This window comes from Aromatoleum tolulyticum, assembly GCF_900156155.1.
Taxonomy (GTDB): Bacteria; Pseudomonadota; Gammaproteobacteria; order Burkholderiales; family Rhodocyclaceae; genus Aromatoleum; species Aromatoleum tolulyticum.
Map to the genome: position 1 here is coordinate 1 of NZ_FTMD01000022.1, position 57,671 is coordinate 57,671.

Here is a 57,671-nt window from a genome sequence, read left to right on the forward strand (position 1 = left end):
AGGGGCACCTCGCGATCCACGACTCGAGCATGTCCAAGGTGCTCGTCTCGGAAGCCTGCTGGCGCGTCGTCGACCGCTGCGTGCAGATCCTCGGCGGGCAGGGCGTGACGCGCGAGACCACGGTGGCGCAGATCTTCGCCGACATGCGCGCGTTCCGCATCTACGATGGTCCTTCGGAGGTGCACCGCTGGAGCATCGCCAAGCGCGTCATCAAAGGCATCCGCAAGGACGTCTGAGCCGCCACGGCATCGCCCGCCTCCCACCACATCCCGGCCACGGAAACTTTCGAACCATGAACGACTTGACGCGCAGTGCGCTGGAAGGATTCATCCGGCGCAAGGCAGGCGCCGACCGCGTCGCGATTACCCAGGCGGCGCTCCTTTCGGGGGGCTCGATCCAGGAAAACTGGCTGGTGCGTGCCGAGCTTGCCGGCGGCAACCAGGGCAGCGAACTCGACGTCGTGGTGCGCACCGACGCACCCTCGGGGGTGGCGGGCAGCCATACCCGGGCGGAGGAGTTCGCCCTGCTCACGGCGGCCTTCGATGCCGGCGTGAGCGTGCCCGAGCCGCTGTGGATGTGCCACGACGCCGACGTGATCGGACGCCAGTTCTTCGTCATGCGCCGTGTGCAGGGCGTCGCCGCGTCGCACGTGGTCTCGCGGGAGCCGCGCTACGGCGGCGACCGCGGGCAGTTGCTCGAACGCCTCGGCGCGGAGCTCGCGCGCATCCACTCGATCCGTCCGCCGCGGTCCGACCTCGCATTCCTGCCCGCGGTCGAAGGATCGCCGGCGCTGCACAATGTGCGCCGCCTGCGCGGCTACCTCGACAAACACCATACGCCCTATCCGGCGCTGGAGTGGGGGCTGCGCTGGCTGGAACGCAACGCACCGCCGCGCGGCGAGGTGGTGCTGTGCCACCGCGATTTCCGCACCGGCAACTACATGGTGGACGAGAACGGCCTCACCGGAATCCTCGATTGGGAGTTCTCCGGCTGGGGCGATCCGCTCGAGGACGTCGGCTGGTTCTGCGCCAAGTGCTGGCGTTTCGGCGGCAAGGGCGAGGCGGGCGGCATCGGCGCGCGGGAGGACTTCTACCGAGGCTACGCCAGCGTTTCCGGCCGCCGGCTGGACGCGGAGAACATCCACTACTGGGAAGTGATGGCCCATCTCAACTGGGCCGTGATCGCGATCCAGCAGGCGGAGCGTCACATGTCGGGCGAGGAAACCTCGCTGATGCTGGCGCTCACCGGTCACATCGTCCCCGAACTGGAATACGAAATCCTGATGATGACGGAGGCCGCCTGATGCGCGACGAACCGACCGGCGAGCAGTTGCTCGACAGCGCCCGCAACGTCCTGCGGGAACAGCTGATGCCGGCCCTGCCGGCTGCGAGCCGCCACGCGGCACTGATGATCGCGAACGCAATGTCGATCGCGATGCGCCAGCTGCAAAACGGCGACGAGCCGGAGCGCGCAGAGCTGCGGGCGCTGGAAAAGATCCTCCTTGCGGGCGACGGCGACGGCGACGGCGACGGCGACGGCGCCGGCGAGGCCGGCACGTCGATGCGCGCGCGATTGAAGGAACTCAACCGCCGCCTGAGCCACTGGATCCGCGACGGGCAGGCTGATGCGGGGGAGATCCGCGACGCGGTGCGGGCCCATCTGGTGCAGGTCGCCCGCACCAAGGTCGGCGAAAGCAACCCGAAATATCTCGGCAACGGCGCGCGTACCGCGGCCTGATATGGCCGCGTGCCTGGCGCGCCGGGTGTCGGCCGGGGGCCTACGCCTGGCGCACGACGCGGTCGCCGGTCATGCGTGCCACCAGGGCGACGCTGTCGGCCTCGCTGGCGAAGATCACCTCGCTGCCCCAGCGTTCGCCCTCGTGTTGTGCGATCCACGACTCCTGCAGCACTTCGGCGCAGTGGGTCCCGGCGTAGCCCGCGGCGACGCGCGCGGCGTCGGTGAGCGTGAACATGCCTCGGGCGGCGAGATGCCGCACCAGCCAGCCCGCGGTATAGAAATCCTCCAGATTGAAGCGGCCCGACGATCCCGCACACACGATCACCACCGTGCGGCCCTCGTGCGTGTCGACGACATGTCGTGCGGTGGCCTCGGCGTTGCGCAGGCAGGTCGCGAACACCCGCCACGCGGGCGCCGCGAGGCGCAGCGCGACCGTGCCGTTGGTGGTCGCATAGATGAGGGTCTTGCCGGCAAGCCCGTGCCGTGTCAGCGCAAGGGGGGTCGGCGAATGGAAGCCGGGCGGCGTTTGCGCCATGTACTCGCCGGCGAGCACCAGTCGTTCGGGGGCGCCGTGGCCGGCGGCGATGGACCTGGCCTCGCGCTCGTCGAGGGCCGGCACGACGGCTTCGGCGCCCTCGGCCAGCGCCGTGACGATGCTGGTGGTCGCGAAAAGGGTATCGACCACCAGCACCACCTGCGCCGAGATCCGGCGGGTGTCGAGATCTTCCTTTCTGGTAATGATGTGAAGGATGGAGTTGGCCATGAGAAGTCTTCCGCGGAGGCGGGCCGGGACGGTGAACGGGGTGGCGCGCACGCCGGAAGTGGGCATTATCACGCAGTCGGGGCAGGGCACCTGTCCGCGCGTCGCATGACGCGCACAGCCGGACCTGCGCGGGGGGCGTCGTCCGCGCGGTCGGTACCGTGCTGCGCCCCATTATCCATCAAAAAAACAGACACGGCGGGTTTATAGATCGGTGCAGGACGAAAGATGGCGCGCCGTCCCGATGCTCGATGGATTTGATGCGAGAGTTATTGACAAACGAACGTGTCGGTTTGTATTATGCGTGAAACCTCGCTAATTCAGTGTGATTGCGAGGTGCTCTGTGCGGAATCGTGGTGCACGCAAGGACAGCTTTCCCGTGGTAGGGCGTCGCAATGTAATGGTCTGTGTGATCGGACTTCTCTCCTCTCGATCGTGCTTTTTTCGCGACGCCCATTTTTTTCCGGCATCATTGACATCGTGCCCCGGCGTGCCGCCGGTGTTTGCAACAGTGACCGCAGAGCGAGACTGATGAGGCTTACACGATGAATCCGGTTCGATTTTTGTTGACGTGTTGTCTGAGCGTGCTCCTGGCCGCGATTTCGATTGTTCACGCAGCGGATAGTGCCCCGGCGGCGGATGCTGCCCGCGTTCAGGACCTGCTCGACCGTGCCGTGGCACGCTTCGAGAAGGATGGTGAACTCGCCTTCGGCGCCTTCAGCCGTCCGGGTGAGTTCGTCACCGAAGATCTGTACATCTATGTCGTAGGCATGGATGGCGTCATGCAGATCAGCGGCGGACCGTCCCTGATACTCGTCGGGCGGGACATCAGCGACCTGCGCGACGCGGAAGGCAAGCCGTTCGTGCGCGAAATTCTCGACACGGCGCGGGCAGGGCGCCCGGGCAATGTGGAATACCGCTGGCTCAATCGTCAGCACGCACGGATCGAGCGCAAGGTGGCATATTTCCGGCCGGTCGGCGACCGCGTCTTCGTCGCGGGCTACTATCTGCCGCGTGCCTCGGCGGAGCAGGCGAAGGCCCTGCTGTGGCGTGCGGTGCACGAGCTGAAGCAGGAAGGCAGCAAGGCGTTTGCCGCCTTCAACGACCTCAACGGCGGTTTCGTCCAGGATGACCTGTACGTCTTCGTGGTGAGCACGGAGGACGGCCGCATGCGTGCCCACGGGGCGACGCCGCGCCTGATCGGCAAGGACGTCAGCGGGTTGAAGGATACGGATGGAAAGCCCGTCGTCGCACCCATGCTCCAGAGCGCGAAAACGAAGAGCGAAGGCGAGGTCGACTATCTTTGGCTCAATCCGGTGACGCGGAAGACTGAACGCAAGCGCTCGTTCTTCGTCCGCGTCGACAAATATGTCGTCGCGGTGGGCTCCTACCAGCCCTGAATATCTTGTGGCAATGCCAACCCCTTTCCGTAACAGTTAAAGGAATCCTGCATCGTGTTTCGCCATCTGCTCGTTCCCATCGACGGCTCCCCCCTCTCCGACGGTGCGGTCCGCAAGGCCGTGTCGTTCGCGGGCGAAGCCGACGCGAAGATCACCTTCTTCTATGCCACGCCGGATACCGGCACTTCGATCTATGGCGAGGAAGAACTGCTGCGCACCATCAATCCGCAGGAGTACCAGACGCGGCGCGATCAGATCGCGCGCGAGGTGCTGGAGCGCGCGGCGAAAGTGGCCGGAGAAGGTCGCGTCAGCGCGGACGTGCGTTCGCGGTCGGCCCAGGAGCCGTGGGAGGCGATCATCGCCACGGCCGAGGAGTGCGACTGCGACCTTATCCTGATGGCTTCGCACGGACACCGGGGCATCAAGGGGCTGTTGCTCGGGTCGCAGACGCAGAAGGTGTTGCTGCACTCGAAATTCCCGGTGCTCGTCTACCGCTGACTCCATGGGCGGGCTTTCCGCCCTCCCGTGAAAGCACGCTTTACATTTACGCGTGCTTTTCATAACATCGGAACAAACAAACACGTCGGTTTATATTTAGGTCCGCCGGACGTCGCGGGTGATACGGCGGCGCGGAATGTGAGGCAGGGCGGCGCCTGCCTGTGAGAGGCGGCGACGGAAGGTGCCGACGGCATCGGCGGGTCTGCAAGGGAGGGGTAGAGCATGAGCAGTGTGCGGTTCGATCGACTGTTTTCGCCGCTTCAGGTCGGCCCGGTGCGGGTGCCCAACCGCATTTGCGAAACCACCAACTCGATCGGCGCCTCGGCCTCGGGCGGGCTGCTCGACGAGCGCTTCATCGAGCACCACGTCGCCAAGGCGCGCGGCGGTACCGGCTGGATCGGCAGCGAGACGTGGCTGCTCAACTCGCCGCTGGTGGCCGGCGCGCGCGACGAGTTCTACCCGGGCGCCGCGGCGGTGCGCACCGCGCTGTGGCAGGTGCCGGCCTTTCTCGACTCCGTCGGTCGCTTCTGCGACGAGGTGCACAAGGCCGGCGCGGTGGCGGTCTTCCAGCTCACCCACCTCAACCACGCGATGGCGGCGTCGCCGGTCCCGGTGACCGAGACCTACGACTACATCCCTCACGAACTCGATGACGCGATGATCGCGTTCATTCTCGACACCTATGCGGACGCCGCCGCCGCTGCCCTGGCGGCGGGTGCGGACGGCATCGAGCTGCATTGCGCGCACGAGACGCTGCCGCACACCTTCCTGTCGCCGGTCACCAATCTCAGGAATGACCGTTGGGGCGGCGGCGCGCGTGAGCGCATCCGCTTCGTCGTCGAGGCGCTGGAGCGCATTCGCAGCCGCACCGGCGACAAACTCGCGGTGGGCATACGCATCAACGGCTGCGAGTCGCGCCAGGGCGGCTACGACCACATGGCGATGCGCGAGATGACGTATTACCTCGGCGAAACGGGACTGCTCGATTTCGTCAATATCGATGTCGGCCATGGCTGGGGCGTGCATGCCTATGTGCCGCCGTCCTTCCACGGCCACGCCGACTACCGCGAGGTCGGCAAGGCGGCGCGCGCCGACCTCGACGGCAAGGTGGCGGTGCTGTTCAGCGGTCGCGTCAACGACCCCGTGCTGGCCGAGGAGTTGCTGCGCGAAGGCTGCTGCGACCTCGTCGGCATGACCCGTGCCGGCATTGCCGATCCCGATTTCGCCAACAAGGCGCGCGAGGGGCGGCTCATCGAGATCCGCCGCTGCATCGGCTGCAACCGCTGCATCGCCGAGGCCGTGCACAGCTACGTGCCCGATTCGCTGCGCGCGCCGATGTGCTCGGTCAACCCGGTGATCGGCAACGAGCTGCACTGGAAATCCGCCTTCCGGCCGGCGGCGGTTGCGAAGAAGGTCGTCGTCGTCGGCGCCGGCGCGGCGGGGCTGGAGGCTGCGCGCGTCGCGGCGATGCGCGGCCATCGCGTGACGGTGCTGGAGCAGGGCAAGAAGGTCGGCGGCCAGTTGCGCATCGCCGCCAACGCGCCGGGGCGCGATTCGTTCGGCGACCAGATCTACTTCCAGGAAAACGAGATGGTCCGTTTGGGCGTGGATCTGCGCCTGGAGACCCCCGCGACCGTCGAGGCGATCAGGAAGCTGTCGCCCGACGCGGTGATCGTCGCGACCGGCTCTCTACCGCGGGTGCCGCAGGGCATCGCGGGGACCGGACTGCCGCACGTGATGCAGGGCTGGGACGTGCTGCAGGGCAAGGCCGTGCCGGGGCGACGGGTCGCGCTGGTCGCCCAGGAGGATTACTTCGAGACGCCCAACGTCGCCGAATTCATCGCCGAATCGGGCCGCGAGGTGGAGATCTTCCACAAGTCGCCGCAACTCGGCACCGCCATCGACCGCTATTCGCTCGGCAGCGTGTTCGACCGGCTCGAACGCCACGGCATCCGAATTCACACCAACCTGCGCCTGGCGGCGATCGACGCCGATGGTCTCGATTTCGTCTCGGCTTTCGGCGGGCGCCCCTCCCGCTACACCGGTTTCGACAGCGTCGTGCTGGTGTGCGGTTCGGTGCCCGAGGCATCGCTCTACGAACGACTCAAGGCCGACGGCACCATCGCGGAGATCTATCTGGCCGGCTCGGCATGGGTCCCGCGGCGCATTGCCGAGGCGACCCGACATGGCGCCATGGTGGCGCTGGAGATTTAGGCGTCAGGTACGCACGCAGAACACACACGCTGGAAGGCGGCCCGGCGGGGCGGCCCGGCGACACCAACAGGAACGAGGAGCAAGCATGACGGCATTGAAGAAGCCCGCCGAAGGGTGGGGTGAGGTTACCGAGGCGCACCTGGAGCGGTTGCTGCAGCGCAAGGGCGTGGAGCGCTCGGAGCGCGGTTCGCTGATGCGGGGCTTTCTGGTGCCGAACCAGTGGGACGCCGGCTACGGCGAGTCGAACTTCTTCATTAGCCTCGAAACCGCAGCCCGCTTCGCGCGCGGCTTCGCCGACGAGAATCCGCTCTACACCGATCTCGCCTACGCCCGCCGCTCGCCGTGGGAGCGCATGCTCGCGCCGCCGACGCTGCTCGCGTACACCGAGGCGATGAACGGCGCCACCGACGGCTTCCCGGGGTGTCATGCGATCTGGCGCGAATGCGAGTTCGAATGGGCGCGGCCGCTGTTCGCCGACGACCCGATGAAGGTGGCGACGAGTCTGACCGGCGCGCGCATCGTGGACAGCGAATTTGCCGGCGGCAAGGCGGGTATCCAGGACTATGAGACCTCCATCCGCACGCTCGCCGGCGAGGACGTCGCAACCTACCGCACCTCGTGGCACCGCTTTTCACGCAAGAAGGCGACCGGGTCGTCCAAGTACGGCAAGATCGAGCCGGTGCAGTGGACCAACGAGGCACTGGAGGAGGTCTGGGACGAGTACCGCCGCCAGAACCTCGCCAACCGGCGCGGCGCCGAAACGCGCTGGTTCGGGGATGTCGAGGTCGGGAGCGAGATCCCGCACATCATCAAGGGGCCGGTGACGCTGACCAGCAAGCTCGCCTTCGAATTCGTGCGTGGGCCCGGCGGCTGGTTCGTCGGCCACGAGATGGCGCTGGAGCTCTACGACCGCTACCCGGCGCTGGCGATCCCCAACGAGGAAAACGTTCCCGAGCCGCCCGTGGCGATCCACTGGACCAACGAGCGCTGCCAGAAATACCTCGGCATGCCGGCGGCGTACGAGGCGGGTTTCGAGCGGCTCGCGTGGTACAGCCAGCTGCTCACCGCGTGGGCGGGCGATCACGGCTGCATGCGGCGCATGCAGGTGCGCTTCCTCGCCTTCCACTGGCAGGGCGACGCGATCCGCCTGCATGCCAAAGTCACCGGCAAGCGCGTGGTCGGCAACGAGCATCTGGTGGATCTGGAGATCTGGAGCGTCAGCCATCCGCGCGGCGAGAAGACTTCGGTCGGCAGCGCGACGGTGAGTCTGCCCGCGCGCCCGGGAGTGGTGTCGTGAGCGCGCTCGCCCATCTGCGTGTCATCGAGTGCGGCAGCGGCGTCGCCGCGCCCTTCTGCGCCCGTCTGTTCGCAGACCTGGGCGCGGAAGTGGTGAAGGTCGAACCGCCGCAAGGGGATTCCGCGCGGCGACGCGGTCCATTCCCGCAGGACCTGCCGCACCCGGACCGCAGCGGTTTCTTCCACCTGCTCAACGCCGGCAAGAAGGGCGTCGTCGCCGACCTCGACGATGCCGCGGAGCTGGAGTTCTTTCATTCGCTGCTGGCCGGCGCCGACGTGCTGGTCGAAAATCTCGACCCGGACGCGCGCCGCCGCCACGGACTCGACTTCGACGCCCTGCAGGCGCGTCATCCGCATCTGGTCATCGTGTCGCTGTCACCGTACGGACGCACCGGGAAATGGGCGGAGCGCGCCGGGACGGACCTGACCGTTCAGGCCGTCAGCGCGCTCCCGGTTGCGGTCGGCCGCCCGGACCGCGCGCCGCTACCGCTGCCCTTCGACCAGGCGGACTACCAGGCCGGCTTTCACGGCCTCGCCGCGGCCCTGTGCGTGCTGCACGAGCGTGGGCGCTCGGGGCGCGGCCAGGGCATCGACATCTCGTCGGCGCAGGTGCTCGCCTACCAGGTCGGCGGCATGTCGCTGGTGACCGCCAAGCGCCGCATCGAATGGAAGCGGGCGGGCCGGACGATCAAGGGCGCGCTGTACCCGACCGGCTTCTTCGAGGCCGCGGACGGGTATGTCTGCATTGCCACGATCCATGGCAAACAGTGGCATTCCTACCTCCGCCTGATGGGCGATCCGGCGTGGGCCGACGAGGGCCAGAACCGCGATTCGCTGTACCTCGGCGCCCTCGACGAGGGCGGCGCGGTGGACCTCGCGTTCCGCGGCTGGCTCAAGCAGCACACGCGCGCCGAACTGCAGGCGCTGGCCAACGCGAACGGGCTCATCATCGGTTCGGTGAACAACTTCCCCGAGGTGCTCGACAGCAGCCAGTTGGCGTTCCGCGACCAGTGGGGACATGTCGACATCGGCGGGCGCGACGTGCGCATCCCCAGGCCCGGCTACCAGTTCTCGCGCACGCCGACGGCAATACGCGCCGCCGCACCGGCGCTCGATGCGAACGGTGCCGAGGTGCGCGCCGGCGGCCACGGCCAGCGTGCGCTGCAGGGAACGGGCAGCGGACGCGGTGCGCTCGACGGGGTGCGCGTGCTCGACTTCGGCTGGAACTGGGCCGGACCGATGGCCGGCCAGCTGCTCGCCGACATGGGCGCCGAGGTGATCCGCATCGAAACCACGCTGCGCCCCGACAACATGCGCCTGTACGCGCACAACTCGTATTTCTTCTGCCACAACAACCGTTCCAAGAAGTCCGCCACTTTCAATATCGCCGATCCGCGCGGCGCGGAACTGGTGCGCAGGCTGGCCGCCCGCTGCGACATCGTGATGGACAACTTCGCCGCCGGTGTGATGGCGAAGAATGGCCTCGGCTATGCCGATCTGGCGAAGGTGAACCCGGCGATCATCGTGGTGTCGATGAGCATGGCCGGGCAGGAAGGGCCGAAGCGCGACATGCGCGGTTTCGCGGCGATCGCCTCGGCCTACGCCGGCCTCGATAGCGTGGTCGGCTATCCCGACAACGGCGATGCGACCGGCTTCATGTGTTTCGGCCTTGGCGACACCACCCAGGCCATCCAGGGAGCCATCGGCGCGCTCGCGGCGCTGGCCCATCGCGACCGTACAGGCGAGGGGCAGTTCGTCGATCTGGGACAGACGTCATCGATGTGCGCCACGACGGGCGAGCCGCTGGTGGACTTCCAGCTCAACGGACGCGAGGCGGGCATACAAGGGGATACCCATCCGCACTATTTTCCGCACGGCATCTTTGCGACGCGCGGCGGCGGAAAGTGGCTGGCGCTCGCGGTCCGCGACGACGGCGACTGGCGTGCGCTGTGCCGGGTGATGGGGCGTGGCGACTGGGCGGCGGACGAAGGCTTGCGCGATGCCGCGGCGCGGCGCGCACGGGCAGGGGAGATCGGGGCAGCCGTTCGCGCGTGGTGCGAGGCCGCCGACCGTGACGAGGCGGTCGATGCGCTGGCCGCCGCCGGAGTGCCGGCCGCTCCGGTGCTGGAGCTCGGCGAACGCGACGGTCACGAGGTGTTTGGCGGCCGCGGGCTGAAGGTGCGGCATGACGGCGGCAGCTTCGATCCGTGCGAGATCTACGCCACGCCGTGGCTGCTGACGCGGACGCCGCCCGCGGTGAGCGGGCCGACTCCGGCCATCGGTGAGCACAACGACTATGTCTATCGCCAACTGCTCGGACTCGACGAAAACACCATCGCCAACCTGAAGGATGCGCAAGTCCTTGTTTGATCTGAGTGTTATAATTTAAAAAAACAAACACGGCGATAACTTCACATGAGCAAAACCACCCCCCCCAGCAGTGAGCGTTCGCGCAGCACCGGCAGCACCGGTGTGGTCAGGAAGAATTCGCGGGTGCTTACGACCGTGCGCGCGTCGGGCAAGCAGGCCGAGAAGAGCCTCGTCACGCAGACCGTGATTCTCGAGGCGGTCATCAAGTGCCTGATAGACAAGGGGTACGCGAAGACCACGATGGAGCTGGTGGCCAAATGCGGCAAGGTTTCGCGCGGCGCGATGATGCACCATTTCAGTTCACGTGCCGACGTCATCGAAAAGGCGGCCATCTACCTCGCCGAGCGGCGGCTCGAAGAATTCGAGCATCTGGCAAGGACCATCGTTCCGCCGTTGCCCCCCGGTACCGAGCCGCAACTTTCGCATACGCTGAAGGCGATGGAGCTGGTGCGTACCTATTATTCGCTGCCGTCGTTTGCCGCCGCACACGAATTGCTGATGGCCGCGCGGACCGACAAGAAACTCGCCAAGGTGGTGCGGCGCGCACAGGACATCCTCAACGACGGGATCGCGCCGATCATTCTGCGCGTGTTCCCGTTCTGGGCCGACAAGTCGTCCGACCTGCTGCTCCTGCTGACCGACATCGCCCACTTCACCTTCCGCGGTGTGGCGATGAGCCATATGGATGATCTCGACCCCGAGCGCATATCGAGGATGGAACGTCTGCTCGCGCTCGTGGCGCATGACAAGGCGGCCATAGAGGCGCTCGATCTCGCCTCCCAGGCTTGAGGCGGTGGCTCGCCGGCGCCGTGGTGGTTCGCGCGGCGCGGCGGCGTCGGTTTGCGTCGCTGGTGACCTGTCCGGACCGGTCTGCGGCTGAGCTCGCGCGATGAGTTTTGCTCCCCTGCGCGAGCGAAATTTTCGCCTGCTGTGGACGAGCGGGTGTGTCATGTACTTCGCGGTGTGGATGCAGACGGTCGGCGTTTCGTGGCTGATGGCCACGCTGACGCCGTCGCCGTTACTGGTGGCGCTGGTGCCGACTGCAAGCAGCCTCGCGGCGTGTCTGTTCGCGCTGGCCGGCGGAGTCATGGCCGACCGGTTCGCCCTGCGGCGCTATGTGCTGACCGTGCAGTGCTGCATGCTGGTATCGGCGACCTTGTTGTGGGCGGTCAGCCTGTCGCCGCCGGTGCATCCCGCCGCCTTGCTCGGCCTGACCTTCCTGTTCGGCTGTCTGTCGGCCCTGCTGGCCCCGGCGTGGCATTCCGCTCATTGCCGCGCGGCGGCGCCGGAGCACCTTTCCGATGCGATCAGCCTGGCGACGATTCCCTACAACCTGGCGCGGGCCGCGGCGCCTGCGGTAGCCGGCGTGGTGATTGCGGGATACGGCAGCAGCGCCGTGTTCGGCGGTGCAGTGGCCGCTTTCGCCGCCGTCATCGCGATGATTCATTTTCTCGACCCGCTGGGCCACATCGCGCCCGCGTCGCCCGCGGCGCGGGCCTCCGGGCCGGGCCACATCGTCGGGCTGGCCCGCGCCTCGCGCCCCTGTCGCCTGCACCTGTTGCGGGTCGGCCTGTTCGTTGCCAGCGGGGCCGGTCTGATCGCACTGTTGCCCGCGCTGGTGCGCGAACGCTTCGGGGGGGATGCGCCCGCGTACGGATTTCTGGTGGCGGCCTCCGGCGTCGGTGCGGCGACCGGCGCGGCGCTGCTGGGAGCCTTGTCGCGCCGTTACGGACGCGAGGCCGTGGTGGGCGGCGCCATCCTGGTGTGCGCCGCGACGACCCTTGTCATAGCACATGCGCACAGCAGGGAGGCGCTGCTGGTGCTCGTCTGGATGACCGGCGCGGCGTGGGTCATGGTCGTCAATGCCGGCATCGGCGCGATGCAGGCGGATATTCCCGACGAGGGACGCGCTCGCGCGTTGGGGCTGTTTCTGGTGGTCTTTCAGGGATCGGGCGCGTTCGGCAGCGTGCTGTGGGGAAGCGTCGCGGAGCGCTTCGGGACCACTGCCGCCTTGACGGCAAGCGGAGTGGCATTCGTCGGCATCCTGCTCGCCCGCGCGCGCCTGCGCCCCTGACGACGGAGCTGCGCCGGCAGGGCGAATATTTTTTTGGAAGGGCACTTGGCAAACTGGGTCATTAGGCGTACTCTCATAAAAACAAACCAACGTGTTGGTTCTTTTATGCCGATGACGAGGTTGCGGTCTTCGGGCTGAGGTGCCGGGTGGGGGCCATGTTTGGCGCCACCGGATCCAGCGGATCGAACAGGGCGGGCGCGCCGGGTTTGTGCAGCAAAAATAAAACCGGTCATCTCGGTGCATGGTGGATCCCGGTCGCGGGAACGCCGCAGCGACGTCGATACGGTCATAACGATACAGGAGACAGTTCATGAACACTTCCTCAGGGCCGTTCGGCTGCGTTCTCTTGTCCGGCGGTCGCGTCGCGACCGCCGGACGTCACCTGTGTTGACCGTTTCACCGGAATGCGTTAATTCTGCATCGGAGCGGATGTAAGCCGACCGGTCGGTCGTGTTCATCTGTTCCGTATGGATCTGGTGCCGTATGTGCGCGACAGCGATTCGCATAGCGCGCGTGAGGCGGATTTTTCGGTTCGGGCTTGAAAATGCGGGGAATTGGCATGAACGGCAAGGAAGAGAAGGAGCTGGGGAAACTGTTGGCGCGCCGCAAGGTGCTGCTGGGCGCAGGGGCGGCGGCGGGCGCGGCGGCTGTCGCGGCCATGCCGGCGACCGCCGCGGCGCGCAGCCGCGATGAGCGGAAGTGGGACATGGAAACCGACGTGATCTGCGTCGGTTCGGGGGCGGCGGCGTGTTCGGCCGCCGTGACCGCGGTGGCATCCGGGGCGAAGGTCATCGTCGTCGAAAAGCTGCCGATGGCGGGCGGCACGACCGGCAAGTCGGGCGGCGTGACCTGGATTCCCAACAACCGTTTCATCGCGGCGAAGAACATGCAGGACAACCGCGCCGACTGTCTGCGCTACATGGCCCGCTATTCGCACCCCGAGTCCTATGACGCCGCCAGCCCGACGCTCGGGCTCGCGCCGGAGTCGTTCCGCCTGCTCGAGGCCTTCTACGACAACGGCTCGAAGATGGTCGAGTGGATGGAGGAGATCGGGGCAACGAAATTCCGCGAGTTCAAGGTGTGGGACGTCAATATCTTCCCGCCCGACTACGGCGACCACCTGCCCGAGAACAAGGCCAACAACGTGCGCGCGCTGGAGCCAGCGGTCGGGGCCGGGTCGACGACGGGGGGCAACAGCCTCGCCTATCAACTGGAGCAGTGGCTGACCAAGCGCAACGTGCCCTTCCTGCTCGAGCATCGCGCGGTCGGGTTGATCAAGGACGGCGAGCGCGTCGTCGGCATGGAGGTCCGCAACAACGACAAGTTGCTGCGCATCCGGGCACGCAAGGGCGTGATCTTCGGCACCGGCGGTTATTCGCACAACCTCGAACTGGTTCGGCTGCACCAGCCGGGCCTGTATGGCGCCTGTGCGGCGGTCGGCTCGACCGGCGACTTCATTTCGATCGCGCAGCAGGCCGGGGCGAAGATGGGTTCGCTGGGTACGGCGTGGCGCACGCCGGTGATCCTCGAGGACGCGCTCAACAACCGCGCGATCGGGCACGGCGTGTTCTTCGCGCCGGGCGACTCGATGATCCATGTGAACAAGTACGGCAAGCGCGTGGTGAACGAGAAGCGCAACTACAACGACCGTACGCGCGCGCACTTCGCATTCGATCCGGTGAATGCGGAATACCCGAACCAGTTCATGTTCATGGTGTTCGACGACCGCACCCTCAACCGCTATGCCGGTGCGCTGCCGCTGCCGCTCGACAAGCGCGAGTCGAAATGGCTGATCGAGGGGCGTGATTCGCGCGAGCTCGCGGACAACATCCGCAAGCGCCTGGCGTCGCTGTCCGCGGCGGTGGGCAACTACCGCATCGTGGACAGCTTCGCAGAGAACCTCGACGCCACCATCGAACGTTTCAACCGTTTCGCCGAGGCAGGACGCGACGAGGATTTCGACCGCGGCCTGCACGAGTACGACCGGCAGTGGCAGAAGGTGTTTTCGCCCGTCAGCAAGAAGAGCACCTACCCGGACAACGACAAGCCGAACGGCACCATGTACCCGATCGACCGCAAGGGGCCGCTGTATGCGGTGATCCTCGCGCCGGGCGCGCTGGACACCAATGGCGGGCCGGCGATCAACGAGAACGGCCAGGTGCTGGCCGCGGACGGCAAGCCGATTCCCGGCCTCTATGGTGCCGGCAACTGCATCGCCAGCCCGTCGGGGCCGGCCTACCTCGGTGCGGGCGGGACGATCGGGCTCGCGATGACGTTCGGTTATCTGGCGGGCCGGCACGCGGCGGCGCAGAAGGCATGAAGACGCGCGCTTGGGCGGCCGTGGCCGCCGCGATGGGCGCCGCGCTCGCCGGGGCCACGGCGGCCCATGCGCAGCAGGTGAGTTTTGCGCGCGACATCGTGCCGGTGCTGCGTACCCGCTGCGCCACCTGCCATCTGACCGGTGACGAGCCCGGCGGGATGAAGCTCTATCCCGCCGCGGCGTACCGCAGCATCGTCAAGGTCCGGTCGAAGGGGAGTCCGTTGCAGCTGGTCGTGCCGGGCGACCCGGCCGGCAGTTATCTGTTGCACAAGATCGAGGGTACGCATCTGGATTCGGGCGGCAATGGGGTGCGCATGCCGTTCGCGCAGCCGCCGCTGGAAGACGAGACGCGCGACCGGATTCGTGCCTGGATCGCCGACGGCGCAAAGGACAACTGAAACTGGTGGACGCGGGCCCGCGCGCGCATGGGCGTGCGGGGGCGGGTCCGCGTCGGCAGGGAGGTCGAAAAGGAAGTTGCAGTAGGAAGGAAGCATCAAGGGAGAAAGCCGGACAATGTTAAAACGAACCTGATGGTTTGTTTTGGTGGTTGTTGACAGGGACTCCCGGTCTGCCCGGGCCGGGAATATTAAAAAGAGGCGAGGAGGAAGGACACATGAGAAGAAGCAGGACGGGTGCAGGATGCGGGGCGGGCGGCAGGCGGGTTGCTGGCGTCGCGGCCGCGGTGGCGATGGCCTTTGCGGCGTCGCCGGCAAGCGCGTTCAAGTTCGACACCGGCAGTGACGACCTGGTGGTGCGCTGGGATAACACGGTCAAGTACAACATCGGCTGGCGTGTCGAGGGCCGCGACAACAAGCTGGGTGACGCGTGGGTGTCGCAGGCGACGAACCACGGGTGGGACAAGGGCGAAGTCGTGACCAACCGGTTCGACCTGCTTTCCGAATTCGACCTGGTTTACAAGCTCAACCATGGCTTCCGCATCTCGGCGACGGGCTGGAGCGACTTGGCTTTCGACGAGGACGTCAAGGGTCATCCGGCCTATCAGCGCGCGGGCCTGGGCACCGCCTATCCGCGCAACAAGTTCACCAGCGACGTGAAGCGCTGGTACGGCACGTCCGGCGAGTTGCTGGACGCCTTCGCGTTCACCCGCGTCGATCTCGGTTCCGTGCCGGTGAATATTCGCGCCGGCCGCCACAACGTGTATTGGGGCGAGTCGCTGTATACCTTCGGCAACAGCATCGCCTACGGCCAGGGGCCCCTCGACCTGCGCAAGGCGACCTCGACGCCCGGTATCGAGGCGAAGGAACTGTTCCTGCCGCAGAACCAGATCTCCGCCGCGGGACAGCTCACCGACAAGGTCAGCGTCGCGGCGAACTATTACCTCGAATGGGATCCGCACCGTCTGCCGGAAGGCGGCACCTATCTCGGCGGTGCCGACCTGAGCTTTCTGGGCGGCACCAATTTCCTCGGTTTTCCGGTGCTTGGCGACCGCGACCACGGTCCCCACAAGAAGCCCGGCAACACCGGCAGCTGGGGCGTGATGACGAAGATCAAGTCGGACACGCTCGGTGGCGATCTCGGCCTGTACTACCGCCGTTTCGACGACCGTTATCCGACGATGATCGCGACCCCGCAGGGCCTCGTCAATGCCTATGCCGAGGACGTCAAACTGTACGGCGTGAGCCTCTCCCGCCTGGTGGGAGCCGTGTCGGTAAGCGGCGAATTGTCCCGCCGCGAGGACACGCCGCTGGCGTCCAACGCCGGGGGCCTCGCGCTCGGCAGCACCTGGCACGGCCTGCTCAACATGATCGCCTACATCGGCCAGACGCCGCTGTTCGATTCGGCCGCGGTGACGGCAGAAATCTCGTACAGCCGTCTTGACGACGTCAATCGCTCGACCCGCGCCTTCTTCAAGCACAAGGACTCGAAGTACGGCGGGTGCACCGGCGGCGTCAAGGCCGGCTGCGCGACGGACGATGCATGGGGTTTCAACATCGGCATTACCCCGACCTGGTTCCAGGTGCTGCCGGGCATCGACCTGACGATGCCGGTGAACTTCGGTATCGGCCTCAAGGGCAACTCGCCGGCACCGCTGGGCGCCGCGCAGGATGCGGGTGCCTGGAGTATCGGGCTCGGCCTCGACATCTATTCCAAATACAACGTGAACCTCACCTACAACGACTACATCGGCAATTACACCACCGGCCCGAACATCACGCCGGTGCCGGGCGTGGGTGCGAGAACGTGGGAAGCGACGAACGGCGCGGGCATCCTGCGCGACCGTGGCTGGGTGTCGCTGACCTTCAAGACCGTATTCTGAGCCGCCCCGCAGCGGCAACAAGACACTGGAGCTGACAAATGAAACTGCATGGCAAGACTGTGGCATTGATGTTCGCGATGGGGGTGGCCGGCAATGCCGCCGCGGCGCCGACGGCGGACGAGATCAAACAGCTGGGCACGACGCTGACCCCGTGGGGGGCGATCAAGGCCGGCAATGCCGACAAGAGCATTCCGGACTATACCGGCGGCATCGAACCGCCCGCCGGCTATGACCCGGCCAAGCCGGGCTTCCGCCCCGACCCGTTCGCCGCCGAGAAGCCGCTGTACAGCATCACCGCTGCGAATGCCGCGCAGTACGCGGACAAGCTCACCGAGGGCGCGAAGGAGCTGCTGAAGAAGTACCCGACCTTCCGCATGGATGTCTATCCGACCCACCGCACCGCCAAGTATCCGAAATACGTCGTCGACAACACCCTGAAGAACGCGGCCACGTGCAAGCTGGCGGACAACCTGCTGCAACTGGCGGGAACCTGCTTTGGCGGGGTGCCGTTCCCGATTCCGAAGAACGGCGCGGAGGTGATGTGGAACCGCACGATGAAGTACGACCAGTATGCGTACTATTCGCCGGCGCAGACCTCGACGCTGGTCGACGCGCGGGGCCGCGTGATCCAGACCGGCGCCTTCGTGTACTGGCAGACTTTCCCGACGCTCAATCCTGCGCGGACGACGCCGCTGGGCGGCGACGAGATCCTCGAGTACGGGCGTGTCGACTGGACCGGCCCGGCGCGCAAGGCGGGCGAGATTCTAGTGCTGCACGATTCGGTGGACATGGTCAACGTCGGTCGCCGCGCGTGGACGTATCTGCCGGGCCAGCGCCGCGTGAAGCTTTCGCCGGACGTCGCCTACGACACCCCGAGCCCGGCAGGCGGCGGGGTGGGTACCGTCGATGACACCCAGGTGTTCTACGGCTCGCAGGACCGCTACGACTACAAGCTGCTGGGCAAGAAGGAGGTGATCATTCCTTACAACACCTTCCGCCTGCACGACGACAAGCAGTGCTCGTCGGAAAAGGTGTTCACGCCCAACCACCTCAATCCGGACTGCATGCGCTGGGAACTGCATCGCGTCTGGGTCGTCGAGGCGACGCTCAAGCCGGGCAAGCGCCACGTCTATCCGCGTCGCGTCATCTACTGGGACGAGGACATCCCGGCAGTCGGCATGGCGGAGAACTACGACGACGCGGGCAAGATCTACCGCGTGAGCCAGACCAACTTCTATCCCTTCTACGAGACCACCGGCCACAACACCCACGAATTCGTGGTGCATGACCTGACCAACGGTGCCTACGTGCGTCAGGCCTACACACCGGCCGGCGGCGGGATGATGGTGGTGACGAAGGAGTCCGAGGCCAAGCCGGTGAATTTCTACGAGTCGTCCGCGCTGAGCCAGGGCGGCGTGCGCTAGCAACGGAGAGGCCGTGCCCCGGGCACGGCCTCTTTCTTGTCGAGATTCACGCGCGGCACGCGCAATCCGGAGCATGAACATGAAGTGTCCAGGAATGGCGGGCGGGAGATTGCTCGTATTGGCCCTCGCACTGGCGGCGGGTCCGCTGGGGGCGGGATTTCAGGATCCGTCGGAGGTTCCCGCGCAGGCGAGCAGCCTCGCGGCGAAGAGCCCGATGACGGCGGTGGCGACGGCGGGCCGGCGTCTGGTGGCGGTCGGGCAGCGGGGCCATGTCGTATTCAGCGACGATGGCGGCAACAGCTGGACGCAGGCGCAGGTGCCGGTCAGCAGCGACCTGCTCGCGGTGCATTTCCCGTCGCCCGAGCTGGGCTGGGCGGTCGGCCATGGCGGTGTGGTGATCCACAGCGCCGACGGCGGCAAGACCTGGACGCGCCAGCTCGACGGCAAGTCGGCGTCGCAGTCGATCGTGGATTACTACGATCGCGCAGGGGCCGACGGCAGCCTGGCGCAGGCCGGCGAATACGCCACGCGCGAGAAGAACGTGGTCGCGATGGGGGGCACGCAGCCTTTCCTCGGGGTGTATTTCGAGGACGGGCAGCGCGGCTACGTCGCCGGCACGTTCAACCGCATCCTCCGCACCGAGGACGGCGGCAAGACCTGGGTGCCGCTGATGCACAAGGTCGACAACCCTCGCGAATTGAATTTCTTCAGCATCGGCGCCGGCGCGTCGGGACTGTTCCTGGTCGGCGAGACCGGCAGCGTGTGGAAGTACGACCCGGGTGCCGACCGCTTCGTCGCGGGCAACGTCGGCTATCACGGCACCCTGTTCGGTATCGCGGTCGGCGGCAAGGTGCTGGTGGCCCACGGCATGCGCGGGAGCGTATTTCGCAGCGCGGACGCGGGCAAGACGTGGCAGCGCGTCGATCTCGGCAGCAGTGCCGGCATGACCGGCGCGACGCTGCTCGGCAACGACGATGTCGTGCTCGTCAGCATGGCCGGCACGGCATACATGAGCACCGACAACGGCCAGTCGTTCAGGCAGCTGCCCCTTCCTCGCCCGATGTCCTACGGCGGCGTCGTCGCCTTCGGGGGACGCAACCTGGCGCTGGTCGGGGCCGAAGGCGTGAGGTCGGCAGCGGTCGAGGCTTCGCCGGGGCTTGGCATGGCCGGCGGGTCGGCGGTTCCCGGACGCGGTTCGAACTGAGAGCGGAAAAAAGACATGGCAGCCCATTACAAAAGCGTCGAGATGGCGGTGATCAGCGATCCGCGCAATTTCGACCACCAATCCGGCAGTTTCCTCGAGCGGATCATCTTCAATAACCGCATCGTGCTGATCCTCGCGTGTCTGTTGCTGACGGCGTTTCTCGGCTACCAGGCGAGCAGCCTGAAGGTCAGCGCCAGCTACGACAAGATGCTGCCGCAGGGGCATCCGTTCGTGCAGAACTACCTGCAGAACCGCGACGAGCTGCGCGGCCTCGGGGATTCGGTACGCATCGTGGTGGAGGCGGTCGACGGCGACATCTTCAACGCGGACTACCTGCAGCAACTGGCGAAGATCAACGACGAGGTGTTCCTGCTGCCCGGCGTCGACCGGCCGTGGATGAAGTCGATCTTTACCCCGGTGGTGCGCTGGACCGAGGTCACCGAGGAAGGCTTCGCCGGCGGACCGGTGCTGCCGCACGACTATGACGGCAGCCCGCGCACGATCGAGGACCTGCGCATCAACATCGCGCGCGCCAACGTCGTCGGCAGCCTTGTCGCCAACGACTACCGCTCCAGCATGATCGTGGTGCCGCTGCGTCCGCTCGATGCCGAGGGCAAGCCCGTCGACTACAAGAAGCTGTCCGACAGTCTCGACGACATCCGCTCCCGCTACGCCTCCGGCGACGGGGCGAAGGTGCGGGTCTACGTGATCGGCTTCGCCAAGCTGATCGGCGACCTGATCGCCGGTCTCGAGAAGGTCGCGCTGTTCTTCCTCATCGCGGTGGTGATCGCGGTTTCGATCATCTACAGCTACACGCGCTGTATCCGCAGCACGGTGCTGGTGCTGGGCTGCTCGATCATGGCGGTGATCTGGCAGCTCGGTCTGGTGTCGCTGTTCGGGTACCAGCTCGACCCGTATTCGATGCTGGTGCCGTTCCTCGTCGTCGCGATCGGTGTGAGCCACGGTGCGCAGAAGATGAACGGCATCATGCAGGACATCGGTCGCGGCACGCACCGTCTGGTGGCTGCACGCTACACCTTCCGGCGGCTCTTCCTCGCGGGCATGACCGCGCTGCTGGCCGACGTGGTGGGCTTCGCGGTGCTGATGATCATCGACATTCCGGTGATCCGCGAGCTGGCACTCACCGCCAGTATCGGCGTGGGCGTGCTGATTTTCACCAACCTGATCCTGATCCCGGTGATGCTGTCCTTCATCGGCGTGACGCCGGCGGCGGCCAAACGCAGCCTCGCCGTCGAACAGACCGCGAACGCCACGCCACATGGCTTCGATCTGGTATGGCGCGGGCTGGAGAAATTCACCCGTCGGCGCTGGGCGACGGGCAGCCTGGTGGTGGCGCTGGTGCTGGGCGTGGCGGGTTTTGCGACCTCGCTCAGGCTGCAGATCGGCGACCTCGATCCGGGGGCCCCGGAACTGCGCGAGGACTCGCGCTACAACCGTGACAACGCCTTCATCACGAGCAACTACGGCATCTCCAGCGACGTGTTCGCGGTGATGATGAAGACGCCCGACGACGGCTGCCGCAGCTATGAAACGCTGGTCGAGATCGACCGTCTCGACTGGGCGCTCGCGCAAGTGCCCGGCGTGCAGCGCACGGCTTCGCTGGCGGGCACGGTGCGCAGCTACATGGCGGGCATGTTCGAGGGCAGCCCGAAGTGGGCGACGATCAGCGACAACCAGAGTCTGATCGATCCGCAGATCAACAATGCGGTGTCGTGGAACTCCGAGTTCCTCAACTCGAACTGCTCGATCAGTACGGTTCTCGCGTATCTGGCCGACCACAAGGCGGCGACCCTCGACGGAGTAGTGCAGGCGGCCACCGCGTTCGCCGAACGTCACGGCAGCGCGGAGCGGCAGATCCTGCTCGCCGCGGGCAATGCCGGCGTCGACGCGGTGACCAACATCGTCGTGCGCGAGGCCAACCGCAAGATGCTGTTCTACGTGTATGCCGCGGTCGCGTTGTTGTGCCTCGTCACCTTCCGCAGCTGGCGCGCGGTCATCGTCGCGCTGTTGCCGCTGGTGCTCACGTCGGTACTGGCGGAGGCGCTGATGGTGCACCTCGGGATCGGCATCAAGGTGGCGACGCTGCCGGTGGTGGCGCTGGGCGTGGGCATCGGCATCGATTACGCGATCTACCTGTTGAGCGTGCAGCTGGTGTTCCAGCGCAGCGGCCACAGCGTCGGCGAGGCCTACCGCCGGGCACTGGCGACGACCGGCAAGGTCGTGGCCCTGGTGGGCGTGACTCTGGCGGCCGGCGTCGTGACCTGGGCGTGGTCGCCGATCAAGTTCCAGGCCGACATGGGCATCCTGCTGACCTTCATGTTCATGTGGAACATGCTCGGAGCGCTCATTCTGGTGCCGGCGTTGTCGCATTTCCTGCTGCGCGGCGAGTCGAGGGCAGCGCCGGTGGCCGACAGCAGCGCCGTGGCCGCGAGCGCGGTCCCTTCGCCGCTGCCTCACGACCGGACCGCCGCCGCGACGGCCTAGCCGGATCAACCCCCGGCCGCCATGGCGGCCGGTTCTGCTGCTCGTTTCTGTGTGGAGATCACTATGAAGAGACTGGAAGGGAAGGTCGCAATCGTTACCGGCGCGGCGTCCGGGCTGGGCGCGGCGGATGCGCGTCTGATGGCGGCGGAAGGCGCTAAGGTGGTGCTCACCGACGTCAACGTCGAGCTCGGCGGGCGCGTGGCGGCGGAGATTCCGGGGGCGATCTTCCTGCAGCACGACGTGCGCGACGAGTCGCAGTGGAAGGCCGTGGTGGCCAAGACGGTGGAGACCTTCGGGCGCCTCGACGTGCTGGTCAACAATGCCGGGCTGGTTCGCTTCGGTACCGTCGAGGACACCTCGCTGGATGAATTCCGCCTGCACGGCGCGGTCATGACCGAGGGAACCTTCCTCGGCTGCAAGCATGCGATTCCGGCGATGGCGAGGAGCGGCGGCGGATCGATCATCAACATCTCGTCGGTGGCGGCGATCAAGGGGCTGAGCCCGATCGTCTCCTACGCCGCGGCCAAGGGCGCGATCGTGTCGATGACGCGCAGCGTGGCCGCCCACTGCCAGGAACAGAGCTACCACATCCGCTGCAACGCGGTGCTGCCGGGCGCGCACGACACGCCGATGACGGCTTCGGCGATCAGCTCGCTCGATGCCGCGTCGGCGGGCCTCGAGCAGGTGCGCCACCACGGTCAGGGGCGGCCCGAGGATGTCGCCAACCTCGTGGTCTTTCTCGCCTCGGACGAGTCGCGCCACATCACCGGGTCGCAGATCGTCATCGACAACGGCGAGACCAGCCGGTGAACGCAGGGCAGGCCGCCGCCGGGTGCGGCGATGCGCTCAAGGTGATGAGCTTTCTGCAGCGGCGGCCGGACTTCACGCTGGAGGCCTTCAGCGACTACTGGCGCACGATCCACAAGGCGCACGCGCTGCGGCTCGTCGAGGCCGGCTACCTGCGCGGCTACATCCAGAATCACCGCATCGACACGCAACTCGAGGGATTCGTGTGGATGGCGGACGGGGCGCCGGAGCTGTGGATCGACGACATCGGCGCGTTGCAGCGGCTGGTGACGAGTCCCGAATACCTGCACGGGGCGGGACCCGACGAGGCGCGCTTCATGGTGCCGCCGGCGGTCGCCTGTGTCGCGCGCGAACGGGTGCTGTGCGAGGCAGCGGGTGAACTGCCCGATGGCGCGGTCAAGCTGATCCTGGTGTTCCGGCGTAACCCGCGGCTCGCGGCGGACGCCTTTGCGGCGCACTGGCTGGACGGGGAGGCGCCGCTGTTGCTGCCCGGGGCCGCACCGCTGCGGCTGACGCGGTATATGGCCGTCGAAGGGGCCGGCGAGCCGCCGTTCGATGCGGTCGAGTGCAGCTGGTGGGACAGTCTCGACAGCCTGCGGGGCGAATGGGCGCTGCGCGACGCGGCGCGCGGCCAGCCGCTGGTCGATCCGTCGGCCACGCGCGGCATGCTGGTGCGCGAGGAAGTGGTGGTGCCTGCCGGGTGGTACGCCCGCGTGGGCGCGGCATGAACGGGGCGTGCCGGATGGTTCGGCGGGTCGCAAATACGGCAAGTCCGAAAGTGAGGGAAAGACGATGGTTGCATTGACGCTCGATGGCAAGGTGGCGATCGTCACCGGCGCGGCGATGGGGATGGGGGCCGCGACGGCGAAGCTGTTCGCCGAAGCCGGCGCGCGGGTCGTGGTCGCGGATGTGGACGAGAAGACCGGACGCGAGGTGGTCGCGGAGATCGAACGCGCCGGCGGCGTGGCGATCTTCCACAAGGCCAACGTCGCCGTCGCGGCCGAGGTCGAGGGGCTCGTGAAGGCGACGGTGGAGCGCTTCGGCAAGCTCGACGTCGCAGTCAACAACGCGGCGGTGTCGCCCGACACGCATCCGCTGGCGGAAATGGACGAGGCGCAGTTCGACCGCGTCATCGCCGTGGACCTCAAGGGCGTGGCGCTGTGCCTGAAGTACGAACTGTCGCAGATGATCCGTCAGGGGCATGGCGGCTCCATCATCAACATCGGTTCGGTGAGCTCCTTCCGGCCGCAGCCGACCAACGGCGTCTACGTTGCCGCCAAACACGGCGTCATCGGCCTGACCAAGGTCGCGGCGCTGGAAAACGGTGCCCACAACATCCGCGTCAACGCGGTGGCGCCCGGTGCGATCGACACGCCGATGCTGCGCGGCGCGCTGCGCGAGTACAACCTCACGGAAGAGCAGTTCGCGCCGCAGTTGAGCCTGCTCAACCGTTTCGGGCGCGCCGACGAGGTGGCCCAGGCGAGCCTGTGGCTGGCCTCGGATCTCGCCTCCTATGTAACCGGGGCGACGCTGAGCGTCGACGCCGGCTACGTCAGCCGCTGAGCGGCGCACACTGCGGCCACGGAGTACAAGATGACCGAAATGAACAAGCAATGGATTCTCGTGCGGCGGCCCGAGGGGGCCGTCAAGCGCAGCGACATGGAGCTGCGCGAGTCGCCCGTGCGTCCGCTGGAGGCGGGCGAGACGCTCGTGAAGATGCTCTACCTGGCCATGGACCCCGCCACGCGCGGGTGGATGGCGCCCGGCGGCGGCTATACCGAGCCGCTGCCGCTGGGCGGGCCGGTGATGGGGGTTACGATCGGCCGCGTCGTGGAGTCGCGCAACCCGCAGATGAAGCCCGGCACCGTCGTTGCCGGCGTCGGGCACTGGGCGAAATACATGATCGCCGGCGAGCGCCAGATTTCGCCGGTGCGTTGCGGCAACCTCGGCGTGCTGTCGCCGATGGATACCTCGCACGGCTTCGACTTGCCGATGTACCTGCACGCGATGGGTACCAGCGGCGGTACCGGCTGGTACGGGCTGATGGAGGTTGCGGGCATGAAGGCCGGCGACAAGGTGCTCGTGAGCGGCGCGGCCGGCAGCGTCGGCTCGCTGGTGACGCAGATGGCGCGGCTCAAGGGGGCGGCGAAGGTGGTCGGCATCGCCGGCGGACCCGCCAAGTGCGCCGAGGCAGTGCGCGATTACGGCTGCGACGTGTGCATCGACTACAAGGCCACCGACGACATCGCTGCGGCCATCGCGAAGGAGTTTCCCGACGGCATCGACGTGTATTTCGACAACGTCGGCGGCGAGATCCTCGATGCGGCGATGGGCAACCTCGCGAAGTGGGCGCGCATCGCGGTGTGCGGCATGATTTCCCAGTACAACGCGCTGGAGGCACCGCCGGGGCCGCGCAACATGTGGAACCTGCTGGTCAAGACGGCACGTATCGAGGGTTTCCTCGTGTCCGACTATTTCGGCACGCCGGCCTGCGAGGCGGCCTATCGCGAGATCGGCGACTGGATCCGCGACGGCAGGATGGTGGCGAAAGTCGACGTGCGCGACGACTTCGACAACGTCCCCGACGTGTTCAACCAGTTGTTCAGTGGCGGCAACGACGGGCGCCTCGTCGTGAAGGTGCCGGACTGAACGCGCGGTGACGGGAGCGGGGCAGGGAGGGCGCGTGAACGCGGAGTTCGAGGGCAGGGTGGTGGTGGTGACCGGCGCCGGCACCGGCATCGGGCAGGCCACGGCGCTGGCGTTCGCGCGTGCGGGGGCGCGGGTTGCCGTTGCGGACGTCGCGGAACGCGAAGGGCAGGAGACGGCGGCGCGCATCATTGCCGAGGGCGGCAGCGCGCGTTTCTTCAAGGTCGATGTCAGCCGTGCCGTCGAGGTCGAAGGGCTGGTCGCGCAGGTGGCCGGGGATTGGGGCCGCATCGACGTGATGCACAACAACGCCGGGGTGACGCTGCCGTCCACGCCGATCACGGAGCTGTCGGAGGCCGACTTCGACCGCGTCATCGCCGTCAACCAGAAGGGAGTCTGGCTGTGCATGAAGTACGGCATTGCGCAGATGCTGCGCCAGGGGGGCGGGGCGATCGTGAATACCGCGTCGGCGCTGAGTTTTCGCGGCCGCGCGGGCGGATCGGCGTATGTCGCGAGCAAGCACGCCGTGGTGGGACTGACGAAGACCTGTGCGGTGGAGTACGGCGGCCGAAACATCCGCATCAACGCGGTGTGCCCCGGCATGATCCGCACCCCGATGCTGGACGACCGCACGCGCGACCCGGACCGCGAGCGGCGCCTGGTGGCCCTGCACCCGGTGGGACGGCTGGGCACCGCGGAGGAGGTCGCGGACTGCGTGCTGTGGCTCGCCTCGGACAGGGCCGCGTTTGTGCACGGAGCGCTGGTGTCGGTCGACGGCGGCTGGGGGGCCTGCTGAGCGATTTCCGTGGGTTGGATTGCAGTTGTGTTGCGGCCCAGCGGAAAGCTGCAAAGGGGCTTTCGGAGCTCTAAAAAAACAAGTTGACTTGTTTGTTTTCGCGGCGTAACTTGGGTATATGGCAGGCGTATGAATGAATCAATGTTGTTTATGTGCCTGCCCTGACCCGACCGGCGACAGGGCAGGGGGGTGCGGCGGACAGTGCGCTTCAGGCCGCTTCCCGCCACCGCCGGGATGTTTGCAGGACGAGTTTCTTTTCACACCGGAAGTGCGTCGCCGATCGCGGCGAAGGCTTTCGTAAACACTCAAAACACCGGAGGAAGACAATGGGCATTCTTGATGGCAAGGTCGGCGTGATTATCGGTGCCTCGAGCGGCATCGGCTGGCGCATGGCGGAGCGTTTCATTGAAGAGGGCGCACAGGTCATCGTCGCGGCCCGTCGCATGAACAACCTCGAAAAGCTCGCGGCGCAGACCGGTGCGATTCCGATGCGTTGCGACATCACCAACCACGACGACGTCAAGGCGGTGGCCGACGCCGCCGTGAAGCGCTGGGGGCGCATCGACTTCAGCATCAATTCGTCCGGCGTGGTGCGCCCGGCGATGATCGCCGACCTGACGCCCGAAGGGATCAAGGAAGTGACCGATGTCCAGCTCAACGGCTCGTTCTACTTCCTCAAGCACTTCGGCAACGCCCACGCGGCGACGGGCGGTGGTTCGGTGATCAGCGTCACCTCGACCACCGCCGTGCTGGTGCCGGTGGGCATCTCCAGCTACTCGGGCTGCAAGGCCGCGATGCATTTCGTGACGAAGATCGCCGCGCGCGAATATGGCCACGCCAAGGTGCGCTTCAACTGCCTCGCGCCGACCTTCGTGCCGACGGCGATGAACAGCTATGGCGGCATGACCCCGATCGACGAGACGCGCGTCGACATGTCGACGCAGAACACCCCGATCGGCATCGCCTTCATCAAGGAATCGCCGCTGGGCCGCATCACCACGGTGGATGACTGCGCCGACGTCGCGCTGTTCCTCGCCAGCGACCTGTCGTCGTCGATGACTGGCCAGACCCTGCCGGTCGACTGCGGCAACCACCTGATGCGCCTGCCGGATGTGACCTCGGAACCGGAAACCTGACGCTGTCCCCGACGCGGTCAAGCGCCTCGCCGTGACCCCGGTCCGGCGGGCGGCCGCTGCGGGTGGCGGGTGGCCACGGGGCGTGGCCCGCCCGCCGCACTTTCGAAAATATACCGAACGGAGTGTGAGATGGCGGTTAGCGAGGCGGAAATCGAGATTGGCAAGCGGCTTTTCCTGGAAGGGTGGTGCGGCAGTACGCCGGACTCGTTCGTGCCCTTCGTCACCGAGGATTTCGTCATGCGCGACACGCTGTCGCATTCGGGCGATCTGGCGGGGCACGCCGAGCCGATGCGCGGCCACAAGCAGGTGATGGACTTCTGGGGCTGGGCCGCGGGCAAGCTGCGCGTGGTGCCGGAGGAGGTCTATGTCAATGGCGATAACGGCATGGCGCTGTCGTGGATGATGTATCTGCAGATCACCGATGACAGCAAGGGGCCGGAGAACAAGGGGCGCTGGCATTGCGGCGAGGGCATGTCGCGGCTGGAGTTCCGTGACGGCAAGGTGTGCCTCGAGATCGATTACTGGTCCGGCCCGCAGGGCATGTGCGACGACTGGGAAGCGCACTTCAACCGCCGCCGCGCGATGACGCGCCCGGAGCGGGGCGCCATCACCGGCGCCTGAACGGCGACGGTCGCCATTACACACGAATTCAACGCATGTCGCGGAGTACCGGAACATGACCTTACCAGTCCCACCCGATCCCCGGGTGATCATTCAAAACAGCATCGTTACCCTGCGCGAGGTCATCGCACCTCTGGCCGAGGATGAATGGGCGCGTTTCAATGCCAGCCTGCTGATCGGCGCGCTGGAGTATGCGCTGGGCGGCCTCGACCGCGACCGCGGCGCCGAGCATCGCAGCGCGCTGGCGGCCAGTGTGGCGAGCCTGAAAGCGGTCGTCGACAAGAACGGCGACAACGAACTGCTCGCCGCATTCGCCGAGAAGTCGCCGTTCGTGGCGGCGTCGCAGATGCTCGTGTGGGGGCAGAACCACCCCGGCGACACCGCCGCGGCGATCCAGAAGACCCTGCGCGCCGAGCTGTACGCGCAGCTCGACGAGGAAATCGGCGCTGCCGCGCCGATGATGGGGGCATTTGTACGTGGCATGGCGGGTGAAATATGAGCCTGAAAAAACGTGAGAATGAACTGAAGGCCTACCTCGCCCGGATGTTGAAGGCGAAGGGCGAGGTCGGACTGTGCGGCGAGAAGCGCATCACCATGGGGCAGTCGCGGGCGATGTACATCCTCGACGTCGCCTACGAGGGTGAGGAAGGACCGGTCGAGAGAAAGGTCGTCGCCCGCATCGAGCAATGGGGGCACCTCGGTTCGGACAGCCGCAACGAGGTCGCGACGATGCGCGCCCTGCACAAGGTCGATTTCCCCGTCGCGAAGATCCTGTCCTACGAGACTACCAACGACGTTCTCGGGCAGCCTTTCTTCACGATGGACTTCGTTCCCGGATCGAGCGTGTTCTCCGAGGAGGTCGTCGACGAGTATCTGCAGCTGCTGCACAAGCTGCATCGCGTCGATTACAAGACGCCGGACTTCGAGCACCTGGAGCGTCCGGAGTCGCTGGCGGCACCGGCGCGCCGGGCCGTCGACCACCTGTATAGCGTGTACTGCGCGCATGTCGTCGGCGAGCCTTCGCCGCTGGTGGCCGAGTGCGTGCAGTGGCTGCACAACAATGCGGTGCCGGCCGAGGAAATCACCCTCGTGCATGGCGATCCCGGGCCGGGCAACTACATGCACCACAACGGCCGCATTGCCATCCTGAACGACTGGGAATTCACCGCCCTCGGCGACCCGTACGACGACTGGGCCTACGTGATCTGGATGCGCGGTGCGCCGTACCTGCCCGAAGAGGACTGGATCGCACGCATCGAGCGCACCATCGGCAAGCCGCTCGACCGCAGCCGCCTGCATTTCTGGAAGGCGGTGAACATCCTGAAAGGCGTGTGCCTGGATCAGACCTCGCACAAGCTCTACGTCGACGGCGTGAATCCGGCGCCAAACCTGCTGGCGATCGCCACCGCGGTGCATCTCGACGTCGTCAAGAAGCTCTGCGCGACGGTGCTCGAGGGCTGATCGCAGCGGCGGGGCCGGCGCCTTGTTCCGGCATCGTGGCCGGGCGGCGGGCGCCGGCCCCTTCTTTATATTCGCAGGAGACGCTGCATGAGCAGACAGTGCAGGCTGACGGAGATGGACGAGTGGCCGCGCCACCAGACGCTGGACACCTTCGACGTGGTGGCCAACCCGAGCCCCGGCTGGAGCGACGGCTACTGGTTCTGCATCGGTGACCCGAAAGGCGAGGTCAACCTCATCACCGCGATCCGGCTCTATCACAACACCAACGTGATGGATGCCTACGTGATTGCCAGCACCGGCGACGGGCGGCAGCACAACCTGCGCGCCAGCCGCCGCCTGCGTCCGGCGATCGACGACATCCGCGTCGGACCGTTCTGGCAGCGCATCGTGCGCGGCCTGCGCACGATCGAGTTCGGCTGCGAGGACAACAGCCACGGCATCGCCTTCGACATCCGCTGGGAGAGCGCGGCGCCGCCGTATTACGAGGCTCCGGCGGTGCAGCATTTCGCCGACGGCCGGCTGGTCAGCGCCCGTTCCAACTACGTGCAGCTCGGCTACGTCTCCGGCACGGTGCGCATCGGCGACCGCAGCTGGAAGTTCGGCCCGCACGACGGCTGGACCGGAGCGCGCGACCATTCGTGGGGCATGGGCCACACCGGCGAGGGCGAAAAGCCCAACCGCCATGCCGCGCCGTCGCTGGTGGCCGGCAGCAAGTCGCTGTGGGGTTCGCCCGGCATGCGCCACTGGGCGCTGGTGCGCTTCCCCGAGAGGTCGCTGTTCTACGGCTTCAAACGCAACCAGGACGGCAGCTATTCGGCATCGGGAACCGGCTTCCAGGACGCCAGCACGATCCACAGCCGCGTCGACTACCCGTACGAGTCCGAGCGCGATGGCTGGGCCTACCGCGACGTGCGTATCGGCGAGCACACGTGGCAGGGCGGCTTCCCGCGTCTCGAGAGCGGTCGCGTCGACCTCATCCGGCCGGATGGCGGCGCCGACCGTTTCCGCATCGACGTGCTGAGCAAGCCGGTGTACATGCAAGGCGGCGGTTACTGGGCCGGCTGGAACGACAAACTCGGGCGCGGCGTGTACCGCGGCGAGAACGTGCTCGAGGGCGAGGTGTGGGACGTCTCGCATCCGGTACGCGTGTTCGACCTGCAGGGGAACGAGGTTCCGGCTCCTCCGGGAGCGGAATACGCCGAGCAGTTCGCGCGCTTCACCAATCTCGACGATCCCGACGAGGTCGGGCTCGGGATGCTGGAGGCCGCGATCATCGGCGAATTCGACGGCATCACGAATCCCTGACGTACCTCCCGTCACAACCCTTTTCGACAGGCATCCGCCGTGAAACTGACGCGACTGGACGAATATCCGCGGCATCAGCTGGGGCTGACTTTCGACAGTGTCGGCACCAGCTCGCCGCACTGGAACGACGGCTACTACTTCGCGCTCGGTGACGCCGCGGGGCGCGTCGGCTTCTTTTCCGGGCTGCGCCTCTACGCCAACAACGACGTCATGGATGCGTTCACCTGCGTCGCGTCGGGCGGGCGGCAGCACAACATGCGCTTTTCGCGGCGGCTGCGGCCGCGCATCGACGAGCTCGACTGCGGCGCGATGGCGGTGGAGATCGTCGAGGGGCTGCGCCGGCTGCGCATCCGCGCCGGGGACAATCCGTACGGGATCCGCTACGACCTCATCTGGGAAGGCGTCACCGAACCCTACAACGAGGAATACGTGCGCCAGTGGTCCGGCGGCCGCCTGGTCGGCGAACGCAGCAACTACGCGCAGGTGTGCTCGGTGACGGGCTGGCTGGAGGTCGGCGGGCAGCGCCATGAAGTCGACGCCACGCGCTGGACCGGCGTGCGCGACCACTCGTGGGGGCTGGGCGGGACCGGCGGCCCGGTGCTGGCGCATGCCGCGCCCGGGCGGCCGTCGGCACCGATCGGGCTGCGCCAGTGGGTGTGGATCCGCTTTCCGGACCGCACCGTCTTCTGGCAGTTCCACCGCAGCGCGGCCGGCGTGCTGACGATGTTCGAAGCGGTGTGCGTGTACCCCTACGGCGACGCGCGCGAGGCGTTCGCGTACCTCAATATCGAGCACGAACTCGAATTCGTGCCGGGAACGCGGCGCCTGCTGCGTGGCACGGTGTCGCTGCAGCGGCCGGACGGGGCGTGGGAGCGTTTTCTCGCCGAGGTCATCACCGATCCGGTGTACCTCGAGGGGGGCGGCTACTGGCAGGGTTTCGACGATCACCTCGGGCGCGGCATCTACCGGGGCGACGAGCATCACGAGGGCGAGGTGTGGGACGTGTCGCAGCCGGGAAGGCTGGTCGATCCGGCGGGGCGCGTGAAGGCGCGTGCCGATGCGTGGGCGGAGAATTTCGGCCGTTTCACCAACCGCGACAATGACGCCGAAACGGGCATCGGTCACCTCGAATGCGTCGTTTGCGGGCCGTATCCGGGCTTTCCGGACGAGGCGCGGTGAGGTGTGATGAGGCCCGCGATTCGGCATCGGGCGGGCATTCCGGGCCGTTTCCGGATCTACAAAAAAACAAGTTGACTTGTTTGTTATGCGGGCGTAACTTGCCCGGAAAGAACAGGCGCATGGCGACCGGCAATGCAGGTCATGCCGCAAATGACGCCGGACGGGTTGCAATGACAACACCAGGGATGGAGACAGCAATGAATATGGATTCGGCCAACCGCCTGCTCGACGAGCTGGCAACGAAGCAGGCGCTGTACGAACTGAGCGTCACCTACTGCCGCGGCGCGGACCGCGGCGACGCGGACCTGTTCGGGTCGGTGTGGACCGCCGACGCGCAGGTCGACTGCGGCGGTTTTCAGGGGCCGGCGAGCGAATTCGTGCGCATCGTGACGACCCCCAGCGAGATGCGCGAGCGCAGCTTTCATACCGTCACCAACCACCACTTCCGCATCGACGGCGACAGCGCGCGCGGCGAGGTGTACGTGTTCGCGGCGAGCACGGTGAACCTGGGCGGCGAGCGTCTCGACCAGCTCATCGGCGGACGCTACATCGACGAATACCGTCGCAGCGGTGGCGTGTGGAAGATCGCGCGCCGCACTTTCGTTTTCGACTGGGACATCAATCAGCCCGTCAGCGCGATGGTCGAGGAGAAGCGCCTCATCGGCGAGATTACCAAGCGCGGCCGTTACGACAAGGACGACCCGTCCTGGGCGCTGCTCGGCTGAGGGCCGGCCGCGGCTTGCGCTTCGGCCGCCGTCGGCGCGCCTGTTTTCCCCGTTTCGTTCCGTAGATCGCCGCATGCCGTGAGGTGTGCGGGCGGGTTCGCGCGGGCAATGCACGGTGGGTCAGTTTGCGGCGGCGGGAGGCCGGAGAAGTCGGGCCGCCGGCAGAGATCACAAAAAAAGCAACCGCAACAGAGAGGCGGAGCCCATCACCTGCGGGCCGAGGCGACCCGCAGCAAGCGAAACGGAGGAGTGAGACGTGAAAATCCTGAGTCCCTTGCAACTGGGGTCGATCGAACTGAAGAACCGCGTCGTGTCGACGGCGCATGCTGCGGACGTGAGTTTTTTTCAGCCGGGTTCCAGCGGCGAAGGCTACATGGCTTACCAGGAGCGGCGCGCCGAAGGTGGCACCGGCCTGATCATCTTCACGGCGATGCACGTACACGAAACCTCGCCAAACCTGTTCCACTTCCTCTACGAGGAAAAGGACATCCGCAAGAAGTTCGCGCAGATCTCCACCCGCCTGCACCGGCACGGCACGAAGTGCATCTCGCAGCTGTTCCACTACGGCGTGACGGGCAAGTCCGACTGCCGTGCGGATTTCCAGCCGCTGTGGGGTTTCTCCGGCCAGCCCTCGTCCGAGGGCGAAGGTTCGCACAAGATGAGCGACGACGAGATCGAGGAGGTCATCGACTCCTTCGTCCGCACCGCCGTGGTGGCCGTCGAGAGCGGCATCGACGGCGTCGAACTGCATGGCACGCACGGTTACCTGATCCAGCAGTCGTTCAGCCCGTGGGGCAACAAGCGCACCGACAAGTGGGGCGAGCCGATGTATTTCGCCAAGACGCTGGCGAAGCGGGTGCGCGATGCGATCGGACCGAAGGCCGTGATGGGCTTCCGCCTGTCGTCGGACGACTTCATCCGGCCGGAAGACGGCGGCCTCGGCCACGAAGGGCTGTGCAAGGTGGCGTCGGAGCTGGTCGGCACCGGCCTGTTCGATTACCTGAACCATTCCGAGGGCGCCGGTGGTGTGCATTACGCTCGCGCCATCGGCTCCTACCGCCACCCGTTCGGCGAATTCCTGCCGCTCACGCGCGGCCTCAAGGAAGCGATCGGCGGGGCCGTGCCGGTGATCGGCGTCGGCAAGATCCCGACCACCGATCTGGCCGAGCAGGCGCTGCAGGCCGGCGACTGCGACCTCGTGGGCATGACGCGTGCGCAGATCGCCGATCCCGACATCGTGAAGAAGCTGCAGGCCGGGCAGGCGCACCGCATCCGCACCTGTACCGGCGCGCAGCAGGGCTGCATCGACCGTGCGATCTACTTCAACATCAGCTGCTTCCACAACCCCGAGGTCAACGAGGAAAACCGCTTCAAGGCGCTCGATGCGGTCAAGACCGAGCCGAAGCGGGTGCTGGTGATCGGCGGCGGCCCGGCCGGCATGAAGGCGGCCGAGATCGCGGCGCGCCGCGGCCACGACGTCACCCTCGCGGAAGCCTCGGGGCGGCTGGGCGGCCGGCTCAACCAGGTCGAAACGATGGGCGCGGCGGCCAACCTGCTGTCATCGACCGCGTGGGTCGAGCAGGAGTTGCAGATCCTCAAGGTGAAGATCCAGACGCAAACCCGGGTCGACGAGGCCTTCGTCAAGTCGTTCGCCCCCGACGTGATCGTGCTCGCCACGGGCGCGACGCCGAACACCGAACTGGGTGTCAAGTCCGACGGATCGGTCCCCGTCATCTCGTCGGACGATGCCGCCCAGGGGCTGTTCAACGGGCAGAAGTTCGACCTGAAGGACACCCGCGCGCTGATGGTGGACATGCGCGCCAACTACGAGACCGCGTTGGTCACGGAAAGCCTCGCCAAGCGCGGCAGCGCGGTCACGGTGATCACGCCCTTCCTGCATTTCGGCGCCAACATGGGCTTCACCAACCTCAACGACTACCTGAACCTGCTGCCGAAGCTGGGCTGCAAGCTGTTGCCCAACACGGTCCTCACCGGCATCCGCGACGGCCGGGCGTCCTTCCGCGACGTCTACAGCGGCGAGGTGCAGGAGCACGAGTTCGACTTCGTCGTCGCCGGCATCGCGCCGACGCCCGCTGACGAATTGCTGGAAATGCTCAAGAAGCACGCGAAGGTGGTGACGGCGGGCGACGTCGTCGCGGCACGCTCGGCGATGGAGGCGTTCCGCGAGGGTGACCGCGCCGGACGCACCATCTGAGATCGCGGCGCAGAAAAAAACAGATAGACAGGGTGGAGGCGACAGCATGAAAGCATTGGTACTCGGGGGCTCGGTATTCGTCGGCAAGCACATGGTGCAGACGCTGGTGGCGGGCGGGCACGACGTCAGCGTGCTCAACCGCGGCAAGACGCCGGCGCAGCTGCCGGCGGGCGTGAAGCAGATCGTGGCCGACCGCACCAGCGCCGAATCGATGCGCGCAGCCTTGCGCGGCACCGACTGGGACGCCGTGTTCGACGTATCCGGTTTCATCATGGCATCGGGCGGCGAGGATGTGCAGACGCTGCTGGACCTGTTCGACGGCCACACCGGCAGTTACGTCTACACCAGCTCGGTGATGGCTTACGAACAGGGGCGCGGCGTGTTTCCGTGGCGCGAGGAGGATCCGTCCTCGACCGAGGGGCCCGCGACCTATGGCGGCTTCAAGGCCACCATGGAACGCGAACTGATCAAGCGTCACGGGAAGACCGGGTTTCCGGCGACGGTGATCCGTCCGGCGGCGATCTACGGCCCGGACAACAACATCTTCGACATGGAAGCGCCGATGTTCATCCGCCTGCGCCAGGGGCGGCCGATCCTCGTGCCGCATGGCGGGCTGGTGACCGTGTCCTACGGTCATGTCGACGATCTGTGCGAGGCGATGGCGAGCTGCGTCGGCAACCGCGCGGCGGCCGGGGAGATCTTCAACATCACCGGCGAGGCCGTGACCGCGAACGAGTACGTGCGCACGCTCGCGGAAATCGTCGGCGCTAAGCCGGAGATCGTGCCGGTGCCCGACGACCTGCTGCCGCACCTCACGAAGCCGGCCTTCGGACACCTGTTCGGACAGTTCTTCCACAGCTCGCTGAGCATCGAGAAGGCCGGCCGTCTGCTCGGCTTCAAGCCGCGCTACGACTTCCGCACCGGCCACGCGCAGACCTACGAGTGGTTCCTGCGGCAGGGCCAAGCCGACGACGCGACGCCGCGTGTCGACGCGATGTGGCAGGCAACCTGGGATTTCGACTACGAGGCCGAGGTCGCTGGGCGCATCAAGGCGGTGCTGTCCGGACCGGACCGCTGGAAGTGAGCGCCCGGTCGCACGACCAACCCCTTACCGCCTGACAAGGAGTAGCCATTCATGAGTCAACGCGATCCGCGCATCGACCTGGCCGAAAAACTGTTTGCCGCCTGGAGCAGCGGCAATGCCGATGCGCCGAAGCCGTATCTAGCCCCGGACTGCGTGCTGTACGACATCGTCGGCGGCGAACACCGCGGCTGGGACACCATTCGCAAATTTTTCGCCGAGGGCCTCGCGCTGTGGCCCGATCTCGTGCTGCTGCCCGACCAGTACTGGGTGAACGACAAGGGCGTCGCCCTCAGCTGGGTGATGAGCGCAACGGTGCAGGACGACATGTTCGGCCCCGCGGCGCGCGGGCGGAAGTGGCGTTCCGAGGGGATGAGCTTCCTCGAGATCAGCAACGGCGTGGTCACTCGCGAAGCCGACTACCACGACAGCGGTGCCATCCATAAATCACTTGGCATCGCCAAGACCTGAAACGGGAGAAGTCATGAGTAATGCAGCGAAGGCCGGCAAGCTTGCCGGCAAGGTGGTCGCGATCACCGGCGCAACCCGCGGCATCGGGCGCGGCATCGCCGAGGCCTACCTCGCGGAAGGCGCGAAGGTCGCCATCAGCGGGCGTTCGGAGGCCAAGGGCCGCCAGGCGATCGAGGAGATGAATGCCGGCGACAACGCGTATTTCATCGCCGGCGACGTCACGAAGCAGGCCGATGTCGAAGCCTTCATCGACAAGACCGTCGAACGCTACGGCACTATCGACATCCTGGTGAACAACGCCGGCGGCTCGTCGGGCTTCAACCCGGTCGTGGATCTCTCCGACGAGGCGTGGAACGAGGCCCTCAACTGGATGCTCAACGCGACCTTCTGGGGTACGCGGCGCGCGCTGCGCTACATGATCCCGAAGAAGTGGGGCCGCATCATCAACATCTCCTCGGTCGAGGGGCGCCAGGCCAACAAGATCGCGGTCTCTCACTACATCACGAACAAGCATGCCATCAACGGCTTCACGAAGGCGGTCGCGTTCGAGAACGGGCCGATCGGCATTACCTGCAACGCCATCCTCGCCGGTGCGGTCGAGACCGACCTGATGATGACCGTCGGTCCGAAGGTCGCCGAAACGCACGGGATTTCGTACGAGGACTACAAGGTCGAGTACGCCAAGAACGCGGCGATCAAGCGCCTGAACACCGTCGGCGAGGTGGCGGCGATGGCGGTGCTGCTGGCGTCCGAGGAAGGCGGCGGGATTACCGGCGCGATGCTCGATGTGAACGGCGGCACCTCGATCTGAACCCCTGACGTGGAGAGCTGAACGTGGAAAAAGTGCTGGAAAAACGCGTCGCGCTGGTGACGGGGGCAGCGTCGGGCATCGGCCAGGCGATTGCGCATGCCTTTCTCGACGCCGGAGCCGAGGTGCTGGCGGTCGACCGGAGTGCCTTCTCGGCGGAGGATGCGCGACGGCCCGGTCTGGTGACGATGCAGGCCGACCTCACCGCGCCGGGTGCCGTCGAACAGATCCTGAAAACGGCCGGGGAGCGCTGGGGGCGTCTCGACGTGCTGGTGAATAACGCCGGCGTCGCCCCGTATGCGCTGCTGGAAGAAACCAGCGACGCGCTGTGGGACCAGACGGTGCTGATCAACCTCACCCTCGTGTTCCGCCTGAGCCGCGGCGCGCTGCCGCTGCTCAAGTCGAGCAAGGCGGGGCGCATCATCAACATCGGCTCGGTGATGTCGTCCTTCGGTTCGGCCGGGTTGTCGGCCTACGCGACGACGAAGCACGGCGTGGCCGGCCTGACCAAGTGCCTCGCCAGCGAACTGGGACAGTACGGCATTACCGCGAACCTCATCCAGCCGGGTGCGGTGGTGACCGGGATCACCCGCGACGCCTTCGCCCAGGATGACGCCTTCCGCACCTTCTGGGAAGCCAAGGCGGCGCTGGGGCGCCTCGGCCAGCCGGACGACATCGCGCCGGTGGCGGTGTTCCTGGCCTCGGATGGCGCCGGTTTCGTCAGCGGTCAGGGCTTCATCGTCGACGGCGGGGCGGTACAGAAGCCGTGAGTGCCGACAAGGGGGGCAATGTCGCGCAAGGGCGCGTCGGACTCGACGGCGCGCCCAATTTTCGCGACCTCGGGGGCTATCGCAACGGGGAGGGCCGGGTCGTGCGGCACGGCCTGGTGTACCGCTCCGAGTCGCTGACCTGGCTCACCGACCGCGATCTCGACATCCTGCGCGAGCTGGCGATCGGGCTGGTGATCGACGTGCGCAGCGCGCACGAAAAGCACTCCCAGCCCAGCCGCTGGCCGGCGGGCGGGCGGCCGGAGCTGCTGTCCTGCGACATCGACGCGGACCTGCGCGCCGGCAACCAGCCGCTGATCTCCATCCTGCGCGCGCGACCGGACCCGGAGGGCGCGCGCGAGATGCTGCGGACGACCTATGCCGTGATGCCGGTCGCGTTTGCCGGGCACCTTGCGGGCCTGTTCGCGCGGCTCGCCGAAGCGGACTGCCCGCCGGCAGTGTTGCACTGCACGGTGGGCAAGGACCGCACCGGCTTCATCGCGGCGATGCTGCTGTTCGCGCTCGGCGTGCCGCGCGAGGCGGTATATGACGACTACCTGCGCACCGCGCGCGTGGTGCGCAATCCCCGCCTCGAGGAGACGCTCGGCGACATCGTGCGCAGCCAGGTGGGCCGCGAACCCGATGCCGCGATGATGGATGCGCTCTTCGGCGTCGAGGCGGAATACCTCGACGCTGCGCTGCAGTGCATCGAGAAGGAATACGGTTCGGTCGACCGCTACCTCGCGGTGGCGGGCGGCCTGGACGGCAGCACGCGCGCCGGCCTGCAGGCGAGGCTGCTGGCATGAGACGCGATACGACCGGCAGGGGATCGCCGGCCCCGCAACACTGAACGACGAGGACCGCCCGGTGGTGGCCCGGTGAGCGACATGAGCAATCTCAACGACTATCCGACGATCGACATCATGAACCACCTGCGCGAGATCCGTAGCGATCTCGCGGCCGTGCCGTTCGAGTACCGCGAATTCCAGATCATGCTGCGCACGACCTTCAAGTCGCTCGCCGACGAGTCGGGGCGGCGCAAGGAGGTGAAGGAGGCGAAGGAGGGCGAAACGGGCGACACGCTGGCCGGGCACGATTCGGTCGCGGCCTGCCTCGCCAGCATGGACGAGTATGGCTACGAGCAGGTGTCGGTGTGCGCGACCAAGATGTGGTCGTACTACTACCACCGCGACTTCATCCTCAACAGCCCGGTCGAACCGATCGGCGAGGCGATCCGCGAATCGGGCGGCCGCATCATGGGCGCGGCAAGCTACGACCCGTTCCGCATCACCAAGAGCTTGCGCGAAATCGAGCATGTCGTGCGGGAATACGGCTTCAACTACGTGTGGTTCCACCCGCTGTCCTACGGCTTGGCGCCCAACGACCGCCGTTTCTACCCGCTCTACGCCAAGTGCGTCGAACTGGACATCGCGGTGGGCTTCCAGGTCGGACATTCGGCCGAGGTGTTGCCGTCCGACTGCGGCCGCCCGATGCTCGCCGACGATGTCGCGATCGAGTTTCCCGAACTGCGCATCAACCTGTCGCACACCGGCTGGCCATGGGTGGACGAGTGGTGCTCGATGCTGTGGCGCCACCCCAACGTGTATGGCGACATCTCGGGCTATTTCCCGAAGGGGCTGGACGACCGCCTCGTGAAGTTCATGGATTCGGGCCGCGGCCGCGACAAGGTGATGTTCGGCACCAACGGCCTCGGGCTGCGCCGCTGCAAGGAGGAGTTTTTGCAGCTCGACATCGGCGAATCGACCAAACGCAAGGTGCTCTACGACAACGCCCGCCGCTTTCTGGCGCTGGACCGCGGCTGAGCCGGGCGCCGGGCAGCAGGGGCTTCATCACAACACATACGGGGAAGGGAGGCAGCATGGGGCGTATCGAGGGTAAGACCGCCATCGTCACGGGCGGCGCACGCGGCATGGGCGAGGCGACGGTGCGGCGCTTCGTCGCGGAAGGGGGACGTGTGGTCATCGCCGACGTGCTCGATGCGGAAGGGCGTGCGCTGGCCGACGAACTGGGCGCGGCGACGCAATTCGTGCATCTGGACGTCTCCGACGCGGACGCCTGGAAGGCGTGCGTGGCACAGGCGGTCGAGCGTTTCGGTGGTGTGGACGTGCTGGTGAACAATGCCGGTATCTGTCTCGTCGGCACGATCGTCGACCTCGATCCGGCCACCTTCCAGAAGGTGCTGGCCGTCAACCTCACGGGCGCCTTTCTCGGCATGCAGGCGGTCGCCCCGCAGATGCTCGCGCGCGGCAAGGGTTCGATCATCAACATCTCTTCGACCGAGGGGCTGCACGGCACCAACGGCATGGCCGCCTACGGTTCCAGCAAGTGGGGCTTGCGCGGCCTCACCAAGGTGGCCGCAATGGAGTTCGGGCCGCGTGGGGTGCGCGTCAACTCCATCCACCCCGGCGCGGTCGATACGCCGATGGCCGGCACCGACGTGGTGCCGGCGGAGGTGTGGGAGCGCGTGTTCCGGCGTCAGCCGATCCAGCGCATCGGCCGGCCGGAAGAGGTCGCCAATGTCAGCCTGTTCCTCGCCAGTGACGAATCGACCTATCTGTGCGGGGCCGAGATCGCCGTCGATGGCGGCATGACGGCCGGCGGTTTCCTGGAGCTTGCGCCCGGCGCACCGGCCTGAGGCGCGGGCATCCACCTGCATCCGGGCCGCGGTCCGGCCCGTCAACGAACGGGGGAAACGATGGGCGCAAAAACACCCACCGCTGCGGAGGTGGCGGCGCGCTGCGCGATCACCGAGGTGGTTCACCGCTACTGCCGGGGCATGGACCGCATGGACAGGGAACTGACCCTGTCGTGCTGGCATCCCGGCGGCACCGACGACCATGGCCCGTTGTACGCCGGTTCGGCGGAGGGCTTCGTCGAATGGTTGTGGCCGGTGCATGCCGACATGGTCGTCACCCGCCATGCCGTCAGCAATATCATGATCGAACTCGACGGCGACAGGGCGGGCGTCGAGACCTACTGGAACCTCGTGCTGCAGGTGCCGCGGGGCGATGGCGTGTATGACATCCTTGCCGGCGGGCGCTATCTCGACCGCTTCGAGTGCATCGACGACGCGTGGGCTATCCGCCACCGCCAGTCGGTTCTCGACTGGAACCGCGTCGAGCGGGTGGAGCACACCCTGGCCGATTTTGCCGATCCGCCCCTCATCCGGCCCGCACGGCCCGGCATTCCGCTCACCGCGGGCACGCGCGATCTTGCCGACCCCTCGTACCGCGTGCTTTGCGGCGCCTGAGCGCGCAGCGCCGCGGCGTCCCGCGGGGAAATAAAAACAGACGTGATTGAAATTTGTTGTGCGGCTGTTTACAACGGTAAACCGTGTGATATGATCGCCACAACAACAAACAGACACGTCGGTTTGTAATGGCGGGTCGCGGGGACAGGAGACCCCCCGGAACGGATGCAGCGTCCTGCCGATGGCAGGGATGTCCGTGACCGGGAACGCAGCGGTCTGTCCGGACGTGTGACCCGTTTGTGACCATTAACGGAAGCTTTCCACGGACATGACTCGACACCAGTTTCCCCGCTTTTCCGAGACCTACGGCAAGACCTGGCGCGACGCCGGGCTGTGGACCGATTACACCCTGCATCAGGGGCTGGACGATACGGTCGCGCGCTGTCCCGACCGCACCGCGCTGATCACGACGTCGCGCAGCTACACCTTTGCCGAGTTCAAGGCCGAATCGGATGCGCTCGCCGCGGGCCTGCTGGGGATCGGCATCGGACCGGGCGATATTGTCGCGGTGCAGCTGCCGAACTGGGTGGAGTTCTGCTTCCTGCAGATCGCGCTGTCGCGCATCGGCGCGGTGATCCAGCCGACACACACGGTGTTCCGCGAGCGCGAAATCACCAACCTGTTCCAGTTCTGCGGCACCGATGCGGTGATCGTGGCCGATTCCTTCAAGGATTTCGGCTATGCCGACATGATCCGCTCGGTGCGCCCGCAACTGCCGGGGCTACGCCACTTCATCGTCGCGCGCGGCGAGCCGAAGGGCGCGGACGAATGCGGTCTTACGGCGCTGATCGAGGAGGGGCGCGGCAACCTGCAGCGCCTCGAGGGCATCGCACCGCGCGCCGACGACGTGTTCTATCTCAACTTCACGTCCGGCACCGAGGGCAACCCCAAGGGCTTCCTGCACACCCACAACACCATCATGTCGCTGATCCGGCAACTGACCGGGTACATGGCGGGCGACACGGTGATGCTGGCGTGTTCGCCGATGACGCACAGCTTCGGCCATTTCACGACCTACTACTGCGTGTTCGGCGGTTTCCCGATGGTGGTGCTCGACCGTTACAGCCCGGGCGAGCTGCTGGGGATGATCGACAGGGCGCGCGTGACGATGCTGTCGGGAACGCCGGCTCACCTGTACGGCATCCTGCGCCACCCGGATTTCACGAAGTACGACACCTCGTGCATCAAGTCGGTGGCAGTAGGCGGCGCGCGCAGCTCGCCCGAGCTGATCGCCGAGCTGCAGCGCACCTGGGGCGTCAAGTCGGCCAACACCTATGGCATGGGCGAGACGATCGTGCATACGCGCACCTCGCCCGACGATCCCGACGAGAAGGTGCGCGACTCGGTCGGCCGTCCGGTGTTCGGCGCGCAACTCAAGATCGTGGACCAGAAGGACCGCTCGCGCCGCATGGGGGCGGGGGAGGTCGGCGAGATCTGCTTCCGCGGCCCGACGCTGTTCGTCGGCTATCACAACCAGGCGCAGAAGACCGCCGAGACGCGCGACGACGAGGGCTGGTTCTACACCGGCGACCTCGGCTTCGTCGATGCCGACGGCTACCTGTGTTTTGCCGGGCGGGCGAAAGAGGTCATCAACCGCGGCGGCTCGAAGGTCTATCCGAAGGAAATCGAGGACCTGCTGTGCCAGCACCCGGACGTGCTCGATTCGGCGGTGGTCGGCATGCCCGACGAGCGCCTCGGCGAGCGGGTGTGCGCCTATGTCGTCACGCGCGACAACCGCGACATTCCGCTGGCCGAGGTGGAAGCGTTCTTCGGTCAGCACAAGGCGATGAAGTACATGTACCCGGAGGTGCTCGTCAGGCTCGACGCGATGCCGATGACGCCCACCGGCAAGATCCAGAAGGTGGCACTGCAGCAGGACGCCGCTAACCGCGCGAAAGCCGCGGAGGCGGAAGCGGTGCGGGCGGGGCGGTGAACGCCCCGGGCCGTTGTTTCCCGACAGTCGAACAGCATTGAGGAGGATGTGGAATCCATGGATATCGTGATCGGACCGTACGGGATGCAAAGTCCCCATTCGTACCGGCGTTCGCACGCCGACATGTACGATGATCTGGTGGTGCATGCACGGCGCGCCGAAGAGCTCGGCTATGACGGGTTCGCGCTGACGGAGCACTCGTTCTGGTACGACGGCTACTGCCCGTCGCTGCTGACCGCGTTCGCGCCGGTCGCGCTTGCCACCAGCCGCATCAAGCTCGTCACCGGTGCGCTGCTGGTGCCGCAGCACGATCCGCTCAAGGTTGCCGAGCAGGCGGCGGTGCTCGACCGCCTTTCCAACGGCCGTCTGGTGCTGGGCCTCGGGGCCGGCTACCGGCCGGAGGAATTCCACGGCCACGGCGTCGAAATCGGGCGCATCGGCGCACGCTTCATCGAGGCCTTCGAGGTGGTGCGCCGCGCGCTGACCGAGGAGACCTTCTCCTTCAGCGGCGAGTACTACAATTACAAGGACGTCTCGCTCAAGACGCGCCCCGTCCAGCGCGAGGTGCCGATGTGGGTGTGCGGCGGCTTCGCCGACTGGTCGGTGAAGGCGGCGGCGAAGCGCGGTTGGCCGTACTGCACCACCGGCGATGCCGAATGCGGCATGACGGTGTTCGACCGCTATGCCGATTTCGCACGCGAGTTCGGTCGCGACCCGGCCAGCCTGAAGCGGGCCAAGTTCGTCGACGTCTACCTCGCGGCGAGCGACGAAGAAGCTGCCGTGACGATCGAGCAGGACTACTGGCCGGCGATGCGCGACCAGTTCATCGGCTTCGGCTTCTTCCGCATGTTCAATCCCGACGGGTCGCAGGTCACCGAGCCGCCGCCGGGGATGAAGGAGCAGTTCATCACCAACCCGAACCGTCCGCGCGGCGGTCCGGCGCGGGTGCGCGAGATGTTCCGGCCGGTCCTCGACTACGGCGTCGACATGCTGTTGGCGCGCCTGAGCTGGGCGAATTTCCGTAGCGACCGGATGCTGGAGTCGATGGAGTTGTTTGCGAAGGAAGTGATGCCGACGCTGCGTGAGGGAGGGCGGAAATGAGACTGGGTCTGTTGTATTCGCTGGGGCCGGACTGCTCCTATCACGACGCGCTGGCGCAGGTCGCCGAAGCCGACCGTCTGGGCTTCGATTCGGCACTGTTCGAGGAACATCACGGCGCCCTCGGTGCGCCGGAAGTCGCTCCTCTCGCCGCGGCAGCCGCCGCCGCCACCCGCTCGATCCGTGTCGGGCCGGCCAACCGCCAGCTCGCGCTGGATTTCCCGGTGAATAGCGCTGAGGACTATGCGCTGGTCGACATCGTGTCGCGCGGGCGCCTGATCATGGGCGTGTCGGCCGGCGAACGCGCCGGCGAGTTTGCCGCCGCGGGCGTGCCGTGGGAGCAGCGCGAGGCGCGCTTCCGCGAGGCCGTCGATCTCGTGCGTACCGTGTGGTCGCAAAGCAACGTGCAGTATGTCGGCGAGCATTACGTGTTCCCGTTGCACGCGAAGGGCGAGCGCGGCTGGCGTCGCGAGCCCGGCGACAGGAAGTTCGTCGACCAGTGGCGGCGCGGGCAGACCGAGGCGGAATACCTGCCGGTGCTGCCGCGCCCGATGCAGCTGCCGCATCCGCCGCTGTGGGTCAATGCCACGTCGCGCGCGGTGATCGAGTGGGCCGCGTCGCGCGGCTACAGCCTGCTGGTGTCGTCGCTGGAGACCGAGGACGAGGTCAGGACCAAGGTCGGCTGGTACGACGCGGCGCTGGCGAAGGCCGGCCGCGACCGCTGCGAGGTCGAGGTGGCCCTGGCGCGCGAGCTCTTCCTGGCCACCGACGGCAAGGTCGCACGTGAAAAGGCGCTGCCGGGCCTGCGTGCGCGCATCGACGCGGTGCGCGCCGAGGGCCGCGAGGATCAGAAGGATCTCGCCGTCATCCGCGGCGTGGGCGACGAGGCACTACTGGCGGGCTGCGCGCTGTACGGCAGCCACGACGAGGTGCTGGGCCGGCTGCTGCGCCTGAAGGGCGATGTCGGCATCAACCATCTGCTGTGCCGCATGTACCTGCCGGGACGCGAGCATCTGGACGTGATCGAGAGCATCCGCGTCACGGCGTCGCAACTCCATACCCGACTCGTCGCCTGAGCCATGGATCTCAAGTTCTCTGCCGCCGAGGAAGCCTACCGGCTGCGCTGCCGCGAATGGATCGCCGCCAACGCCCATCACGCGGCCGCGGTGGCGAAGGCGGCCGATCCGGTGCAGGCCGCGCGCGACTGGCAACGGCGCCTGTGGGAAGCCGGCTACGTCGGTCTGGCGTGGCCGAAGGCCTACGGCGGGCAGGACGCGACGCTGACGCAACAGGTGATCGTGTCGGAAGAGATGGCCCGCGCGAAACTACCGCCGCTCATCAACACCATCGGCCTGTCGATCCTCGGCCCGACGCTGGTGCTGCACGGCACCGAGGCGCAGCGCCGCCGCTTCCTGCCGAGGATCCTGTCCGGCGAGGAGCTGTGGTGCCAGGGTTTCAGCGAGCCCGGCGCGGGCAGCGATCTCGCCTCGTTGACGACGCGTGCGGTGCTGGAAGGCGACGACTTCGTCGTTACCGGGCAGAAGTTGTGGACCAGCCTCGGACCGATCGCGGACTGGTGCTTCCTGCTGGTGCGGACCGATCCGTCGGCGCCGAAGCGCGAAGGCATCAGTTATCTGCTCTGCCGCATGGATACGCCGGGCATCAGCGTGCGCCCGCTGCGCAACGCCGGCGGCGGCGTGCATTTCTCCGAGGTGTTCTTCGACTCGGTGCGCATTCCGCGCGAGCACCTCGTCGGCGAGCTGCACGGCGGCTGGAAGATCGCCCGCAGCACGCTCGATCATGAGCGCAGCGGCCTGTCCGGCGTGATCTCGCTGGAAGGCAGCCTCGAACGGCTGTGGCGGCAGGCAGCCGCGGGCGGCGAAATCGCCGACGCCGTGGCGCGGCAGCAGGCGGCGCAGTACTGGATCGAACTCGAAGGCCTGCGCTACCTCGGCTTCCGCGCGCTGAGCGACCAGCTCGCCGGGCGCCAGCCGGGTGCCTCGGCCTCGGTGGGCAAGCTATTCGCGGCGAAGCTGCGGCAAAAGATCGCCCGGGCGGCGCTCGATAACGCCGGTCCCTACGCCTGTCTGACCAAGAAATCGCCGCATGTCGTCGGCAAAGGGCGGCTCGTGGCCGGCTACTTCGATTCGCTCGGCTACAGCATCGGCGGCGGCACCAGCGAAATCATGCACAACGTCATCGCCGAGCGCGTGCTCGGCCTGCCGCGTTCGTCCGGGGAGGCGTGATGGATTTCGAACTTGGCGAAGAGCTGGTCGCGCTGCGCGACATCGCCCGCGACCTGCTCGCCCAGCGCTGGAAGGCGGAGTCCGCCCGCCGCGCGCTCGACGCACCGCCATCGCGGATGCCGGGCGAGCTGTGGGCCGAGCTGGCGGAGATGGGCTGGTTCGGTGCCGGCTGCAGCGAGGCGGGCGGTGGCAGCGGTCTGGGCGTGATCGCCGCGGCGCTGCTGGCGGAAGAGGCCGGGCGTGCGCTGCTGCCGGGAGCGATGACGTCGACGCTGGCCGGCGCGGTCGCGCTCGACCGCAACGGCGGCGCAGCGCTGAAGGCCGAACTGCTGCCGCAGATCATTGCCGGCAGCTTGCCTGTGACCCTCGCGGTGGAAGAGCCGAACGGCACTTGGGGGCCGGATAGCGTCGAGGTGGCGGCACAGGCGGGCGCCGGCGGCCTGAAGCTGTCGGGCAGGAAGATTTTCGTTGCCGACGGCAGCAGCGCGGGTCTGTTTCTCGTCGCCGCGCGGGTCGGCGACGACGTTCGGCTGCTGCCGGTCGAGGCCGGTGCAGGCGGCGTGGAAGTGGTGCCGATGCAACGGATCGACGCACAAGACATCGTCGAACTGCGGCTCGACGGCGTGCAGGTCGGCGTGGAGCGCATGTTGCCCGACGCCGGTGCGGCGCACGACGCCTACGCGGTATGGACGGTGCTCGTCGCGGCGGACCTGCTCGGCAGCGCCGGGGCCGCACTGGCGATGACGACCGCCTATGCGAAGGAGCGCGTGCAGTTCGGCCGCCCGATAGGAAGTTTCCAGGCTGTCAGCCACCGCCTCGCCGATGTGCAGGTGAACGTCGAGATCGGTCGCAGCCTGCTGTATGCCGCCTGCCTCGCGCTCGACGAGCGGCGCGGCGATGCCGGCGCGCTGGTGGCCGCAGCCAAGGCCTTCATCGGCGAGACCGCGGTCGATGCGGCCGAGGCGGCGGTGCAACTCCACGGCGGCATCGGCTACACGTGGGAGCTGGACGTGCATCTGCACCTGCGGCGCGCGCGGGCAAACGCCGTCACCGCCGGCGACGCGGGCTGGCATCGCGAAACGGTGGCGCGCCACATGGCGCACTGCTACGCGTAACGGGCATTACGGACGGGGAGTGAGGCGATGAAACGGGAAATCCTGGCACTTTCGGGCGGGGTGGGCGGCGCGAAGCTCGCGCTGGGCCTCGCCGACGAGCTTCGCCCCGGCGAGCTGACCATCGTCGCCAACACCGGGGACGACTTCGAACACCTCGGCCTGAACGTTTCCCCCGATCTCGATACCGTCATGTACACATTGGCCGGGATCGGCAATGCCGAGCAGGGCTGGGGCCTGGCCGGGGAAAGCTGGTCGGCCATGGACGCGCTCGGGCGTTACGGGGCCGAAACCTGGTTCCGCCTCGGTGACCGCGACATCGCCACTCATCTGGTGCGCAGCCAGCTGCTGCGTGCGGGGGAGTCGCTGTCGCAGGTCACCCGCCGGCTGTGCGGGGCACTGGGCGTGGCGCACACCTTGCTGCCGATGAGCGACGATCCGGTGCGCACGATGGTGCAGACCGACGCGGGCGAGTTACCGTTCCAGGACTACTTCGTGCGGCGCCGGTGCGAGCCGCGCGTCGGCGGCTTCCGCTTCGACGGCATCGATTCGGCGCGCCCGCATCCGCAGCTTCTCGAAAGACTGCGCTCGCCCGCGCTCGGTGCGACCGTGATCTGCCCGTCCAATCCCTTCGTCAGCGTCGCCCCGATGCTGCGGCTGCCCGGCGTGGAGGCCGCGCTGCGCGCCAGTGCCGCCCCGGTGATCGCCGTGTCGCCGATCATCGCCGGTGCGGCGGCGAAGGGGCCGGCGGCGAAGATGTTGCAGGAGCTGAACCTGCCGCAGACCGCCGAAGCGGTTGCCGACTACTACGGCGACCTCATCGACGGCTTCGTCATCGACGACGCCGATGTCGCGCTGGCGCCGGCCATCCGCGAACGCGGCATCAAGGTGCTGGTGGTGCCGACGCTGATGCGCAACCGTCAGGACAAGGTCGGCCTGGCGCGCCGGGTGCTGGCGTTCGCGCGCGCGCTGCGCGAGGAGGAGGCGACATGCACGCCCTGATTCCGGTGAAGCAGTTTTCGCGCGCCAAGCAGCGCCTCGCCCGCATCCTGTCCCCGCGCGAGCGCGAGGAACTGGTCAAGGCGATGCTCGCCGACGTGCTCGCGGTGCTCGCGCGCCACCCCTGTCTCGCTGGGACCGTGGTGGTGGCCGGCGATCCGGGCGCGCGGCCCCTCGTCGATCGTTTTCAGGCCGACTGGCTGCCCGAATCGGCGCTCGGCGCGCGCGGGCTGAACGGCACAGTGCAGGCCGCCGTCGCCACGCTCGCCCGCGACGGCATCGACGACGTGCTGGTGCTGCATGCCGACATTCCGCTGCTGTCGGCGGCGGAAGTTTCCCGCCTCGCGATGGCCCATGAGCCACAGTCGCGGCCGGCGGTGACGATCGCACCCGACCGTCACCGCGAAGGCACCAACTGCATGATCTGCTCGCCGGCGCGCGAATTCACCTTCGCATACGGCCGCAACAGCTTCGTCCATCACGTCCGACACGCGGCGACCCTGGAGGCGAACCTGCGCGTGGTCGAACTGCCGGGCATCGCCTTCGACGTCGACTGGCCGCAGGATCTCGCCGAACTCGTCGCCCGCACGGGTGCCGAGCCGGCCACGCACGTCCAGACCTATCTCGAACACATAAGAATCGCGCGGCGCCTGCACGCTCTCCCGGCCTGTCCGGGAGAAGGCTGCCGGCGCAGGCGTGCCCCCCGACCCCATGGAGACCAGGAAAATGTCACGCACTGAGATGCCCTTTCTCGCCCAGCGGCGCCTGCCCACGCGGGCCGAAGCCCTCGCGCTCGCGACCCAGACCGATACCGGACGCCTGATGGCCGAGGCGCGCAAGGTGCGCGACCGCGGATTCCGCAACCTCGTCACGTGGTCGCGCAAGGTGTTCATCCCGCTGACGCAGCTGTGCCGCGACGTGTGCCACTACTGCGCCTTCGCGGGTACGCCGAAGAGCGTCGGGCAGGCCTATCTCCCGGTCGAATCGGTGCTCGCGACGGTGCGCGAGGCGGCCGCACTGGGCTGCAAGGAGGCGCTCTTCACGCTCGGCGAGAAGCCCGAACTGCGCTGGCAGGAGGCGCGCGACGCGCTGGCGCGGCTCGGCTTCGCGTCGACCATCGACTATCTCGCGCATGTCGCCGGCCGCGTCCTCGAGGAAACCGGCGTGCTGCCGCACATCAATGCGGGCAACCTGACGCAGGCCGATATCGAGGCGCTGCGTCCGGTATCGGCGTCGATGGGGTTGATGCTCGAATCCTCCGCCGCGGCGCTGGGCGAGCGGGGCAAGCCGCACTTCGGTTCGCCCGACAAGGCGCCGGACCGCCGGCTCGAAACCATCCGCCTCGCGGGCGAGGCGCGCGTGCCCTTCACCTCGGGGCTGCTGATCGGCATCGGCGAATCCCGCGCCGACCGGATCGAATCCCTGCTCGCGCTGCGCGACCTGCACACGCAATATGGCCATCTGCAGGAAGTCATCATCCAGAATTTCCGCGCCAAGCCCGGCACGAAGATGGCCGATGCGCCCGAGCCGGATCTCGACGACATGCTGTGGACCCTCGCCGTCGCGCGCCTCGTCCTCGGCCCCGACATGAGCATCCAGGCGCCGCCCAATCTGAGCCCGGGCGAGCTGCCGCAGCTGGTCGCGGCCGGGATCAACGACTGGGGCGGCGTGTCGCCGCTGACGCCGGATTTCGTCAACCCCGAGGCGCCGTGGCCGCATGTGGAACAGTTGCGGCGCCAGACCGCCGCCGCGGGCAAGTACCTGCACGAGCGCCTCACGGTGTATCCGTCGTATGTCGTCGATGGCGCCACGTGGCTGGCGCCGACGGTGCACAAGGTCGTGCTGCGGATGGTCGACGCCGAGGGCTATCCGCGCCTCGACGACTGGCTGCCGGGCAAGGGCGGTGCGCTGCCCGCCGAGGCCGCGGCCGCGCCGCAGGCCCGCGTCGCCGAAGGCGACGTGGCGCCCGAGGTGATGGACATCGTCGCGCGCGCCAGTGCCGGCGCCGCTCTCGACGAGGCCGAGATCGTGCGCCTGTTCCAGGCGCGCGGCCCGGAGTTCGCCTACGTCTGCCAGGCGGCCGACCAGCTGCGCCGCCACCGCTGCGGCGAGGCGGTCAGCTACGTCGTCAATCGCAACATCAGCTACACCAACATCTGTTACTTCAACTGCCAGTTCTGCGCCTTTTCCAAGGGCAAGCACAGCGACGAACTCGCCGGTACCCCCTACGACCTCGAGCACGACGAAGTGGCGCGGCGCGTGCGCGAGGCGTGGGAGCGCGGCGGCACCGAGGTGTGTCTGCAGGGCGGAATCCACCCCGCATACACGGGGCAGAAGTACCTCGACCTGCTCGCGACGATCCGCGCCGTGGCCCCGGACATCCACGTCCATGCCTTCTCGCCGCTGGAAGTGTCGCAGGGCGCGCGCACGCTCGGTGTGCCGGTGGAGACCTTCCTGCGCCGGCTGCGCGATGCCGGGCTCAACACCCTGCCCGGTACCGCGGCCGAAATTCTCGACGACGAGGTGCGGGCGGTGATCTGCCCCGACAAGCTGCGCACCGACGAGTGGTTGGAAGTGGTCGGCAGCGCCCACCGTGTCGGGCTCAGGACGACCTCGACGATCATGTTCGGCCATATCGACCGCATCGTGCACTGGGCGCGCCACCTCGTCCGCCTGCGCGAACTGCAGCGCCAGACGGGCGGCTTTACCGAGTTCGTGCCGCTGCCCTTCGTCGGCGAACAGGCGCCCATGTACCTGAAGGGGCGCGCACGCAAGGGGCCGACCTTCCGCGAGGCGGTGCTGATGCACAGCGTCGCCCGCCTCGTGCTCAACGGCCTCATCGACAACATCCAGACCTCGTGGGTGAAGATGGGCGATGCCGGCGCGCTCGTTGCGTTGGCGGCCGGCGCCAACGACCTCGGCGGCACCCTGATGAACGAGATGATCACCCGTGCCGCGGGGGCGCAACACGGTCAGGAAAAGCCGCCGGCGGAGATGGAGCGCCTCATCCGCAGCGCCGGTCGCGAACCGCGCCAGCGCAGCACGCAGTACGGCGGCGTGCCCGAGGAGCGCCGGTTGGCCTCGTTCGCGGCGGCACCGCTGGCGCAGATCGTCAATTCCCCGCCACGCAAGGTCGTGCGCCCGGTGCTGGTGCGTGACGCCGAGCGGGCCGACGCCGGCGCATGACGCGGCCGGCCCGTCGCAACCAACCCCATAACCCGCGCGCGGCGCGGGACATTCCAGGAGAACCTGCATGACCGACAAGCTCCCCACCATCGCGATCATCGGCGGCACCGGCGACCTCGGCACCGGCCTCGCGCGGCGCTGGGCGCAGGCCGGCTACAACGTCATCATCGGCTCGCGCACGGCCGACAAGGCCGCCGAGGCGGTCACGGCCCTGCGCGCCGTGATGGCCGAACGCGGCTGCAAGTCCGTCAGCGTACAGGCTGCCGACAACGTGTCGGCCGCACGCGAGGCCGACATCGTGGCGCTGACGGTGCCGTTCGCCCACCACCGTGCGACGCTCGAATCGATCCGCGACGGTCTCTCCGGCAAGATCCTCATCGACGTCACCGTGCCGCTGCTTCCGCCGAAAGTCGCACGCGTGCAACTGCCGCCGGAAGGTTCGGCCGGCCAGATCGCGCAGAACCTGCTCGGCGAGTCGGTACGCGTGGTCAGCGCCTTCCAGAACGTCGCCGCCGAACATCTCAAGGACGGACACAGTTTCGACTGCGACGTGCTGGTGTGCGGCGACAGCAAGGAGGCGCGCGAGGCCGTCATCGCCCTCGTCGAGGCGGCCGGCCTGCGCGGCTTCCACGCCGGCAGCATCGCCAACGCGGCGGCGGTCGAGGCGCTGACCTCGGCGCTGATCTTCATCAACAAGCAGTACCAGTGCCATGCCGGCATCCGCCTCACCGGCGTCGCCGCACCGGGAGCGTAGATCATGACGGCACGCGTGGAGCTGACGGGACTGCCCGGTTTTCCGCTGGTCGAACCCGGCGACGATCTGGTGCCGATGATTCTCGATTCGCTTGCACGCGCGCAGATCGTACCCGCCGACGGCGATCTGCTGGTGCTGGCGCAGAAGGTGGTGTCGAAAGCGGAAAACCGCTACGCCTACCTCGACGACATCGTGCCGTCGGCCGAGGCACAGGCCCTCGCGGAGAAGGCGGACAAGGACCCGCGCATCGTCGAACTGATGCTGCAGGAATCGGTCGAGGTCATGCGGCACCGGCGCGGGGCGGTCATCGTGCGTCACCGCCGCGGTTATGTCCATGCCAACGCCGGGATCGACCAGTCCAACATCCGCAGCGATCCGCAGCACCAGCGCGTGCTGCTGCTGCCGGTCGATCCCGACCGCAGCGCGGCGCAGCTGCGCGAACGCCTGCGCGAGGCCACCGGTGCCGAGCTGTGCATCATCATCAACGACTCCGCCGGCCGGCCGTGGCGCGACGGCACCGCAGGCTTCGCGATCGGGACGGCCGGTTTCGAGCCCGTGGTCGACATGATCGGCGAGTCCGACCTTTTCGGAAGGGCGCTGCAGATCACCAAGGTCGCGGTTGCCGACGAACTCGCCGCGGCCGCCTCGTTCGTGATGGGGCAGGCGGCCGAGGCGATCCCGGTCGTCCATGTGCGCGGCGCGCGGCTGCGTCCCTCGACGGGCGGTTCGGCCTCGCTGATCCGGCCGCGTGCCGAAGACCTGTTCGCGTGAGAGTGCGCTTCCTGTCGCGACGGACTTTACAGCCCGGATGTTTGTGTTAATCTTCTAAAAAAAACGACCGTGTCGGTTTGTATTATCGCGGTCGGCAGTCAAATCACCAAATTGGAGGTCGTATGAAGGTAGGCTTGAGCTGGGATCTGGGCGGTGATGAGCCGGCCGCGACGCAGTGGCACCGGGTCATCGGCGAGATCGAGCGCGGCGATGCGCTGGGTTTTGACAGCGCGTGGGTTGCGGAGGGCAAGACCGGCCAGGCCGGATGCGCCCAGCCCGCCGTGTTCATGACCTTTGCCGCGCGCCGCACGAAAAACATCCACTGCCGCGCCTTGGCGCGAAGCGTGGTCGGCGAGTTTCCGGTGCGTCTCGCCGAGGAGATCACGCTGCTCGACCTGTTCTCGCACGGCCGCGGCGGTGTCGCCTACGCGCCGGCCAGCGGGCAGAAGATCGATCCGCTGATGGTGCACGAAACCATCGAATTCATTCGCGGCGCATGGGCCACCAACGAGGTGCGCTACCGCGGCAAATACGTGCGCTTTCCGTCGCACACGCCTGACGACGCGCCGGCCGGCCTGAGCTACCCGGCGTGGACCGGCGAATACCTGCCGCAGTGGGAGTGGGGCGCCGCACGCTCGACCGCCGACTTTCTCGCGCTGACGCCCAAGCCCGTCAGCACGCACCTGCCCGTGTATGTCGCGATCGACGACGACGCAACCCTCGAGTGGGCGGCGCGCAACGGCGTCTCGCCCTATGCGGGCGTCAACCTGACGACGACCGAGGCGATCGAGCGCCTCGCGCGTTACCGGGCCATCGCCGACGGCTGCGGGCGGCACAGTTATGAGGTCGAAGCCGTCCTCGAGCGCAACGTCGCGATCGACGGTGCCACCGATGCATACACCTTCGGCGGCTCCACCCACGACATCGCCTGCGCCATCCGCGCCGCCGCGGCCGCGACCCGCATCGGCCACTTCGTGTGGCGTTACCGCGATGCCGCCCCGAACGACCTCGAGCGTTTCGCGAACGAGGTCCAGACCAAACTGCAGGCCTGAACAAGATCGCAAGGAAAACGACATGGAATTCTGGACTTCATTCGCCGGCCAGTTCGTGCTGCGCGGCTTCCCCGGTGCCGTACCGCAAAACTACGACACGCTCGTCGCCACAGCCGTCGAGGCCGAGCGCCTCGGTTTCGACGGTGTCGTCGCATCCGAACACCACTTCGAATACAACCGCTTCCTGCCTTTCCCGCTGCAGGCGCTCGGTGCCGCGGCCGCGGCGACGTCGAAGATCCGTCTCATCACCGGCGCGATGCTGCTGCCGCTGTACGACCCGATCCGTGCCGCCGAGGCCGCCGCGACGGTCGACATCCTGTCGGGCGGGCGGGTCACGCTCGGTCTGGGCATGGGCTACCGTCCGATGGAATTCGACGGCATCGGTACTGCCAAGAATACCCGCGGGGCACGCCTGTCCGAGCAGATGGAAATCATCCGCCTCGCCACGAGCCAGGAACGTTTCAGCTTCCAGGGCAAGCACTACGAGTACAAGGACCAGCAGCTGTCGCCGACGCCCCTGCAGCGCCCCATCGACATGTGGTTCTGCGGCGGCACCTCGCGCGTCGGCGCGCAGCGCGCGGCGGCGGGCGGGTTCGACTACTGGCTGGCCAACTCCGACTACGACCGCACGAAGGAAATCGTCGACCTCTACCTCGGCCTCGCGCGCGAGGCGGGCCGTCCCGCTGACAACCTGCGCTATGCGCTGTTCCGCGACGTCTTCGTCGGCGACACGCTGGCCGAGGCCCGCGACGCGCGCGACTGGTTCCTCGAGGTGTATTACAACGAGCACATCCGCTGCTATGGCTACCTCATGGACGACAAGGGCGAGCCGCTGTTCAACCCGCCGTTCGACCATCCCGCCTATCTCGCCTTCGTCAACAGCCTGCTGTGCGGCACGCCCGATATGGTCGTCACGGAGCTGAAGCGCTTCGAGGAACTCGGCGTGCACTCGATCACCGTCCCGCCGGTCCAGCTCGAATTGTTCTCGAAGAAGGTCCTGCCCGAATTCCGCAAGTAAGCGGCGGGCGACACCACAACACGAAGGAAGCGGAATGACCAGTGCATTCATCTACGACCACGTGCGCACGCCCCGCGGCAAGGGCCGCCCGGACGGCGCGCTGCACGAAATCACGCCGACGCGGCTGGCTGCGCAAACCCTCGCCGCCCTGCGCGACCGCAGCCGGCTCGACACCGCGCTGGTCGGGGACGTGATCCTCGGCTGCGTCACGCCGGTCGGCGACCAGGGGGCCAACCTGCCGCGCATGGCGGCGCTCGTCGCCGGTTACGATCAGGGCGTGCCCGGGCAGCAGATCAACCGCTTTTGCGGCTCCGGCCTCGAGGCGGTCAATGCCGCGGCGGCGCAGGTCATTGCGGGGCAGGCGGAGGTAATGGTCGCCGGCGGCGTCGAGTCGATGTCGCGCGTGCAGATGTTCTCCGACGGCGGCGCGTGCTACACCGATCCCGATGTCACGTGGAACACCCACTACGTGCCGCAGGGCATCGGCGCGGACCTGATCGCGACGATGGACGGCTACACGCGCGACATGCTCGACGCCTACGCGGTGGAAAGCCAGCGCCGCGCCGCCCACGCCTGGGAGCAGGGCTGGTTCGACCGCTCCGTGGTGCCGGTGCGCGACGTCATCGGCGACGTCATCTGCGCCCGCGACGAACACGTCAGGCCGGGCTGCTCGATGGCCGACCTCGCGAAGCTCAAGCCCGCCTTCGTCGCCACCGGCGACGCCGGATACGACGCGGTGATGATCAGCCGCTATCCGCGCATCGAAACCATCAACCACGTGCATACCGGCGGCAACTCCAGCGGCATCGTCGACGGCGCCGCGGCGATGCTCGTCGGCAGTGCCGGGTTCGGCCGCGACAGCGGACTGCGGCCGCGCGCACGGGTGCGCGGCTGGATGTCGGCCGGCAGCGAACCGTCGATCATGCTGACCGGCCCCGGTCCGCTCGCGCACCGCCTGCTCGCGCGCTGCGGCATGACGCCCAAGGACATCGACCTGTGGGAGATCAACGAAGCCTTCGCTGCCGTCGCGATGCGTTTCATGCGCGACATGGATGTCGGACCGGAGTGCGTGAACGTCAATGGCGGCGCCATCGCGATGGGCCATCCGCTCGGCGCGACCGGCACGATGCTGGTCGGCACCGTGCTCGACGAACTCGAGCGGCGCAACCTCAACACGGCGCTGATCACCCTGTGCGCGGCTGCGGGGATGGCCACCGCCACCATCATCGAGCGCGTCTGAGGCGCCCTGTCACATTCCGGGAAGAACGATGAATACACTGAAACTGGAAGTCGACGCGGACGGCATCGCGCTGGTCACCATCGACCTGCCGGGCCGCCCGATGAACGTGCTGGCGACCGAACTGATTGCCGACCTCGGCCTGATGCTCGACGAAGTCGTCGCCCGCGTCGATGTACGCGGCGTGGTCATCTGCTCCGGCAAGAGCAACGGCTTCATCGCGGGCGGCGACCTCAAGGAACTGGTCGAGGCGCATGACCGCGGCTGGACGCCGCAGCGCGGCGTCGAGTGCGTGTGGGAGTTGTCCTCACTGTTCCGCCGCCTCGAAACCTGCGGCAAGCCGGTTGCCGCGGCGATGAACGGACTGGCGCTCGGCGGCGGGCTGGAACTCGCGCTCGCCTGCCATTACCGCGTGCTCGCCGACGATCCGAAGGCGGTCGTCGGCCTGCCCGAAGTCACCATCGGTCTGCTGCCCGGCGCCGGCGGCACGCAACGCCTGTCGCGCCTGATCGGCATCGAAAAAGCGCTGCCGCTCATCCTCGGCGGCGATCACGTCAAACCCGCCGTCGCGGCGAAGCTGGGCATCGTGCATGCGCTGGCGCCGCTCGCCGACGTCGTCGCAACGGCCCGCCGCTGGCTGCTCGAATCGCCCGATCCCGTGCAGCCGTGGGACAAGAAGGGCTTCCGTGTGCCGGGAGGGGCGGGCTGTCTCGCTCCGCAGGCGAGCCAGAGCTTCATGCTCGGCACCGCCGGCGTGCGTGGTCGCTACCTCGACAACTACCCCGCGCCGAAGGCGATCCTCTCGGCGGTGTTCGAAGGCACCCAACTGCCCATCGACCGCGGCCTCGCCGTCGAGGCGAAATACTTCGGCCGCCTGCTCGTCGACCCCGTCGCGC

At 67.3% G+C, this 57,671-nt stretch carries 52 protein-coding genes (1 of these 52 running past the window's edge); 51 read left to right on the top strand and 1 reads right to left on the bottom strand.

Annotated features, from left to right (window positions below; genetic code table 11):
• The 3 genes from BW991_RS21840 to BW991_RS21850 form a co-directional block, all read left to right on the top strand.
• The coding region (locus tag BW991_RS21840) for an acyl-CoA dehydrogenase family protein (RefSeq protein WP_139335981.1) at positions 1 to 236 on the top strand (236 nt) is incomplete at its 5' end.
• Positions 237 to 292: 56 nt separating this feature from the next.
• On the top strand, positions 293 to 1,303 hold the full coding sequence (locus BW991_RS21845; RefSeq protein WP_076604229.1) for a phosphotransferase family protein: 1,011 nt from the start codon (positions 293 to 295) through the stop codon (positions 1,301 to 1,303).
• Positions 1,303 to 1,737 carry a DUF6285 domain-containing protein gene (locus BW991_RS21850; RefSeq protein WP_076604230.1) on the top strand — a complete coding sequence of 145 codons (435 nt, stop codon included), beginning with the start codon at positions 1,303 to 1,305 and terminating at the stop codon, positions 1,735 to 1,737. The genes BW991_RS21845 and BW991_RS21850 overlap by 1 nt, the downstream gene beginning before the upstream one ends.
• Positions 1,738 to 1,777: 40 nt before the next feature.
• Here the strand turns inward: BW991_RS21850 and BW991_RS21855 are convergent, their stop codons facing one another.
• A complete protein-coding gene (locus BW991_RS21855) occupies positions 1,778 to 2,500 on the bottom strand; it encodes a 2-phosphosulfolactate phosphatase (protein ID WP_076604231.1) in 723 nt (240 codons plus the stop codon).
• 671 nt (positions 2,501 to 3,171) lie between these two features.
• Here BW991_RS21855 and BW991_RS21860 point away from each other — a divergent pair.
• From BW991_RS21860 to BW991_RS22095, 48 genes are all read left to right on the top strand, one after another.
• The gene (locus tag BW991_RS21860) at positions 3,172 to 3,897 is read left to right on the top strand and encodes a cache domain-containing protein (protein WP_244551783.1); all 726 of its coding nucleotides are present in this window, start codon (positions 3,172 to 3,174) and stop codon (positions 3,895 to 3,897) included.
• A gap of 54 nt (positions 3,898 to 3,951) precedes the next feature.
• Entirely contained in the window at positions 3,952 to 4,395 is a 444-nt protein-coding gene (locus BW991_RS21865) for a universal stress protein (protein WP_076604233.1), read from the top strand.
• 222 nt (positions 4,396 to 4,617) lie between these two features.
• Positions 4,618 to 6,609 carry an oxidoreductase gene (locus tag BW991_RS21870; RefSeq protein ID WP_076604234.1) on the top strand — a complete coding sequence of 664 codons (1,992 nt, stop codon included), beginning with the start codon at positions 4,618 to 4,620 and terminating at the stop codon, positions 6,607 to 6,609.
• 85 nt (positions 6,610 to 6,694) lie between these two features.
• Entirely contained in the window at positions 6,695 to 7,906 is a 1,212-nt protein-coding gene (locus BW991_RS21875; RefSeq protein ID WP_076604235.1) for an FAS1-like dehydratase domain-containing protein, read from the top strand.
• Positions 7,903 to 10,275, top strand: coding sequence for a CaiB/BaiF CoA transferase family protein (locus BW991_RS21880; protein ID WP_076604236.1), 2,373 nt, complete (start codon positions 7,903 to 7,905; stop codon positions 10,273 to 10,275). Before BW991_RS21875 ends, BW991_RS21880 begins: the two co-directional genes overlap by 4 nt.
• A 45-nt stretch (positions 10,276 to 10,320) precedes the next feature.
• A complete protein-coding gene (locus BW991_RS21885; protein WP_076604237.1) occupies positions 10,321 to 11,064 on the top strand; it encodes a TetR family transcriptional regulator in 744 nt (247 codons plus the stop codon).
• 100 nt (positions 11,065 to 11,164) lie between these two features.
• Positions 11,165 to 12,349: an MFS transporter gene (locus BW991_RS21890; RefSeq protein ID WP_076604238.1), complete on the top strand. Its 1,185-nt coding sequence runs from the start codon at positions 11,165 to 11,167 to the stop codon at positions 12,347 to 12,349.
• A 559-nt stretch (positions 12,350 to 12,908) separates the two neighbouring features.
• Complete coding sequence (locus tag BW991_RS21895) at positions 12,909 to 14,669, top strand: FAD-dependent oxidoreductase (protein ID WP_076604239.1); 1,761 nt, start codon at positions 12,909 to 12,911, stop codon at positions 14,667 to 14,669.
• A complete protein-coding gene (locus BW991_RS21900; protein WP_076604240.1) occupies positions 14,666 to 15,067 on the top strand; it encodes a hypothetical protein in 402 nt (133 codons plus the stop codon). Before BW991_RS21895 ends, BW991_RS21900 begins: the two co-directional genes overlap by 4 nt.
• Before the next feature lie 215 nt (positions 15,068 to 15,282).
• Positions 15,283 to 16,947, top strand: a complete 1,665-nt coding sequence (locus BW991_RS21905) for a DUF1302 domain-containing protein (protein WP_076604241.1) — start codon at positions 15,283 to 15,285, stop codon at positions 16,945 to 16,947.
• Positions 16,948 to 16,985: 38 nt separating this feature from the next.
• A complete protein-coding gene (locus tag BW991_RS21910; RefSeq protein WP_076604242.1) occupies positions 16,986 to 18,371 on the top strand; it encodes a DUF1329 domain-containing protein in 1,386 nt (461 codons plus the stop codon).
• 79 nt (positions 18,372 to 18,450) lie between these two features.
• Positions 18,451 to 19,575 (top strand): WD40/YVTN/BNR-like repeat-containing protein, encoded by a 1,125-nt coding sequence (locus BW991_RS21915; RefSeq protein WP_244551785.1) that lies wholly within the window; start codon positions 18,451 to 18,453, stop codon positions 19,573 to 19,575.
• Positions 19,576 to 19,590: 15 nt separating this feature from the next.
• On the top strand, positions 19,591 to 22,080 hold the full coding sequence (locus BW991_RS21920; RefSeq protein ID WP_076604244.1) for an efflux RND transporter permease subunit: 2,490 nt from the start codon (positions 19,591 to 19,593) through the stop codon (positions 22,078 to 22,080).
• A gap of 63 nt (positions 22,081 to 22,143) precedes the next feature.
• The gene (locus BW991_RS21925) at positions 22,144 to 22,890 is read left to right on the top strand and encodes an SDR family oxidoreductase (RefSeq protein WP_076604245.1); all 747 of its coding nucleotides are present in this window, start codon (positions 22,144 to 22,146) and stop codon (positions 22,888 to 22,890) included.
• A complete protein-coding gene (locus BW991_RS21930) occupies positions 22,887 to 23,615 on the top strand; it encodes an EthD domain-containing protein (protein ID WP_076604246.1) in 729 nt (242 codons plus the stop codon). The genes BW991_RS21925 and BW991_RS21930 overlap by 4 nt, the downstream gene beginning before the upstream one ends.
• A gap of 64 nt (positions 23,616 to 23,679) precedes the next feature.
• Positions 23,680 to 24,450, top strand: a complete 771-nt coding sequence (locus BW991_RS21935; protein ID WP_076604247.1) for an SDR family NAD(P)-dependent oxidoreductase — start codon at positions 23,680 to 23,682, stop codon at positions 24,448 to 24,450.
• Between the two features lie 30 nt (positions 24,451 to 24,480).
• A complete protein-coding gene (locus BW991_RS21940; protein ID WP_076604248.1) occupies positions 24,481 to 25,536 on the top strand; it encodes an NADP-dependent oxidoreductase in 1,056 nt (351 codons plus the stop codon).
• A 34-nt stretch (positions 25,537 to 25,570) separates the two neighbouring features.
• Positions 25,571 to 26,329 (top strand): glucose 1-dehydrogenase, encoded by a 759-nt coding sequence (locus BW991_RS21945; RefSeq protein ID WP_076604249.1) that lies wholly within the window; start codon positions 25,571 to 25,573, stop codon positions 26,327 to 26,329.
• A 326-nt stretch (positions 26,330 to 26,655) separates the two neighbouring features.
• The gene (locus BW991_RS21950; protein WP_076604250.1) at positions 26,656 to 27,465 is read left to right on the top strand and encodes an SDR family NAD(P)-dependent oxidoreductase; all 810 of its coding nucleotides are present in this window, start codon (positions 26,656 to 26,658) and stop codon (positions 27,463 to 27,465) included.
• Positions 27,466 to 27,594: 129 nt separating this feature from the next.
• Complete coding sequence (locus tag BW991_RS21955; protein ID WP_076604251.1) at positions 27,595 to 28,086, top strand: nuclear transport factor 2 family protein; 492 nt, start codon at positions 27,595 to 27,597, stop codon at positions 28,084 to 28,086.
• Positions 28,087 to 28,171: 85 nt separating this feature from the next.
• Positions 28,172 to 28,585, top strand: a complete 414-nt coding sequence (locus BW991_RS21960; protein WP_076604252.1) for a hypothetical protein — start codon at positions 28,172 to 28,174, stop codon at positions 28,583 to 28,585.
• Positions 28,582 to 29,547 carry a phosphotransferase family protein gene (locus BW991_RS21965; RefSeq protein ID WP_076604253.1) on the top strand — a complete coding sequence of 322 codons (966 nt, stop codon included), beginning with the start codon at positions 28,582 to 28,584 and terminating at the stop codon, positions 29,545 to 29,547. Before BW991_RS21960 ends, BW991_RS21965 begins: the two co-directional genes overlap by 4 nt.
• A gap of 87 nt (positions 29,548 to 29,634) precedes the next feature.
• Positions 29,635 to 30,852 (top strand): Rv3169 family protein, encoded by a 1,218-nt coding sequence (locus tag BW991_RS21970; RefSeq protein WP_139335982.1) that lies wholly within the window; start codon positions 29,635 to 29,637, stop codon positions 30,850 to 30,852.
• 39 nt (positions 30,853 to 30,891) lie between these two features.
• Positions 30,892 to 32,031, top strand: coding sequence for an Rv3169 family protein (locus BW991_RS21975; protein WP_076604255.1), 1,140 nt, complete (start codon positions 30,892 to 30,894; stop codon positions 32,029 to 32,031).
• A 197-nt stretch (positions 32,032 to 32,228) separates the two neighbouring features.
• Positions 32,229 to 32,756, top strand: a complete 528-nt coding sequence (locus BW991_RS21980; RefSeq protein WP_076604256.1) for a nuclear transport factor 2 family protein — start codon at positions 32,229 to 32,231, stop codon at positions 32,754 to 32,756.
• Positions 32,757 to 33,012: 256 nt separating this feature from the next.
• Entirely contained in the window at positions 33,013 to 34,971 is a 1,959-nt protein-coding gene (locus tag BW991_RS21985; RefSeq protein WP_076604257.1) for an oxidoreductase, read from the top strand.
• A 46-nt stretch (positions 34,972 to 35,017) separates the two neighbouring features.
• Positions 35,018 to 36,055 (top strand): NAD-dependent epimerase/dehydratase family protein, encoded by a 1,038-nt coding sequence (locus BW991_RS21990; RefSeq protein WP_076604258.1) that lies wholly within the window; start codon positions 35,018 to 35,020, stop codon positions 36,053 to 36,055.
• A 51-nt stretch (positions 36,056 to 36,106) separates the two neighbouring features.
• Positions 36,107 to 36,523 carry a nuclear transport factor 2 family protein gene (locus tag BW991_RS21995; protein WP_076604259.1) on the top strand — a complete coding sequence of 139 codons (417 nt, stop codon included), beginning with the start codon at positions 36,107 to 36,109 and terminating at the stop codon, positions 36,521 to 36,523.
• A 13-nt stretch (positions 36,524 to 36,536) separates the two neighbouring features.
• A complete protein-coding gene (locus tag BW991_RS22000) occupies positions 36,537 to 37,334 on the top strand; it encodes an SDR family NAD(P)-dependent oxidoreductase (RefSeq protein WP_076604260.1) in 798 nt (265 codons plus the stop codon).
• Between the two features lie 23 nt (positions 37,335 to 37,357).
• The gene (locus BW991_RS22005) at positions 37,358 to 38,101 is read left to right on the top strand and encodes an SDR family NAD(P)-dependent oxidoreductase (RefSeq protein ID WP_084205198.1); all 744 of its coding nucleotides are present in this window, start codon (positions 37,358 to 37,360) and stop codon (positions 38,099 to 38,101) included.
• On the top strand, positions 38,098 to 38,904 hold the full coding sequence (locus tag BW991_RS22010) for a tyrosine-protein phosphatase (RefSeq protein WP_076604262.1): 807 nt from the start codon (positions 38,098 to 38,100) through the stop codon (positions 38,902 to 38,904). Before BW991_RS22005 ends, BW991_RS22010 begins: the two co-directional genes overlap by 4 nt.
• An 81-nt stretch (positions 38,905 to 38,985) precedes the next feature.
• Positions 38,986 to 39,921, top strand: a complete 936-nt coding sequence (locus tag BW991_RS22015) for an amidohydrolase family protein (protein ID WP_076604263.1) — start codon at positions 38,986 to 38,988, stop codon at positions 39,919 to 39,921.
• 56 nt (positions 39,922 to 39,977) lie between these two features.
• On the top strand, positions 39,978 to 40,754 hold the full coding sequence (locus tag BW991_RS22020; protein WP_076604264.1) for an SDR family NAD(P)-dependent oxidoreductase: 777 nt from the start codon (positions 39,978 to 39,980) through the stop codon (positions 40,752 to 40,754).
• 60 nt (positions 40,755 to 40,814) lie between these two features.
• A complete protein-coding gene (locus BW991_RS22025) occupies positions 40,815 to 41,369 on the top strand; it encodes a nuclear transport factor 2 family protein (RefSeq protein WP_076604265.1) in 555 nt (184 codons plus the stop codon).
• 268 nt (positions 41,370 to 41,637) lie between these two features.
• Positions 41,638 to 43,302 carry a class I adenylate-forming enzyme family protein gene (locus BW991_RS22030; protein WP_076604266.1) on the top strand — a complete coding sequence of 555 codons (1,665 nt, stop codon included), beginning with the start codon at positions 41,638 to 41,640 and terminating at the stop codon, positions 43,300 to 43,302.
• A 57-nt stretch (positions 43,303 to 43,359) separates the two neighbouring features.
• On the top strand, positions 43,360 to 44,403 hold the full coding sequence (locus BW991_RS22035; protein WP_076604267.1) for an LLM class flavin-dependent oxidoreductase: 1,044 nt from the start codon (positions 43,360 to 43,362) through the stop codon (positions 44,401 to 44,403).
• Positions 44,400 to 45,476 carry an LLM class flavin-dependent oxidoreductase gene (locus BW991_RS22040; protein WP_084205199.1) on the top strand — a complete coding sequence of 359 codons (1,077 nt, stop codon included), beginning with the start codon at positions 44,400 to 44,402 and terminating at the stop codon, positions 45,474 to 45,476. The genes BW991_RS22035 and BW991_RS22040 overlap by 4 nt, the downstream gene beginning before the upstream one ends.
• 3 nt (positions 45,477 to 45,479) lie before the next feature.
• A complete protein-coding gene (locus BW991_RS22045) occupies positions 45,480 to 46,646 on the top strand; it encodes an acyl-CoA dehydrogenase family protein (RefSeq protein WP_076604269.1) in 1,167 nt (388 codons plus the stop codon).
• The gene (locus BW991_RS22050; protein WP_076604270.1) at positions 46,646 to 47,761 is read left to right on the top strand and encodes an acyl-CoA dehydrogenase family protein; all 1,116 of its coding nucleotides are present in this window, start codon (positions 46,646 to 46,648) and stop codon (positions 47,759 to 47,761) included. The genes BW991_RS22045 and BW991_RS22050 overlap by 1 nt, the downstream gene beginning before the upstream one ends.
• Positions 47,762 to 47,788: 27 nt before the next feature.
• On the top strand, positions 47,789 to 48,760 hold the full coding sequence (gene cofD / locus BW991_RS22055; protein ID WP_076604271.1) for a 2-phospho-L-lactate transferase: 972 nt from the start codon (positions 47,789 to 47,791) through the stop codon (positions 48,758 to 48,760).
• Positions 48,748 to 49,497, top strand: coding sequence for a 2-phospho-L-lactate guanylyltransferase (gene cofC / locus BW991_RS22060; RefSeq protein ID WP_076604272.1), 750 nt, complete (start codon positions 48,748 to 48,750; stop codon positions 49,495 to 49,497). Before cofD ends, cofC begins: the two co-directional genes overlap by 13 nt.
• Entirely contained in the window at positions 49,484 to 51,943 is a 2,460-nt protein-coding gene (gene cofH, locus BW991_RS22065; RefSeq protein ID WP_076604273.1) for a 5-amino-6-(D-ribitylamino)uracil--L-tyrosine 4-hydroxyphenyl transferase CofH, read from the top strand. The genes cofC and cofH overlap by 14 nt, the downstream gene beginning before the upstream one ends.
• Positions 51,944 to 52,010: 67 nt before the next feature.
• The gene (gene npdG / locus BW991_RS22070) at positions 52,011 to 52,697 is read left to right on the top strand and encodes an NADPH-dependent F420 reductase (RefSeq protein ID WP_076604274.1); all 687 of its coding nucleotides are present in this window, start codon (positions 52,011 to 52,013) and stop codon (positions 52,695 to 52,697) included.
• A gap of 3 nt (positions 52,698 to 52,700) precedes the next feature.
• Positions 52,701 to 53,468 carry a coenzyme F420-0:L-glutamate ligase gene (cofE, locus tag BW991_RS22075; RefSeq protein WP_076604275.1) on the top strand — a complete coding sequence of 256 codons (768 nt, stop codon included), beginning with the start codon at positions 52,701 to 52,703 and terminating at the stop codon, positions 53,466 to 53,468.
• 122 nt (positions 53,469 to 53,590) lie between these two features.
• Positions 53,591 to 54,520 carry an LLM class flavin-dependent oxidoreductase gene (locus BW991_RS22080; protein WP_076604276.1) on the top strand — a complete coding sequence of 310 codons (930 nt, stop codon included), beginning with the start codon at positions 53,591 to 53,593 and terminating at the stop codon, positions 54,518 to 54,520.
• A 22-nt stretch (positions 54,521 to 54,542) separates the two neighbouring features.
• Positions 54,543 to 55,538 carry an LLM class flavin-dependent oxidoreductase gene (locus tag BW991_RS22085; protein WP_076604277.1) on the top strand — a complete coding sequence of 332 codons (996 nt, stop codon included), beginning with the start codon at positions 54,543 to 54,545 and terminating at the stop codon, positions 55,536 to 55,538.
• 34 nt (positions 55,539 to 55,572) lie between these two features.
• Positions 55,573 to 56,778 (top strand): acetyl-CoA C-acetyltransferase, encoded by a 1,206-nt coding sequence (locus BW991_RS22090; protein WP_076604278.1) that lies wholly within the window; start codon positions 55,573 to 55,575, stop codon positions 56,776 to 56,778.
• 28 nt (positions 56,779 to 56,806) lie between these two features.
• Positions 56,807 to 57,671 carry the 5' portion of a 3-hydroxyacyl-CoA dehydrogenase NAD-binding domain-containing protein gene (locus tag BW991_RS22095; RefSeq protein WP_084205201.1) on the top strand. Its footprint extends 1,292 nt past the window's final position, so the window shows 865 of its 2,157 coding nt (coding positions 1-865); the start codon lies at positions 56,807 to 56,809; the stop codon falls past the right edge of the window.

Bases quoted from the DNA above. Each gene is read 5' to 3' on its own strand.
- BW991_RS21845 (WP_076604229.1), top strand. From the start codon at position 293: ATGAACGACTTGACGCGCAGTGCGCTGGAAGGATTCATCCGGCGCAAG.
- BW991_RS21850 (WP_076604230.1), top strand. From the start codon at position 1,303: ATGCGCGACGAACCGACCGGCGAGCAGTTGCTCGACAGCGCCCGCAAC.
- BW991_RS21855 (WP_076604231.1), bottom strand. From the start codon at position 2,500: ATGGCCAACTCCATCCTTCACATCATTACCAGAAAGGAAGATCTCGAC.
- BW991_RS21870 (WP_076604234.1), top strand. From the start codon at position 4,618: ATGAGCAGTGTGCGGTTCGATCGACTGTTTTCGCCGCTTCAGGTCGGC.
- BW991_RS21875 (WP_076604235.1), top strand. From the start codon at position 6,695: ATGACGGCATTGAAGAAGCCCGCCGAAGGGTGGGGTGAGGTTACCGAG.
- BW991_RS21885 (WP_076604237.1), top strand. From the start codon at position 10,321: ATGAGCAAAACCACCCCCCCCAGCAGTGAGCGTTCGCGCAGCACCGGC.
- BW991_RS21890 (WP_076604238.1), top strand. From the start codon at position 11,165: ATGAGTTTTGCTCCCCTGCGCGAGCGAAATTTTCGCCTGCTGTGGACG.
- BW991_RS21895 (WP_076604239.1), top strand. From the start codon at position 12,909: ATGAACGGCAAGGAAGAGAAGGAGCTGGGGAAACTGTTGGCGCGCCGC.
- BW991_RS21900 (WP_076604240.1), top strand. From the start codon at position 14,666: ATGAAGACGCGCGCTTGGGCGGCCGTGGCCGCCGCGATGGGCGCCGCG.
- BW991_RS21905 (WP_076604241.1), top strand. From the start codon at position 15,283: ATGAGAAGAAGCAGGACGGGTGCAGGATGCGGGGCGGGCGGCAGGCGG.
- BW991_RS21910 (WP_076604242.1), top strand. From the start codon at position 16,986: ATGAAACTGCATGGCAAGACTGTGGCATTGATGTTCGCGATGGGGGTG.
- BW991_RS21915 (WP_244551785.1), top strand. From the start codon at position 18,451: ATGAAGTGTCCAGGAATGGCGGGCGGGAGATTGCTCGTATTGGCCCTC.
- BW991_RS21920 (WP_076604244.1), top strand. From the start codon at position 19,591: ATGGCAGCCCATTACAAAAGCGTCGAGATGGCGGTGATCAGCGATCCG.
- BW991_RS21925 (WP_076604245.1), top strand. From the start codon at position 22,144: ATGAAGAGACTGGAAGGGAAGGTCGCAATCGTTACCGGCGCGGCGTCC.
- BW991_RS21935 (WP_076604247.1), top strand. From the start codon at position 23,680: ATGGTTGCATTGACGCTCGATGGCAAGGTGGCGATCGTCACCGGCGCG.
- BW991_RS21940 (WP_076604248.1), top strand. From the start codon at position 24,481: ATGACCGAAATGAACAAGCAATGGATTCTCGTGCGGCGGCCCGAGGGG.
- BW991_RS21950 (WP_076604250.1), top strand. From the start codon at position 26,656: ATGGGCATTCTTGATGGCAAGGTCGGCGTGATTATCGGTGCCTCGAGC.
- BW991_RS21955 (WP_076604251.1), top strand. From the start codon at position 27,595: ATGGCGGTTAGCGAGGCGGAAATCGAGATTGGCAAGCGGCTTTTCCTG.
- BW991_RS21965 (WP_076604253.1), top strand. From the start codon at position 28,582: ATGAGCCTGAAAAAACGTGAGAATGAACTGAAGGCCTACCTCGCCCGG.
- BW991_RS21970 (WP_139335982.1), top strand. From the start codon at position 29,635: ATGAGCAGACAGTGCAGGCTGACGGAGATGGACGAGTGGCCGCGCCAC.
- BW991_RS21980 (WP_076604256.1), top strand. From the start codon at position 32,229: ATGAATATGGATTCGGCCAACCGCCTGCTCGACGAGCTGGCAACGAAG.
- BW991_RS21990 (WP_076604258.1), top strand. From the start codon at position 35,018: ATGAAAGCATTGGTACTCGGGGGCTCGGTATTCGTCGGCAAGCACATG.
- BW991_RS21995 (WP_076604259.1), top strand. From the start codon at position 36,107: ATGAGTCAACGCGATCCGCGCATCGACCTGGCCGAAAAACTGTTTGCC.
- BW991_RS22000 (WP_076604260.1), top strand. From the start codon at position 36,537: ATGAGTAATGCAGCGAAGGCCGGCAAGCTTGCCGGCAAGGTGGTCGCG.
- BW991_RS22015 (WP_076604263.1), top strand. From the start codon at position 38,986: ATGAGCAATCTCAACGACTATCCGACGATCGACATCATGAACCACCTG.
- BW991_RS22020 (WP_076604264.1), top strand. From the start codon at position 39,978: ATGGGGCGTATCGAGGGTAAGACCGCCATCGTCACGGGCGGCGCACGC.
- BW991_RS22025 (WP_076604265.1), top strand. From the start codon at position 40,815: ATGGGCGCAAAAACACCCACCGCTGCGGAGGTGGCGGCGCGCTGCGCG.
- BW991_RS22030 (WP_076604266.1), top strand. From the start codon at position 41,638: ATGACTCGACACCAGTTTCCCCGCTTTTCCGAGACCTACGGCAAGACC.
- BW991_RS22035 (WP_076604267.1), top strand. From the start codon at position 43,360: ATGGATATCGTGATCGGACCGTACGGGATGCAAAGTCCCCATTCGTAC.
- BW991_RS22040 (WP_084205199.1), top strand. From the start codon at position 44,400: ATGAGACTGGGTCTGTTGTATTCGCTGGGGCCGGACTGCTCCTATCAC.
- BW991_RS22045 (WP_076604269.1), top strand. From the start codon at position 45,480: ATGGATCTCAAGTTCTCTGCCGCCGAGGAAGCCTACCGGCTGCGCTGC.
- BW991_RS22050 (WP_076604270.1), top strand. From the start codon at position 46,646: ATGGATTTCGAACTTGGCGAAGAGCTGGTCGCGCTGCGCGACATCGCC.
- cofD (WP_076604271.1), top strand. From the start codon at position 47,789: ATGAAACGGGAAATCCTGGCACTTTCGGGCGGGGTGGGCGGCGCGAAG.
- cofC (WP_076604272.1), top strand. From the start codon at position 48,748: ATGCACGCCCTGATTCCGGTGAAGCAGTTTTCGCGCGCCAAGCAGCGC.
- cofH (WP_076604273.1), top strand. From the start codon at position 49,484: ATGTCACGCACTGAGATGCCCTTTCTCGCCCAGCGGCGCCTGCCCACG.
- npdG (WP_076604274.1), top strand. From the start codon at position 52,011: ATGACCGACAAGCTCCCCACCATCGCGATCATCGGCGGCACCGGCGAC.
- cofE (WP_076604275.1), top strand. From the start codon at position 52,701: ATGACGGCACGCGTGGAGCTGACGGGACTGCCCGGTTTTCCGCTGGTC.
- BW991_RS22080 (WP_076604276.1), top strand. From the start codon at position 53,591: ATGAAGGTAGGCTTGAGCTGGGATCTGGGCGGTGATGAGCCGGCCGCG.
- BW991_RS22085 (WP_076604277.1), top strand. From the start codon at position 54,543: ATGGAATTCTGGACTTCATTCGCCGGCCAGTTCGTGCTGCGCGGCTTC.
- BW991_RS22090 (WP_076604278.1), top strand. From the start codon at position 55,573: ATGACCAGTGCATTCATCTACGACCACGTGCGCACGCCCCGCGGCAAG.